Below are 55,584 nucleotides of genomic sequence, written 5' to 3' on the forward strand. Positions count from 1 at the left end.
GCCCTGGTGATCGTGGCCACCGCCGAGGCCGACTGCGAGGTGCGCACCACCCTGGGCCGGATGCACGAACGCATGCTGGCCGCCGCCCGGGCCCTGGATCCGGACCAGGCCGCCACCGTCACCGCCTTCCTGCACGCCATGGCCGCAGCCGTCGACGCCGCCGACGACGTGGGCGACGACTCCTGCCGGCCCGAGGAGCCCCCGCGCCCCGCCTGACGGGCCCTGACCCGGGTTCCCGGCAACCCGCCCGACGTCCCCCGAGACACCGTGGCCGGTCGGCCCGATCCGCTGGTCCGCCGGCCGCCCGGACCGTCCCACGACCCGGGCCGCCCACCGGCGCCGTCCGGCGGCACTGCCCGTCGTCGTCCGTCATCGTCACCTGCCGACGCCGTCCGTCATCCCGGCGAAACACGGGCTTGGCACCATCGGGATCGCGCCGGTCTCACCCGAGACCGGTCCAGTGCGATCCCGAAGGGCGGTTCCCCGATGCACGTTCCGGACCATTTCCTCGACCCGGCAGTCAGCACGACCACGGCCGCCGTGGCGCTGACCGGGGTGTCCGTGGCCGCCTGGCAGGTGAGGCAGCAGGCGTCCGTCCACCGACTGGGCTTCGCCGCGGCCGTGACGGGCTTCGTCTTCGCCGCCCAGATGGTCAACTACTCCGTGCTGCCGGGCACCAGCGGTCACTTCCTGGGCGCCGCCCTGGCCGCGGCGCTGCTGGGCCCGTGGCTCGGCGTGCTCTCGGTGACCGTGGTGCTGGCCGTGCAGGCACTCGTCTTCGCCGACGGCGGGCTCACCGCCCTGGGCACCAACGTGACGCTGATGGCCGTCGTCGGGGTGGCCGTGGCCTGGGCCGTGGGCAGGCTCCTGACCCGTCCGCTCGGCCGGTCCGCGCCGCGCACGGCGGCAGGGCTCGGTGCCGTGCTGTCCGTGCCGGCGGCCGCCCTGGTCTTCTCCGGCCTGTACGCCGTGGGCGGCACCGTACCGGTGGACGCCGGCGGACTGGCCGCCTCCATGCTGGGGGTGCACGCCCTGATCGGGGTCGGGGAGGCCGTGATCACCGTGGCCGTCCTGTCCCTGGTCCTGGCCGTGGCCCCGGGGCTGGCCGCCGTCGACACCCGCCCGCTCGCCCCGGCCCGCGCCCGCCGCGGGGCACTGGGCGTGACCGGTGCCGGCCTGCTGTGCGCGGCCGCGCTCTCCGCGGTGGCCTCCTCCGCTCCGGACGGACTGGAGTCGGTGGCCCTGGCCTACTCGTTCGCGGAGGCCGCGGCGCCGCACGCCCTCGCCGGCGCGGTCCTCGCCGGCTACGGGGAGACCGCCGGCGTCCCGGTGGCACTGGCCGGGGTGGTCGGGCTGGTGCTGACGGGTCTGCTGGCCGCCGGCGCGCTGGGCGCGCTCACCGCCGGGCGTCCCGCCGCGGTGCGGCACTGACCCACCGGAATGCGTCCGCCTCGCCGCCCGGGCCGCGGACGGCGAGGCGGACCGGACGGCCCGGAGCGGTCCCGGGTCAGACCCAGTACCCGTCGTGCACCCGGGCGGCCTCGTCCTCGAGCAGCGGGCCGAGCACGGCGATCTCCCGCTGACCGTGGCGCAGCACCTCCCGGCAGGGCAGGTCCAGGGTGGGGTTCTGCTCGTGCGCGCCGGTGAGCGCCAGCAGCGAGGACTCCGCGAGGCCGTAGACGATGCGGCCCACCCCCGTCCAGTACGCGGCGCCGGTGCACATGGCGCAGGGCTCCGCACTGGTGAACAGCGTGGCCCGGCGCATCTGCTCGGGCCCGATCGCCCGGACCGCGGCGGCGACGGCGCGCAGCTCGGCGTGCTGGGTCGGGTCCCCGTCCGGGGGCAGCGCGTTGTTCCACGCCTCCGCCACGATCTCGCCGTACTCGTCGGCGACCAGGGCCCCGAACGGGTGGTTGCCGGCCTCCCGCGCCGCGGCGGCGAGCTCCACGGAGCGGCGCAGCAGAGCCGTCTCGGCGTCGGTGAGCGGGTTCTCGGTCATGGGTCCAGCCTCCTGCGGGTCGGCGTCGTCGTCCGCTCACCGTAGCGGCGCCGCGCGGACGGCGACAGGCCCGCCGGGAGCTACTGCATCACGAAGCGGCCGAGGTGCGCCTGGCGGGCGGTGCCGATGATGCCGGCCGCGTTGCGCAGCTGCGCGGGCACGATGCGGGCGCGCAGCCGCAGCTGCGGCAGGAAATGCTGGTGCCGCTCGCTGATGCCCCCGCCCAGCACGATCAGGTCCGGGGAGACGAGGGTCTCCAGGTGGGCGAGGTAGCGCTGGAGCCGGTCCGTGTACGTCGGCCAGTCGAGGCCCTCCGCCACGCGGGCGGAGGCGCCGGCCCAGCCGTCGACGTCCCGGCCGCCCAGGTCCACGTGGCCCAGCTCGGTGTTGGGCAGCAGCTGCCCGTCGTGGAACAGCGCCGAGCCGATGCCGGTGCCCAGCGTGATCATCAGGACGGTGCCGCCCACCCCCCGGGCGGCCCCGAAGCGAGCCTCGGCCAGCCCGGCGGCGTCGGCGTCGTTGAGCACGGCGACGTCGCGGCCCAGCCCGGCGCTGAGCAGCTGGCCGGCGTGCCGGCCGAGCCAGGAGTCGTCCAGGTGCACGGCGGAGCGGGTGATGCCGCGGTCGATGATGCCCGGCACGCCCACGCCCACGGGACTGCGCGGGTCCACGGCCTCGGACCCGGCGCTCAGCTCCGCCAGCGCCGCCCGCAGGGCGGAGACCACGGCGTCCGGCGTGGCCGGGGACGGCGTGAGGATCCGCCGCAGCGGCCCGACGACCACGCCGCGCACCGGGTCCACGAGCGCGTACTTGATGGCTGTGCCGCCGATGTCCACCCCGATGCGGCGGACGTCGCCACCGCCCGCGGCGTCGACGGGCGTGCCCTCGACGGGCGGGAGGGCGGAGATCGTCCGTGCGGACGACGAGGTGGAGGTCATGTCACGGTCCTGGTCAGGGGTCGGTGCAGCGCCCGCGATGGCGCGACGCTTGAACGAGAATACAACTGCGTCATGACAACAACGGTCCCGCGGAGATCGTTCCCTAGAATCGAGTGGTCCGGACCACCGGCCCCGTCCCGCAGCCGCCGGGCCGGTGCGCCTCCTCGCCGAAGGGCCTCCCGCATGACCGCATCCGCCCCCGTCCCCTGGCCCGTGCCGCAGCGCACCACCCGCCGCGTGCTGCTCGCCTGCTGGCTGGCCATCCTGGCGGAGGGCTACGACGTCGGCGTGCTCGGCGCCGTGCTGCCCGCCCTGGCGGAGTACCGCGCCTGGGACCTCACCCCGCTGGAGCTCGGCGGCCTGGGCTCGTATGCCCTGATCGGCATGCTCATCGGCGCGATGGTCATCGGGACGCTGTCCGACCGGGTGGGACGCCGGAGGATGCTGCTGGCCTCGGTCGCGATCTTCACCACGATGCAGCTGGGCGCCGCCCTCGCCCCGACCCCGGAGCTGTTCGGTCTCTTCCGGCTGCTCGGCGGGCTGGGCATGGGCGGGATCATCCCGGTGGCCGCGGCCCTGACCATCGAGTACTCCGCCCCGCGCCGGCGCTCCTTCAACTACGGGCTGATGTACTCCGGCTACTCCCTGGGCATCCTGGTCGCGGCGCTGGTGGCGCTGCTGCTGCTGCCCACGCTGGGCTGGCGGTGGGTGGTGGGCGCCGGGTTCCTGCCGGTGCTCCTGCTGCCGGTGCTGGCCCGGCTCGTGCCCGAGTCCCTCGAGTACCTGGTGGGCAAGGGCCGTGCGGAGGACGCCACCCGGGTGGCCGCCCGGCTGGGCGTCGAGCCGTTCGTGCCCGGTGACTGGGCCCCGGCCGAGGCGCCGCGGTCCGCGGGGTGGCGGCAGTCCCTCGCGGCGATGTTCTCGCGCGACTGGCTGCGGCCCACCGTCTTCTTCTGGATCTCGCTGTTCTGCGGCATGGTCCTGGTCTACGGGCTCAACACCTGGCTGCCCTCGATCATGCGCTCGGCCGGCTACGCCCTGGGCCCGGCCTGATGTTCCTGGTGGTCTTCAGCCTCGCCTCCGCCGCCGGCGGCATCGCCCTGGGCCGCGCCGCCGACGCCTACGGCAAGAAGCTGATCCTGATGACCTTCTACCTGCTGGGCGGGGCGGGGATCCTGCTGCTGATGTTCCCCAACAGCATCTGGGTCAACTACGTCTTCGTCGCCCTCGCCGGGATCGGCTCCATCTCCACCTCGCTGGTGCTCACCGGCTGGGTGGCCGACTACTACCCCTCCTACGCCCGGGCCACCGCCACCGGCTGGGCGCTGTCCTTCGCCCGGATCGGGGCGATATCCGGCCCGCTCATCGGCGGCTGGATCGGCGCGATGGCGCTGCCGTTCCAGTGGAACTTCGTCGTCTTCGCCGCCGTGGCCCTGGTGGCCGCCGGGGCCGTGGCGCTGATCCCGCGGTCCCCGGGCGCCGGGCGACCGGGCGCCCCGGCCGACGACGTGCTCGGCGCCTCCGTCCGGTGATCGGGGTCGAGCGGTGACCGGGCCGGAGCTCGTCCTCGCCGCCTTCGTGGTGTTCCTGGCGTCCTGCCTCCAGGGCACGATCGGGTTCGGCCTCGGCATGCTCGCCGCCCCGGTGATCAGCCTGCTGGACCCCAGCCTGCTGCCCGGCTCCATCGTGCTGCTCGCGGCGGGGCTCACCGTCTTCGGCGTGCTGCGGGACCGCACCGCCGTGGACTTCCGCGGCACCGGGTGGGCGCTGCTCGGGATGGTGCCGGGCACGGTGGCGGGGGCCCTGCTGGTGGCGGCGCTGCCCCCGCAGGCCCTGGCCCTCGCGGTGGCGGGCACGGTCCTGCTGGCCGTGCTGCTCAGCATCTGCGGCTGGCAGCCCCGGCCGCGCCCGGCGGCGGTCGCCGCCGCGGGGGCCGCCTCCGGACTCATGGGCACGGCCACCGCCATCGGCGGCCCGCCCATGGCCCTGGTCTGGCACGGCTTCTCCCCGGCCCGGGTCCGCGGCACCATGAGCGCCTTCTTCCTGGTCGGCGCCCTGGTGTCCCTCACGGCGCTGACGGCGGTGGGTTCCATCGACCGGGAGGTCCTGCTGTTCGCCGCCGCGCTGCTCCCGGCCATGCTGCTCGGCTTCGTCACCTCGGGCGTGGTGAACGGGCGCCTGGACAAGGTCCTCGTGCGCCGGGTGGGGCTGGCGGCCTCCACCGCCGGCGCGGTGCTCGTCCTGGTGCAGGCCCTCTGACGGGCGCTCAGGCCCGGGCGGGGGCGAGGAGCTCCACGGCGATCCCGCGCTCGCGCATCCGCTGCACCTGGTCAGCCGGGGCGTCCGCGTTCGTCACGAGCGTCCAGGGCAGCGGCAGGTCCGCCCACGCGTGGAAGGGGCGGGCGCCGATCTTCGCGGAGTGGGCCAGCACGTAGACGTGGGTGCTGCGGGCGGCCATGAGCTCCTTGAGCCGCGTCTGCATGTGGTCCGCTTCGCAGATCCCGTTCTCGGCCGTGACGGCGTCGGCCCCGAGGAAGACACGGTCGAACGTCATGCGGGCCAGGCCGAGCTCGGTGAGCGGGCCGTAGAAGCTCTGACTGGTCTCCCGGAGCTGCCCGCCCAGACAGGAGAGCCGGATGCCGGGGCAGCCGTTGAGCTCCTGCAGCGTGTTGATCCCGATCGTGGTGACGTCGAGGTCCTGGTGGCTGCGCAGTTCGTGCGCCAGCGCCCCGACCGTGGAACCGCCGTCGAGCAGGACGTGCTCACCGGCCCGTACCTGCTTCGCGGCCCACCCGGCGAGGGACTGCTTCTCCTCGTAGGCCTCCCCGACCCGCTGGCGCAGCGACGCCTCCGGGTGCGGATCCAGCGGCATCGCCCCGCCGTAGGTCCGGGCGAGCCGGCCCTGCTCGTTGAGCAGGGCCAGGTCGCGCCGGATGGTGGAGGCCGTGACCTCGAAGCGCGCGGAGAGCTCCTCGACCGACGCCAGCCCGCTGGTCTTTGCCAGGTCGTAGATCTTCTCCCGCCTGATCTTGGCCGGCATCGTCATGGGGGCTCCGCTCGTTCTCGGGGACGGCCCGATCAGCGGGTCGCCATCTCGGCGGCCTGGTGCAGGGCCTCGACCATGCTACGAGAGTCCGCGATGTTCTTGCCCGCGATGTCGAACGCCGTCCCGTGGTCCACGGAGGTGCGGATCACCGGCAGCCCGACGGTGATGTTCACGCCGGCCTCGATCCCGAGGACCTTCACCGGCCCGTGCCCCTGGTCGTGGTACATGGCCACCACCAGGTCGTAGTCGCCGCGACCGGCCAGGAAGAACAGGGTGTCCGCGGGCAGCGGGCCCACGGCGTCCACCCCGTTGGCGCGGGCGGCCTCCACGCCCGGGGCGATTTTCTGAGCCTCCTCGTCGTAGCCGAACAGGCCGTTCTCACCGGCGTGCGGGTTGATGGCGGCCACGCCGATCCGCGGCTGCGGGATGCCCGCGCGAACGAGGGCCTCGTGCCCGCGCTCGATGGTGCGCTGCACCAGTCCAGGCTCGATCTTCGCCACGGCGTCGATGAGCCCGATGTGCGTGGTGACGTGGATGACGCGCAGCTTCGGGGTGGAGAGCATCATGGACACCTCCTCGGTCTCCGTCAGGGCGGCCAGCAGCTCGGTGTGCCCGGGGTAGACGTGCCCGCCGGCGTGCAGCGCCTCCTTGTTCAGCGGGGCGGTGCAGATGGCCTGCACCTTCCCGGCCATCGCGAGCTCGGAGGCCACCTTGATGTACTGGTAGGCCGCGTCCCCGGCCACCGGGGACAGCTCGCCCCAGGGGAGGTCCTCGGGCAGCAGCCCGAGGTCGAACACGTTGACGGTGCGGCCGTCGAAGACGGCGTCCTCGACCGCGTCGATGCGGCGCAGCTCGATCGTCCGGCCGATGGTCTCGGCGGCGGCCCGCAGGCGGGAGGCGTCGCCGACCACCACCGGGCGGCACTCGGCGAGGATCGACTCGTCCAGCACGGCGGCCACGGTGACCTCGGGGCCGATCCCGGCGCCGTCGCCCATGGTGACGGCGACATAGGGGATGCTCACGGCGGAGTCGTCGAGCAGGCGGCCGGTGGCGACGGCGATGGACGGAGAACTCATGATGGGACCTTTCGGGTGGTGTCCTGCAGGAAGTGCATGGCGGTGAGGATCCGGAGCAGGCTGTCGGGCGCCCCGTAGCTGCCGGGGCGGGTGGTGACGAGGCGGCCGTCGGCAGCGACGCTGACCACCGCACCGGGATGGGCTTGGAGCAGCGGGACGAGCTCGGTGACGTCCAGGGCGGCCAGGACGGCCTGGGCCGTCTCCCCGCCGCTCAGCACCAGGTGCCGGTCCGCGTGGTGACGCCCCACCAGCGCGGTGAGCGCGGCGGTGAGCGCGTCCGAGATGGTGGGATCCACGGCGGCGTCCACGGTCACGGCGACCGTGCCCCGGTGCTCGAGCGCAAATCCGTGGATCTGTTCCGGACGCAGCCGGTGGACGGGCACACCGGCGGCGGCGAGCTGCTCGGCCTGCCGACGCGCGGCCGCACTGGCGGTGCCGAGCACGATCAGCACGTCGGCCCGGCGCGGCTGCGGCGGCTCGTGCGGCCCGAGCGGCCCGGACTCCCGGAGGCCGAGCTGCCGCCCCAGAGCCGCGGCCAGCCCGGCGGCACCGGCCAGGACGAAGCCCTGCGCCAGACCGGCGGCGGCGATCCGCTCGAGATCCCCGGCGGACTCTGCGTCACAGACGGCCACCGCGCCGTCCGCGGCCGCCCGCGCCAGCGCCTTTCCCAGTCCGGCGCCCCGGATCGTGCCGAGGTCCAGGAGACGGGTCGGCGCCGGGGCCAGCTGCGCGGCGACGGTGCGCGCCGGCGCCTGCCGCTCGGCCGCCCAGAGCCCGGTCTCGGCCAGGGGCGTGCCGTCCACGTGCAGCACCCCGTCCCGGACCGTGCGGCCCAGTTCGGGAACGGCCGGGCAGAACAGCACCGGGGCGGCGCCCGGAACAGCCTGCAGCTGCGCCCCGATGTGGCCGCGCAGCAACGAGTCGAACTTCAGGAACAGCGTCCGCCCGGGGCCGGCGGGATCCGCGGCGAGGACCGCGCGCAGGCGGTCCGCGGCCTGGGAGGGCGTGCCACGCCGGTTGTCGGTGTTGACCACGGTGACCGCGGCGTCGTCGGAGGCTGCCGGCCGGGGCGAGACGCGCACGGTGGCGGACACGGACGGCGCGGGGCGGACCGGGTCGCCGTCCGTGTGCTGCGGCAGTGCCGCCAGGACCGCGGCGACCTCGTTGGCGCCGGACAGGTCGTCGGCCAGGGCCAGGACGCGCATGCCACTCCCTCCGTCCGTCGGATCAATCCTCTTTGCGCGTTTCACGCTAAACCAGTTGCGCACTTCGCGCAACCATGGCACCGTGAAAGACGCAACAATCGAGTCGTGCAGCACCGCCCACCCGAGGGAGAAGAACCACCATGGAGACCGTCCACCTCACCGGCATCGACCGGCCGATGTCCACGCTGGTGCTGGGCACCATGACCTTCGGCGACACCGTCGGCCGCGAGGCCGCCGCCGCCATGCTGGACACCGCTCTCGAGGCCGGCATCAACGCCGTGGACACCGCCAACGGCTACGCCGGAGGGGCCACGGAGACGATGCTCGGGGAGCTCCTGGCCGGACGCCTCGACCAGGTGGTGCTCGCGACCAAGGCGGGCATGCCCCACCCGGACGCCGGCGAGCACTCCCCGCTGTCCGAGCAGGGCCTCCGGCGCTCGCTCGAGGGCAGCCTGCGGCGCCTCCGGGCGGAGCGCGTGGACCTCTTCTACCTGCACCAGCCCGACCGGCAGGCCGGCCTGGACGAGACCCTGCAGACCGTCGCGGCCCTCGTCGACGAGGGCCGGATCGGCGCCCTCGGGGTCTCGAACTTCGCGGCGTGGCAGATCGCCGAGGTCAACGCGGCCGCCGACCGCAACGGCGCGCCGCGCCCGGTCGTCGCCCAGCAGCTCTACAACCTCCTGGCACGGCGGATCGAGGAGGAGTACGTCGAGTTCGCGCGGACCACCGGTCTGCACACCATGGTGTACAACCCGCTCGGCGGGGGGCTGCTCACGGGCAGGCACCGCTTCGACTCGGCCCCGCAGGACGGCCGCTTCCAGGACTCCCGCCTCGCCGAGATGTACCGCGAGAGGTACTGGGACGAGCAGCTCTTCGCCGCGATCGAAGAGCTGACCGGGATCGCCGAGGACGCCGGCATGCCGCTGATCGAGCTCGCACTGCGCTGGCTCGTCTCGCGGCCGGCCACGGGCTCCGTGCTGCTCGGCGGCTCCAAGCCGCACCAGCTGACGGCCAACCTGGACGTGCTGGCCCGGGGCCCGCTCGACGCCTCCGTCCTCGAGGCCTGCGAGCGCGTGGGGGCGTCCCTGCGCGGCCCGATGCCCGCCTACAACCGCTGAGCACGGCGCACACCGCGCACACCCCGGCGGCGTACGGCTCCTCAGCGCCCCGGACACCGAGAACCGATCGAGACGAAAGACAGGCACCGACGTGACCCATCCCGCGACCGACGTCATCCGCAAGGCCAAGAGCAAGGAGGTGACCCTGGGGTACTGGTCGGTGCTCGACTCCCCGATCTCCAACGAGCGCCTGGCCATGACCGGCTACGACTACATCGCCCTCGACGGCCAGCACGGCCTCATGGGCTACTCGGGGATCCTGCACAACCTCATGGCGATCGACGCCGGGCACGGCCCCGCCGGCATCGTCCGGGTCGAGGCCAACGACCCGGCGGTCATCGGCCAGGCCCTCGACGCGGGTGCCCGCGGCGTGATCGTCCCGATGGTGGACACCGCCGAGCAGGCCGCGGCCGCGGTGCGCGCGGCCCGCTATCCGGGGACGGGGTCCCGCTCGTACGGCCCGATGCGCTCGGGGCTGCGCGTGGGTCCCGTCCCGGCGGAGTCGGACGCGGCCGTGCTGGTGCTCGTGATGATCGAGACGCCGCAGGGGCTGGAGAACGTGGAGGAGATCTGCGCGGTGGAGGGCGTGGACGGCGTCTATGTCGGGCCGTCGGACCTGTGCCTGGCCGTGGGCGGGAGGTTCCCCAACGACCCGGACGTCAAGGAGGTCTTCGACGCGGCGATCGACCGGGTGCTCACCGCGGCCCGCGCGGCCGGCAAGATCCCGGCGATCCACACCCCCGACGGCGAGATCGCCCGGCAGCGCATCGCGCAGGGCTTCACCTTCGTCACGATCGCCTCGGACCTGACCCACCTCGAGCAGGCCGCCCGGCAGCACCTGGACCAGGCCCGCGGCAGCTGACCGCGCCCCACGCGGCCCTCCGGGGATCCCGGGGCCGGCGTGGGGATGCCCCGGGAACGGCAGGACGCCCCACACCACACGGTGTGGGGCGTCCTGCCGTTCCCGGCACCAGGTCTACAGGGAGGCCCCGCCGCACACGGTGAGCACCTGCCCGGTGATCGACCGGCCGTGCGGACCCAGCAGGAACCCGGTCAGAGCCGCGACGTCGGCCGGATCGACCAGCTCCCCGAGCGGGGGCACGGCCGGGGGCACGGCCGCGCGCCCCGGGTCGTGGAGCATGGGGGTGTCCGTGGGCCCGGGGGCGACGACGTTGACGGTGATCCGCCGGGGCGCCAGCTCCATCGCCCAGCTGCGGGCCATGCCGACCAGAGCCGCCTTGGTCGCCGCGTACTGGCTCTTGCCGGCGGCCCCGGTGGCGGTGCGGCTGCCGACGAGCACGACCCGGCCGCCTTCGGCGATCCGCCCGCTCAGCGCGTCCACCAGGGTGGCGGCCGCCTCCACGTGGACGGCGAGCATCTCGCGCAGGGCGCCGTCCTCGAGCCGTCCCAGCGGCTGGGCGCGCTGGAACCCCGCGGCGTGCACCACGGCGGTGAGGTCGTCGACGCCCTCGACGACCGCGCGCAGCTGCTCGGTGCGGGAGAGGTCCGCGGGCAGCCAGGTGAGGTCCCCGGCCAGGTCCGGGCGGCGTCGGCTGAGCCCGGTCACCCGCCAGCCGTCGTCGAGCAGCGCCTGGGCGACGGCGCGGCCGATCCCGGAGCTGCACCCCGTGACCAGGGCGTGCGGGGCGGTCACGGCTCGCTCCGGCCGAGGTCCACGCGGACGTACTTGATGGCCTGCCGGAAGTAGGTGTAGGCGATGTGCAGCGCCCCGTCGGGTCCCTGGTGGATGCTCGGGTAGGAGAACTCCCGGTTCAGCCCCTCCCGCGAGTTGTTGGACAGGCAGTACCCGTCCCCCACGTCCAGGTCGCGCAGCACTTGCCAGCTGCGTCCGTCGTCGTCCGAGAGCGCCAGGGTCATGGGGGCCCGGGGCGTGCCCCAGAAGGCGGTGCGCTCGCCGTCCACCGGCACGGGCTCGACGGCCGCGGCCTGCTCGGGCGCCAGCCCGTCGTCGTCGATCTCGTCGTAGAGGGACAGGCGGCGCTCGGTCGACGCCTCGGCCCGGCGGTGGTTGTAGACCAGCGCCAGCCGGCCGTCGGCCAGGCGGACGTACTGGATGGAGGAGTTGTTGTTCGGCAGCTCCGTGGGGGTGGGCTCGTCCCAGGCCTGCCCGCCGTCGCAGGAGCGCGACGCATAGATCGCGTCCGCCCAGCGGCTGCGGAACAGGGCCAGCAGCGTGCCGTCGCCGAGCTCCTGCACGTTCATGTGCACGCACCCGGTGCTGCCCGGCAGCAGCACCTGGCGCCAGGTGGCCCCGCGGTCGTCGGAGATCATCACGGCGCTGTCGTCGTGGTCGCCCACCCACTTGCGCCCGGGCACCGACAGGCAGCGGAAGACCGGGATGATCCACCGGCCGGAGGAGAGCACCACCGGGGGCTGGCGGACGAAGACCCCGCCGGCCTCGCTCGGCGGGAACAGCGTCTCCACCGGGCCCCAGGTCTCGCCGCTGTCGGAGGAGATCCGGCGCCGAACCTCGGCGGTGTCCTGGTTGCCGGCGTGCTGGGCGGTGTAGAGCAGCCACAGGTCGCCGTCGGGGGTGGGGAAGAGGATGGGGTTCTGCTCGGAGCGGGTGGGGTCGTCGGAGAGCTGCCGCGGCGCGGACCACGCCTCGGCTCCTGGGGCGAGCGTGGAGAACCAGACGCTGATGTCCGGCACGCCCTCCTGGGTGCCGCCGAACCAGACACAGCCCAGGCGTCCGTCGGGCAGCGTCATGAGGTTGGCCGCGTGGCTCTGCACCGTGGGAGCGGGCAGATAGGCGTAGGCGAGGTCCCCCTCGGTGCGCAGCCGCCCGTCGGTGGTGATGGTGTCGTAGGTGCCGGTCGTGGTGCTCATGGCAGGGAATGTCCTCTTCTGGTCGGTGCCGGTGGAACGAGCGCCGGACCACCCGCCGTGCGGGAGGTCCGGCGGGAGGAGCGTTACTCGCCCGAGAAGGCCGTGGCGAACATGTCCGGGATGTTCATCGCGATCTGGAAGCCCACCACGACGGCGATGATCCCCAGGACCGCCAGCAGCGCGGTCTGCCACCACTTGTTCACGGCGTAGTCGGCCATGAACTTCTTGCTGCTGGTCAGCACCAGGATGCCGACCACGATGAAGGGCAGGCTCATCACGGTGGCGACGCTGGTGCCCACGATGTTCAGGGCGATCAGGTTCGGCGCGGCGGGGAGGGAGGCCAGCAGCGGCAGGACGATGAAGCCGCCGATCTGGATGCGCTTGAACAGCGGGTCCTGCTCGTCGCGGCCCAGCCACTTCTTGCCCTTGCGGGTGCTCAGGTGGATGCCGTTGACGGCCAGCTGCGCGAAGCCGCGGGACTGCGGCGGAAAGCTGGTCATGGCGGCCAGCAGGATGCACAGCCACAGCAGCGCCGGGCCGAGGGGGCCCACGATGACGCCCATCATCTCGGACAGGTCGGCCTCCGTGTTGATCACGAAGCCGGGGTTGTCGCGGGAGAACTCGGCGGCCACGATCCAGAAGAGGAGATTGATCACGAGCAGCGGGGCCATGCCGGCGATGAGGTCCAGCTGCTGGATGCGGCGGTAGCGCGGCCCCACCCAGCCCTTGTCCTTCATGAACCCGGAGTAGAGCATGTTCGGCATGTTGCCGGCGATCGTGCCGATGGTCGCGCTGGCCACCACGATCGGCGCGAAGGCGCTGTCCGCCGAGTTCGGCGGCATCTCGAAGGCCATGCCGCGGAAGAAGCCGCCGACGTCCATGTGCCCCAGCTGCACCAGGGCGTAGACGAACGCCAGGATCATGGCGACCGTCGCGATGCGGGCGAAGTACTCGAGGATGACGAAGGCGCGCTTCCGGGTCACCATGAACAGGGTCACGGCCATGACCACCAGGGCGCACACGAAGTTGCCCCAGGTGCCGCCCCAGGTGCCGCCGGTCAGCTGGTACAGACCGATCGCGGAGGCCTTGAGGAAGGTCGCCTGGATGACGAAACCGGCGATCAGCGCCACCGTGGCCATGAGCCCCGGCAACCAGGGCAGGATCCGGTGGAAGCCCTCGAGGATCTGGGTGTCCCCGAACCGGTTCATCAGCGTGTACTTGGCGATCGACGAGATGATGAAGGCGCGGGCGATCAGCGAGAGCACCAGCGTCCAGAGCAGCGCGTAGCCGTAGTTGGCGCCGGAGACCGAGGAGCTGACGAGGTCTCCGGTGCCCAGGAAGGTCATGGCCAGGACGAGACCGGGACCGATGGAGGTGATGAGCCCCAGTCCGCGGGGCAGCGCGTGCTGTTCCGGGTAGGGCTGCTGCGCAGTGACCGGAGCAGTGGGTGTTTTCGTCGACATGGTCCGCCTCCTTGGGGAACGACACCGCGTGCTGGCGCGGCCGGAGGCCGCCGTACGGGTGATCTCAGATGGTGCGCGACCAGGCCGTGTCGACGTGATGCCGGTCACCTGTTTGCGCGATCTGAGTAGGATGCTGGCACATCTGCGTGATTCGCGCAACACATGTCGGTGAAATGGACCACGGCGAAGCGCTGCGCCGTCGGCCCCTCGAGTCACTGGAGACCTGCAAGTACGCAGGACACGCGCCCGAACTTGCGCGCACCTCGGCCGATACTCGGGAAAACGAGCGGGTACACCGGGTGCACAATTGCGCGAAACACGCATCACTGCCAGAGTGGAGTGCACGACGGCGCCACACTGCGTCCGACGCCCTGTGACCGGAAGGTGATCGATGACCGGCTTGGAGCTCGCCTGGTGGCTCTCGTGGTGTGCGTGGCATCCTGCCTCCAGGCGCGATCGGCTTCGGCCTCGGCATGCTCGCCGCCCCGGTGATCGCCCTGCTGGACCCCAGCCTGCTGCCCGGCTCCATCGTGCTGCTCGCGGCGGGGCTCACCGTGCTCGGCGTGCTGCGCGACCGCACCTCGGTGGACCTCCGGGGCACGGGCTGGGCACTGCTCGGACGCGTGCCGGGCACGGCGGCGGGCGCCCTGCTGGTGGCGGCACTCCCCCCGCAGGCCCTGGCGCTCACGCTGGCGGGCACGGTCCTGCTGGCCGTGCTGCTCAGCGTCTGCGGCTGGCAGCCCCGGCCGCGCCCGGCGGCCGTCGCCGCCGCCGGGGCCGCCTCCGGGCTGATGGGCACGGCCACGTCCATCGGCGGCCCGCCCATGGCGCTCGTCTGGCACGGCTCCTCCCCCGCCCGCATGCGCGGCACCATGAGCGCCTTCTTCCTGGTCGGCGCCCTGATGTCCCTCACGGCGCTGACCGCGGTGGGCTCCATCGACGGGGAGATCCTGCGGTTCGCCGCCGTGCTGCTCCCGGCCATGCTGCTCGGCTTCGCCCTCTCCGGTGTCGTGAACGGGCGTCTGGACAAGGCCCTCGTGCGCCGGGTGGGGCTGGCGGCCTCCACCGCCGGCGCGGTGCTCGTCCTCGTGCAGGCCCTCTGAGCGGCGCCGCGGGGCCGGCGGCTCAGGGCTCCACCGACCCCTGGACGTGCTCGAACACCAGACTGGTCTGCGTGGCGGCCACCGCCTGGTTGGAGGACAGGTGCTCCAGGACGAACTGGCGGATGTGGTCGGTGTCCCGGGCGGTGACGTGGATGAGGAAGTCGTCGGCGCCGGCCAGGAAGAAGAACTGGGAGACCTCCGGCACCGACCTGAGCCCCTCCCCGAACGCCGACATGAGGTGCCGGGCGCCGGGGCGCAGCCGCACGCTGATCAGCGCCTCGATGCTGCGCCCGATCGCCCGCGGCTCCACCTCCACGGTGAACCGGCGGATCACCCCGGTCCGCTGCAGGTTCTTCATCCGGGCCAGACAGGTGGACGGGGCGACCCCGAGGGTCTCGCTGAGCGCCTGGTTGGTCATCCGGGCGTTCTCCCGCAGCAGCGCCAGCAGCCGCCGGTCCAGCTCGTCCAGCTCGGGGCCCGGGCGCAGATCCTGCGGTGAACGCCGCGTGTCGCGCGTCACATCCGCCATCATTCCTCCAGTTCTGCGCCGATCGCCGAAGAATCGTCGAAAAACCCCACCGACCCGGGCGAAAACCGTAGTTTGTTGTCACCCAGTCTACGGTTCCTGCGGAAGAAGGCCCCCGATGATCGTCTCCGTCCCCCGCGAAGTGAAGAACAACGAGCGCCGCGTGGCCATCACCGCCTCCGGGGTCCACGAACTGGTCGCCCACGGCCACACCGTCCTCGTGGAGACCGGCGCCGGCACCGGCTCGGGCATCCCCGACGCGGACTACACCGCGGCCGGGGCCGAGCTCGTGACCGACGCCGACGAGCTGTGGGCCCGCGCCGACCTGGTGCTGAAGGTCAAGGAGCCCGTGGCCTCCGAGTACCACCGGTTCCGGCAGGGTCTGGTGCTGTTCGCCTACCTGCACCTGGCCGCCGAGCCCGAGCTCACCGCGGCGCTGCTGGAGTCCGGGGTCACCGCCATCGCCTACGAGACCGTCCAGACCGCCGACGGGCGGCTGCCGCTGCTGGCCCCGATGAGCGAGGTCGCCGGCCGGCTGTCCGTGCAGGCCGGGGCCGCCGCCCTGACCGCCCCTGCCGGGGGCAAGGGCGTGCTGCTGGGCGGGGTGCCCGGCGTGCGCCCGGCCAAGGTCACCGTGATCGGCGCCGGGGTGGCCGGCACCAACGCCGCGGCGATGGCCGTGGGACTGGGCGCGGAGGTCACCGTCCTGGACGTGAACGTGGACCGCCTGCGCGAGCTCGACGACCGGTACGCCGGGCGGCTGCGCACGGTCACCTCCAACAGGCTCGAGATCGAGCGGTCGGTCACCGAGGCGGACCTGGTCATCGGCTCGGTGCTGATCCCCGGGGCCAAGGCCCCGAAGCTGGTCACCGACGCCATGGTCGCGGCCATGAAGCCGGGCAGCGTGCTGGTGGACATCGCCGTGGACCAGGGCGGGTGCTTCGAGGGCAGCCGGCCGACCACCCACCAGGACCCGGTCTTCCCGGTGCACGACACCATCTTCTACTGCGTGGCGAACATGCCCGGTGCGGTGCCGAACACCTCGACCTACGCGCTGACCAACGTCACGCTGCGCTACGCCGAGGCCCTGGCCGACCAGGGCGTCACCGCGGCCCTGGCGGCCGACCCCGCCCTGGCCGCCGGGCTGAACACCATGGCCGGCCACGTGACCCACCGCTCGGTGAGCGAGGCGCACGGCTTGGAGTTCACCGACCGCGCGGACCTCGTGCCCGCCGCCTGACGCCGGCGCAGGACCGGCCCCCCGGCTGTCAGCCGGCGGCCGGCACCGCCTGGGCGGCCGTCGGCTCCGGTGTCCGCGCAGGGTGGGTGCCCGGCAGCCGCAGCCGGGCGTCCGTCCCGGCGGCCGCCTCGGCGAGGTGGTGGGTGACGAGGACGACGACGCGGTCGGCCAGCCCCTGCCGCAGGTCGGCCAGCAGCGACCGCGCCGCGGGAGCGTCCAGGTGGGCCGTGGGCTCGTCGAGCAGGACCACGCCGGCGCGGGTGAGCAAGGCCCGGGCCACCGCCACGCGCTGCCGCTGGCCCCCGGACAGGTGGGCCCCGCCGGGACCGACCCGGGTGCCGAGTCCCTCCGGCAGCTCGGCCAGGAAGGGGCCCAGGCCCACCCGCTCCAGGACGGCGCGGAGCTCCGCGTCGGACGGCCGGTCCTCGCGGTCGCGGGCCAGCAGCAGGTTGCCGCGCAGGGTGGAGTCGAACAGGTGCGCCTCCTGCGGGCACCAGGCCACGCTGCGCCGCAGCCCGGCGGCGTCGAGCTCCCGGCTGTCGGTGCCGTCGACGGACCACCAGCCCTCGGCCGCCGGGAGGTGGCCGAGCAGCGCGGCGAGCAGGGTCGACTTCCCCGCCCCGGAGGGTCCTTCGACCACGAGCCACTGCCCGCGCCGCACGGAGGCCTCGAGCCCGCGGAACGCCGGGGCGGGCGCCCCGGGCCAGGTGACTGCGAGTCCGTGCAGGGCGAGTTCGTGGACGGCCGGCGGCGCGGTCCCCGTCCCGTCCGGGAGGCCGGGATCGTCGTCGGCCGCCTCGCGGGCCGCCGCGGTGAGCGGGCGGAGCTTGCGCAGCGACGCCGAGAGCGCCGGCCACTGCTGCGCCGCGTCCACCGCCCCGAGCATCGGCTCGAGCAGCCCCAGGGGCAGCAGCACGAGGGCCGCGACCACGGGCCCGGCCAGGACGCCCTCGCGCGCCGGGTCCGCGGTGGCCGCGAGCATCAGCACGGACGACACCGAGCAGGCCAGCACCGCCGTGGCGCTGCCCAGGCCCAGCGCCCAGGCGCTGCGGCGGGCGGCGCGCTCGGCGTCCTGCTCCAGGGCCTCGAGCTCGGAGAGCATCGCCGCGGCGCGCCCGTTGGCCCGCAGCTCGTCCGCGGCGGCCACCATCGCGGCGAACCGGCGGAGCACCCCGGAGCGCAGCACGGTGGCGCCGCGGGCGGCGGAGCGGTCGGCCAGCAGCGCCAGGAGCGGCCCGACGAGCAGTCCGCCGACGAGCGCGACGGCCAGGGCGGGCAGCGCGCCGGGGTGCAGGGCCGCGACCGTGATCCCCGCGCCGGCCGCGGTGCCGACCCCGATCAGCGGCGGCAGCACGACGCGGGGCACGAGGTCGCGCACCCGGTCGGCGGTGGCGACGAGGTGGTCCAGGGCGGCGCCGCCGGTCGCGAGGCTGCGGGAGGCGACCCCGCGCACGGCCAGTCCCGCCCAGACCCGGGCCCGCAGCTCGGTGGTCGAGGCGAGCACCGCGTCATGGCTGAGCAGCCGCTCGGCGTAGCGCAGCACGGCGCGGCCGATGCCGAAGAAGCGGACGCCGACGATGGCGACCATCAGGTACATGATTCCGGGCTGCTCGCCGGCGCGCACGATCAGCCAGCCCGAGAGCGTGGTGAGCCCGGCGGCGAACAGGGCCGCGGCGGTGCCCAGGGCCACCGCGCCGGCGGTCCGCCACGGGGCCGGGGCCAGGAACGCCGCCAGCTCCCGCAGGGCGTCGTGCGGCCCCTCGCCGGGGGCCGCCGGCGGCGCCGTCCCCGGTGCGGGAAGCAGGCCGTCGGCACGGGACGGGGCGGCGGTCCCCGGAGCCGGCGACGCGCCGGAGCCGCCCTCGGCGCGGGGCGCGGCCGCGGCCCCGAGCAGGAGCTGCTGGTCCGCGAGCGCGGTCACCTCCGTCTCGTGGGAGGCCAGGACCACGGTGACCCGGCCGCGCAGCTCGTCGACGAGCGCCTCGACGCGGCGGGCGCCGGCGGGGTCGAGGTGGGCGGTCGGCTCGTCCAGCAGCAGCAGCCGGGCGCCGGCGGCCACACGGGCCAGCCCGCGGGCGAGGCCCAGCCGGCGCAGCTCCCCGGGGCTGAGCCGGTCCGGGTCCGCCCCGGACAGCCGGGCGAGATCGACCCGGGCGAGGGCCTCCCGGGCGGCGGCCTCGCTCTCGGCGTGGAGCAGCACCTCGTCCAGCACGGTCCCGGCCACGGTGTGCACGTGCTGGGGCACCCAGGCCACGGCGGACGGGTCGACGCCCTCCACGCTGCCGGACCGGGCCGGCACGGTGCCGGCGAGCACGCCGAGCAGCGTGGACTTCCCGCTGCCGCTGGGTCCCTCCACGCTGAGCACCGACCCGCCGGGGAGCTCGACGTCGATCCCGGACAGGGCGGGCACGGGACGGCCGGGGTGGTGCACGCCCAGACCGCGGATCCGGAGGGCCGGCGGGCCGGGGACGGACGGTGCGGGCCCTGCCCGGCGGACGTCCTCGGGCACCGGCTCGGCGACGATCTCGTCCGCGCGGCGCAGGGCGGCCCGCCCGTCCTGGGAGGCGTGGAAGGCGGCGCCGAGGTCCCGGAAGGGCGCGAAGCACTCGGGGGCGAGCAGGAGCGCGACGAGCCCGGTCAGCAGGTCCAGGTCGCCGTGCACCAGCCGGACCCCCACGAAGACGGCGACGACGGCGACCGAGAGGGTGGAGATCAGCTCGAGCACGAGCGAGGAGAGGAAGGCGGTGCGCAGGGTGAGCAGGGTGGTCTCCCGGTGCCGTTCGGAGACCTCCCGCAGGGCGGCGGCCTGCTCCTGCACCCGGCCGAGGCCCACGAGCACGGGCAGACCCCGGGCGAGCTCCACGAGGTGGTGGGAGAGGCGCTGCAGCACGGCGGAGGACTCGTCGACCCGGTCCTGGGTGTGCAGGCCGACCAGGGCCATGAACAGCGGCACCAGGGGCACGGTGAGCACCACGATCAGCGCGCTCACCCAGTCGGCGGACAGGATGCGCAGACCCACCAGCAGCGGCACGGTGGCGGCAGTGACCACTGCGGGCAGCACGCGCGCGTAGTAGTCGTCCAGGGCGTCGAGCCCGACCGTCCCGACGACGGTGGTGGCCCCGACGTCGTGGCCGCCGCCGGCGAGGACCCGGCGGGCCAGCTCCCGGCGCAGGCCGCGCTTGGCCTCTCCCGCGGCGCGGACGGCGACGTACTGGCCCGCCCACGTGGTCGCGGCCCGCAGGAGCCCCGCGAGGACGCCGAGGACGAGGGCGCCCCGCCAGGCGTCGGGATGGTCATCGAGCACCCCGACGACGCCGCGGGCCACCGCCTCGGCCAGCAGCACCAGGGCCAGCGCCTTGAGGGCCGCCAGGACGCCGAGGACGAGCACGGCCGCGGCTGCGCCCGGGCCGAGAGGAGGTCGTCTCATGCCGGGCGCGCGTCCTCGGGGCCGCCGGCCGGCCGGTGCTCCCGGGACGTGGTGCCGGGCGACGCGGCGCCGGCCGGTGGGGCCACGGCCGCCCGCACCGCGTGGGCCGCGGGCAGGTGGTCGGTGGTCAGGCGGCGGCGGAAGACCCAGTAGCTCCAGCCCTGGTAGAGCAGCACGAGGGGCAGGCCGAGGCCGGCCACCACGGTCAGCACCCCCAGCGTGTAGTCGCTGTTGGAGGCGTTGGCGACCGTCAGGTGCCAGGCCGGGTCCAGGGTGGAGGGCAGCACCACGGGGTAGACGTTGGCGAAGATCGATCCGACACCGAGGACGAGCACGGCCGACGTCCCGGCGAAGGCCCGCCCCTCATGGCCCAGGCGGGCGCTGGCCCAGCCGAAGAGGCCCGCCACGACGGCGCCCCCCACGAGCAGCCAGGTCCAGGACCCGCCGTTGAGCAGCTGCACCGCCACCACCCAGCCGGTGAGCGGGAGCAGCGCGGGCAGCCCGGAGCGCACCAGCAGGCGCCGGGCGCGCCGCCGCACGGGCCCGTCGGTCTTCAGCCCGAGGAAGGCGGCGGCGTGGACCAGGCAGAAGCCCACCGAGGCGAGGCCGCCGAGCAGCGCGTAGGGGGTGAACCAGGCGAAGGCGCCGCCCACGCGGTCGCCGTTGGCGTCGATCGGCAGGCCCGTGGTGGTCAGGGCCAGGGCGGCGCCGAGGCCGAACGCGGCCAGGAAGGAGCCGGTGCCCAGACCCCGGTCGGCCCACCGCCGCCACCGGTCGCTGTGCCCCTTGCCGCGGTACTCGATCGACACCGCACGGAAGATCAGCCCCACGAGCACGAACACCAGCGGGAGGTACAGGGCGGAGAACAGCGAGGCGTACCAGAGCGGGAAGGCCGCGAAGAGACCGGCCGCCGCGGTGATCAGCCACACCTCGTTGCCGTCCCAGACCGGGCCGATGGTGTTGAGCATCTGGCGACGCTCGCGCTCGTCCCGGGTGCTGGTGAGCATGAGCATGCCCACGCCGAGGTCGAAGCCGTCGAGGAGCAGGAACCCGGTCCACAGCACGGCGATGGCGATGAACCAGAGGGTGGGGAGGAAGTCCATGTCGGCGGGCTTTCTGCGCCGGGCGGGCGCGCGTGTCAGGGTCGGTGCGTCGGGGTCGGTGCGGCAGGGCGCCGGCGTCAGTAGGCGAAGGCGAGCACGTCGTCGCCCCGGCCGCGGGCGCCGTCGTGGCCCTGCCCGTGGTCGTCGTGGTCGTCGTGCGCCAGCTCCGGCATCGCGGAGGCGACCCCGCCGCGCACGTAACGGACCAGGAGCATGACCTCCACCACGAGCAGCACGGCATAGATCAGCCCCAGCACGGCCAGCGAGAAGATCACCTCCTGCCCGCTGATCCCCGGGGAGACGGCCGCGGCGGTGTACATGTACACCCCGTCCACGCCGCTGGGGTTGGGGTTGGGCGCCACCACGAAGGGCTGCCGGCCCATCTCCGTGAACACCCACCCGGCGATGTTGGCGCCGAACGGCGCGAGGATGGAGGCCACGGCGACCCACATCATCGGCTTGGAGGCGGGCACGGTGCCCTTCCGGGTGATCCACAGCGTCAGGGCGGCGAAGGCGGCGGCCAGCACCCCGAAGCCGATCATCAGGCGGAAGCCCCAGTAGGTGACCTCCATCAGCGGCAGGTAGTCGATCTCCTGCCCGGCGCGCTCGCCGTACATGGGGTCGTCCGGCAGATGGGTGCCGTAGGCGGCCTCGTACTCCGGGATCAGGGTGTTGACGCCCTTGACCTCGGTGTCGAAGTCCCCGTGGGCCAGGAAGGACAGCAGCCCGGGGATCTCGACGACGTTGACCACCTCGTCGCAGTCCTGGCCGCCGAGCGGGCCGACCGCCAGCACGGAGAAGCTCGTGCCGTCGTGGCAGGCGGCCTCGGCGGCGGCCATCTTCAGCGGCTGCTGCTCGAACATCAGCTTGCCCTGCACGTCACCGCTGGCGGCCACGGCGCCGAAGCCGAGCACGGCCACGACCGCCCCGATCCGCAGGCTGGACAGCCACACGCCGTGTCGGTGCGGTCCCGTCCGGGGATGTCGGCCCGCTCCCCCACCACCACGGCGCCGCGCTCGTCCACGGTGTCGATGCCGTCCCGGCGGCGCTGCCACAGCTGGTACCAGGCGATGCCCACCAGGAAGGCGGCGCCCACGGCCACGGCGCCGGCGAGCGTGTGCGCGTAGGCCACCAGGGCCGTGTTGTTGGTCAGCACCGCCCAGACGTCGTTCATCACCGGGCGGCCGTCGACCAGCTCCACGCCCACCGGGTGCTGCATCCAGGAGTTGGCGACGATGATGAAGAACGCCGAGACCACGGAGCCGAGCACGGCGGTCCACAGGGTGGCGAGGTGCACCTTCTTCGGCAGCCGGTCCCAGCCGAAGATCCACAGGCCCAGGAAGGTGGACTCGAAGAAGAACGCGAGCAGGCCCTCCATCGCCAGCGGGGCGCCGAAGACGTCGCCCACGAACCGGGAGTACTCGCTCCAGGCCATGCCGAACTGGAACTCCTGCACCAGCCCGGTGGCCACGCCCATGATGAAGTTGATCAGGTAGAGCTTGCCCCAGAACCGGGTCATCCGCAGCCAGCGCTCGTCGCCGGTGCGCACCCACATCGTCTGCATGAGCGCCACCAGCAGTCCGAGCCCGAGCGTGAGCGGGACCATGACGAAGTGGTAGACGGTGGTGATCCCGAACTGCCAGCGGGCGATCTCCAGAGGATCCATCGGCTGCTTCCCCCAACTTTTCTACGGAGCGTAGAACTACTTCTACACACTGTAGAACATCCGGCAGTCCGCGCTACAATCGGGCCGTGGCACGAAACGACCCCAAGCGCGCGGCCCCCCTCGGCGAACTGGAGCGATCCATCATGGAGATCCTCTGGCAGGCCGCCGCGCCCCTGTCCGCCTACGACCTGCAGGACCGCCTCCCCGACGCCGGGGACGGCTCCCGCCCGCGCGCCGCCACCACCGTGCTCACCGTCCTCTCCCGGCTCGAGCGCAAGGGCTTCGTCCAGCGTGACCGCGCCTTCCGGCCGCACCGGTACCGCGCGGCGGCCTCGCGCGAGGAGCACATGGCCAACCTCATGCACGAGGTGCTCGGCTCCTCGGACGACCGCACCGCCGTCCTCGAGCGCTTCGTCGGGCAGGTCAGCCCCGAGGAGGCCCAGACCCTGCGCCGTCTGCTCGGCGGCAGCTGACCGCGTGGTCGCCACCTCGCTGGTGCTCGCGGCGCTCGCCGTGGCCCTGGCCTGGCCCGTCCCGGTCCTGCTGGCCCGGGCACGGTGGCCCGCCCGAGCGCCCGCCACGGCGCTGGTGCTGTGGCAGGCGGTCGCCCTGGCCGGCGGGCTGTCGATGCTCGGCGCCCTCGTCACGTTCGGACTGGCCCCGTTCGGCCCGGACCTGGTGAGCAGCGGGATCAGCCTCTCCGCACAGTTCCAGGGCCACGACCTCGGACGGGCCTTCGGGCCGCTCCAGGTCCTCGCGCTCGCGGGCGCGCTGCTGCTGGGCGGGCACCTGCTGCTGAACCTGCTCGTCACCGTGCTGCGGGCCGAGCGCGAACGCCGCCGCCACGCCCAGCTGGTCCTGCTGCTCAGCACTCCTCTGCCGGACGCACCGGGCACCCGGCTGCTCGACGACCCGGCCCCGGTGGCCTACTGCCTGCCGGGGGCGTTCACCACGCTGACCGTGCTCTCCGTGGGACTGGTCTCGCTGCTGGAGGAGGACGAGCTGTCCGCCGTCGTCGAGCACGAGCGGGCCCACGCCCATCAGCGCCACGACATCGTGCTGGTCCTGTTCCGGGCCTGGAAGTCCTCGCTGCCCTGGTTCCCGATCGCCCGCCGCGCCCAGCGCGAGGTCGGGCTGCTCGTGGAGATGCTCGCGGACGACCACGCACGGCGCTCCGTCGACGACGACGTGCTGGCACGGGCCATCGCGCTGGTCAGCGCCGGCGGGCCGGGACTGGCGTTCCACGCCGCAGGGGAGGGTGGACCGGTGCACCCGTCCGCCGCGGACCCGGGACGGACGCTGGCCGACGAGGCCCGGGACCGCATCCTGCGCCTGGCGATGCCCCCGCTGCCCCCCGGGCGGACCGCGGGGGTGATCGGGGCGGCCGCCGCGCTCGTGGTCGTCCCCACGCTCCTGCTGCTGGGGCCGGGCCTCGGCCGGCTGCTCGTCTGAGCCGCGGGCCGGCCGCGGACCTACGATGGGCGGGACCCACCCGAGCGCTGCACCGGCGAGGAGCCCCATGGACCGCATTCCCGAAGCCGTCGACACCCCGGACGTCCTGATCGACCGGGACGTGCTCGGGCGCAACATCGAGCGGATGGCCGCGGCGATGCGGGCGAAGGGGCTGGCCCTGCGCCCGCACGCCAAGACGCACAAGGTCCCGGAGATCGCGGCGCTGCAGCTGGCCGCGGGCGCGGCGGGCCTGACCGTGGCCACGATCGGGGAGGCCGAGGTCTTCGCCGCCCACGGGGCGCGGGACCTGTTCCTTGCCTATCCGCTGTGGGTGGGGCCGCGACAGGCGGAGCGTCTGCGCCGGCTGAGCACCACGGCGCGGATCAGCGCCGGCGTGGACTCCGCGGAGGCCGCCGCAGCCATGGGCGAGCAGCTCGGGGACGCGGCCGGGGACGTCGCCGTGCTCGTGGAGATCGACAGCGGCCACCACCGCAGCGGGGTCCGCCCCGACGCCGCCGCGGACGTGGCCCGCGCCGCGCTCCGGGCCGGGCTGCGCGTGGAGGGAGTCTTCACCTTCCCCGGCCACAGTTACGCCCCGGGCATGCCGGCCGAGGCCGCCGCCCAGGAGCAGCAGGCCCTGGAGCGGGCCTCCCAGAAGATGCGGGACGCCGGATTCGAGGTGCTGCGCCGCAGCGGCGGCTCCACCCCCTCGGCGCTGCTGACCAAGGGCTCCGCCGCCACCGAGGCGCGCCCGGGCGTCTACGTCTTCGGCGACGCCCAGCAGCTGGAGCTGGGCCGCTGCTCCTGGGAGGACGTGGCCCTCACCGTGGCCTCGACCGTGGTCAGCCGGCACGAGGGCGGTCACGGGGTCCCGCGGCGGATCGTGCTCGACGCCGGCAGCAAGGTCCTCGGCACCGACCGGCCGGCCTGGGCCACCGGCCACGGGCGGCTGCTCGACCACCCGGACGCGCGGATCACCGCGCTGTCCGAGCACCACGCCACGGTCGTGTGGCCCGAGGACCGCCCGCTTCCCGCCCTCGGGGACCGGCTGCGGGTGGTCCCCAACCACGTGTGCATCACGATGAACCTCGTCGACGACGTGGCCGTGGTGCGCGACGGCGAGCTCCTGGAGCGCTGGACCGTGGCCGCGCGCGGCCGGAACTCCTGAGCGGCCCGCCCCGCGGCCGGAACTCCTAAGCGGCCCACCCGGCTCGCACGACGCCCCGGGGCCGCCGGCTCAGCTCGGCGGCGGCGGGGGTGCGGGGGCGCCCTTCGGCGGGGCGATCTTGGAGTGCGCGAGGGTGGGGCCGGAGGCGGCCACCGCCGCGGTCTCCCGCTCACCCGCCGCGCCCGGCCAGACGCGGCCCGGAGACGGGTCCCACCCGGCGTCGACCACCCGGCGCTGCACCAGGACGGCCAGCCCCAGCACCGCGAGGCCGATCAGCAGGATCACCACGATGCCGCCGACGGACCCGATCTTGGCCGCGGAGCCGACGGCGATGCCGAACCAGCCGAAGTCGGCGTCGCCGAACGTGGTGTTCTCGGAGCCGAAGGTGCCCAGGACGGACAGCAGGAACGCGGGCAGGAACGTGATGAGCAGGCCGTTGACGAAGCCGCCGGCGAGCGCCCCGCGGCGCCCGCCGGTCGCGTTGCCGTAGACGCCGGCCGCGCCGCCGGTGAAGAAGTGCGGGACGAGGCCCGGGAGGATCAGGGCGACGCCGATGGCGGGGTTGAGCCACACGGAGAGCACGAACAGCCCGATCAGGCCTCCCACGAAGCTGGCGATGAAGCCCAGCAGCACGGCGTTCTGCGCGTAGGGGAAGACGATCGGGGCGTCCAGGGCCGGGATCGCCCCGGGGACGACCCTGGCCGCGATGCCCTGGAACGCCGGGACCAGCTCGCCCAGGATGGTGCGCACGCCGAAGAGGATCACGGCCACTGCCACGCCGAACTGCAGCCCCTGGGTGATCGACATCATGATGTAGTTGCCCACGCCGGTGGCGCCGCCCTCGAAGGCGGTGAAGGCCTCCTCGGACCCCGCCCGGACCAGGAAGAGCACGGCGAGGACCACGTACATCATGGCCATGGACAGTGCGGTGGCCACCATGGAGTCGCGCAGGAAGCGCAGTCCCTCCGGCAGCTTCGCGTCCTCGGTGGAGCGGCTGTTCTTGCCCACCACCTGTCCCACCGCGCCGGCGGCGATGTACCCGGCGGTGCCGAAGTGGCCCATGGCCACGCTGTCGTCGCCGGTGATCCGGCGGGTCCACGGGTGGACCAGGGCCGGCAGGGACACCATCAGGATGCCCAGCAGCAGGGCCCCCAGGGACACGGTCACCCAGCCGTCGTAGCCGGCGGTGGCCAGGATGATGGTCAGCAGCGTCGCCATGAACAGGACGTGGTGCCCGGTCAGGAAGACGTAGCGCAGCGGGGTGAACCGGGCGAGCACGAGGCTGACGGCGAAGCCGAGGATCATCAGCCACGCCACCTGGGCCCCGTACTCGGCCTGGGCGATCCCGGCGATGGCCTCGTTGGTGGGGATGACGCCCTGGGCGCCGGTGGCGCCCAGGATCATGACGCCCAGGGGCTCCAGGGAGGCCACCACGAGGGTGGCCCCGGCGCCGATGAGCAGGAAGCCGAGGGTGGCCTTGATGGCGCCGCCGATGACCTGCCCGGTGCTCTTGCGCAGGGCGATCAGCCCGACCGCGGTGATGATGCCGATGAGGAACGCGGGGACGGCCAGGATCTCGCTGACCAGGAACTCGGGGATGCTGACGAGCCAGTTCATGGGTACCTGCTCCTAGACGTCGTAGAGCTCGCGCATGGCGGCGTCGAGCTCGGTGGTGCTGGTGAAGTTCTCGATCACCTTGACGGGCACGCCCACGTCCCCCAGGGCGCGGGCGATCTCCCCTGAGGTGAGGATGACGTCGGCCTCCTTGGCCTTGCCGCGGGCGGAGATGGTGTCGGTGGCCTCGACCGTGAGGTAGGGGCTCCAGCCCCAGCGGTCGAGCACCTGCTCCAGGGTGTTCTTCAGGAACAGGCTCGTGCCCAGCCCGTTGCCGCAGACGGTGAGGATCTTGTTGCGGCTCTCCGTGGCCGGCTCGGTCGCCGGCTCGGTGGCCGCCTCCGTCACCGCGGGCGCCGGCTCGGCCGGTGCGGCCGGTGCCGCCTCCGCCGTCGACGAGGACGCCGATCCGGTCGCCGCCGCCCCCGGGCGGGACGCCGGGGCGTCCTCCGTGAGCAGGGCGAGCACCTCCTCGGGCGTCGCCGCCCGGTCCAGGGTCGTCCGGGTCCCCGGCGAGGCGAGGAGGGTGGCCAGCTGCCGCATGGCCTGCAGGTGCTCCTTCTGGTCCTTCGCGGAGAGGGCGACGACGAGGGTCACGGGGTCGTTGGACGCGTGCCCGAACTCGACCGGGTGGGCCAGCCGGACCCAGGACATCGCCGTGCGGTGCACGGCCTCCGAGGGCCGGGCGTGGGCGAAGGCGAACCCGGGGGCGACGACGATGTACGGGCCGTTCTCCTCGACGCCGGCGATCATGGCCCGGGTGTACTCGTCGCTGATCGCCCCCTGCCGCTCGAGCAGCCCGCCGGCACACGTGATGGCGGCACGCCAGTCGTCCACCGACTCGTCGAGACGGATGGATTCGATGTCCAGTAAACGCCCGATGTTCGACATATTTGACAGCGTACCCGCGAACGATTAAAAGACGTTCACATCGCACGGTGCCGGGTGCGGATCGGCGCCGCACGGCCCGCCGCTACGGCGTGGTTCGCTCCCGCAGATGGGCCGCGACGAGATCGAGGGCCTCCGCGCTGGCCGGGAGGATGTTGACCTGGGAGAAGAAGGCGTGCATCTGGCCGGGCCAGCGGTGGTGCACCACGCTCACGCCCTCCGCGGCGAGCCGCCGGGCATAGGCCTCGCCCTCGTCGCGGAGCACGTCGTGCTCCGCGGTGAGGACCAGGGCCGGCGGCAGGCCGCCCAGGGATTCGGCGCGCAGCGGTGAGGCCTCGGGGTGTCCGCGAGCGCTCTCCTCGGGGACGTAGTGCTCCCAGAACCAGCGCATGGACTCGGCGGGGAGGAAGGCCTGGTGCTCCGGCTCCCGGTAGGAGGGCCGGGTCAGGTCTGCGTCGGTGACGGGGTACACGAGGACCTGCCCGGCCAGCTCCGGGCCGCGGCGGTCGCGGGCCCGGTGGGTGAGCACCGCCGCCAGGTTGCCGCCGGCGCTGTCCCCGGCCACGAACAGCGGCACCGGGGCTCCGGCGATCGCCTCCCGGTGCTCGGCGGCCCACTGCAGGGCCGTCCAGCTGTCCTCCACCGGGGTGGGGAACGGGTGCTCCGGGGCCTTGCGGTACTCCACCAGCACGACGGCCGCACCGGACCGTGCGGCGAGCAGCCGCCCCAGCGTGTCGTAGCCGTCGATGTCCCCGAGGACCCAGCCGCCGCCGTGCAGGTGGACCAGCACCGCGGCCGGGGACGCGTCGGGAACGAGGACGCGCACCCGGAAGGCGCCGCCGTCGTGCCCGTCCAGGACGTGCTCCTCGACCCGGTGCATGTCCGGGCCGGGGCCGTAGCGGGCGCGCCGGTCCGCTCCGGTGGCGCGGGCCTGCGCCGGGGTCATCTCCCACATCGGCGGGGTGCCCGGCGGGGTGGCGTCGGCCAGCTCCTGCAGGAAGGTCGCGCTGGCGCGGTCGAGGGCCATGGCGGGTGCTCCTTGTCCCGGGCTCGCCCGGAGGGCGGTGCTCAGTCGAGCTCGACGACGGTGATCGGCAGCGGCAGGGACTCGGCGTCGAAGGGGATCTGCTCCGAGAACGGGTTGCCGTCCTCGTCGCGGCCGACGCACAGGGCGAGCACCGTCGCGGGGTCGGGCCCGACCATCAGGGTCCAGTGCTGGCCGTTCGCGTCCACGGCGTGGGCCTGGTGGTCGAGGTCCACGCCGCCCTCCAGGTCGGCGAAGCGGGTCCGGTAGTCCTCCAGCTCCTCGGGGGTCTGCAGCACCCCGGCGGCGACCACCGCCTCCTCGTCGCCGGTGACGGCCGGGGCCACCGGATAGGCGATGCGGAACGGCGGCTCGAGCACCTCCAGCAGCTCCCGGGCGGGGCTGGCGTCGTCGCCGCGCAGCCAGAGCCGCCCGGTCCCGTCGACGAAGCCGGCGTACTCCTCGTCGTTGGGGTAGAAGCACAGGAAGCCCGAGCCGGGGATCCGCGAGGCCAGCCCGGAGAGGTCCTCGGCGCGGTCCACGGCGAGGAATCGGGTGAGGGGCTCCAGCGGCAGGGGTTCCACGGGCGTTGTCTCCTTGGCGTTCGGCGTTCGGCGGGACGGCCGTGTGCTGGCCGATCCCGGACGTCCTACGCTACGCCGCCGGGGACGGGTCGCGGACCGGACCCGCGCGGAGCGCCGCCGCCTACGCGCAGTCCAGCGCGGTGCGCAGCGCCTCGAGGTTGTCCCGCATGACCTGCTGGTAGTCGGCGTTCTCGTCGGCCTGGGCCTCCACCGGGTCCAGCACCGCGGTCTCGATCCCGTGCTCGGCCGCCAGGGTCTCGGCGACCTTCGGGTTGACCAGGGACTCCGAGAACACCGTGGTGACGCCCTCGGCCTCGACGACCTCGCCGATCTCGGCCAGCCGGGCCGGGGAGGGCTCGGTCTCGGGGTCGAGCCCGGCGATGCCCACCTGCTCGAGGCCGTACTTGTCCGCCAGGACCCGTAGGCCTCGTGGGAGACCACGATGGTGTCCCGCTGGCAGGTGGTCAGTCCCTCGGTGAACTCCTCGTCCAGGGCGGCCAGCTCCGTGGTCAGCTGCTCGGCGTTGGACTCGTAGGTGGCGGCGTTGTCCGGGTCGACCTCGGCCAGCTCGTGGGAGACCTCCGTGGCGACCGCGGCGAGCCGCTCGGGGTCCAGCCAGAAGTGCGGGTCCTCCCCGCCGTGGTCGTGGCCGTCACCTCCGGCCTCCTCGGCGTGCCCCTCCTCGCCGTGGGCGTCGGCACCATGGGCCTCTGCGCTGTGGGAGTCCTCCGCGGCCCCGTGCTCCTCCACCGAGTGGGCCTCCTCGCCCTCCACCCCTGCGTGCGCCGCGTCGAGGGCGTGCTCGGGGGCCGCCTGGGCCACGGCGTCGTCGACCGCCGGCTGGAACCCGGAGAGGTAGACCACCGCGTCCGCGGTGCGCAGCCCGTCGACCGCCGCGGGGGACAGCTCCAGGTCGTGCGGCTCGGCCCCGGCCGGAGTGAGCGACTCCACCTGCACGAGGTCCCCGCCGACGCGCTCGGTGACGTACTGCAGCGGATAGAAGGACGCCTGCACGGTCAGCGCCTCCCCCGATCCACCGCCGGCGGTGCCGCCGACGGGTCGGCGGAGTCGGCGGCGCACGAGGACAGCGCGAGGGCGGCAGCCAGGGAGAGCGGGGCGATGAGGGCGCGAGACGGGATCATGAGAACGATTCTCGTGAAAAGTGAGAACGGTTGTCAATTCACCGCAGTTGGGAGGCTCAGCGCCCAGCCGACCGACAGGCGTCGCAGACCCCGTGCAGCTCGATCGCGTGGGAGACGTCGGTGAAGCCGTGCCGGCGGGCTGCCTGGGCGGCCCACCGCTCCACCGACGTCTCGGCCACCTCCACGGTGTGCCCGCAGCGGCGGCACACCAGGTGGTGGTGGTGCTCGGTGCGGGCGCAGCGGCGGTACCGCATCTCGCCACCGGGGGCGGCGAGAGCGTCCACCTCCCCGGCCTCGGCCAGGGCGCTGAGGTTGCGGTAGACGGTGGCGAGGGAGACCGACTCGCCCTCCTCCGCCAGCATGGCGTGGAGCTGCTGGGCGGAGCGGAACTCGGGGGTGCGGTCGAGCAGCTCGGTCAGGGCGGAGCGCTGCCGGGTGGTCCGGGACATGGTCATGCTCCTCTCAGCTGGAGGTCGTCCTCGGCGTGGTGGGCGCCCTCAGCACCGTGGGGCCCGCCGTGGGGCCGCACGCGCCCCAGGAGGGGGCGGACGAGCAGGGCGAGCACGTAGCAGCCGATGGCCAGCACCACGATCATGGCGCCCGGGGACAGGGGCTGGAAGTAGGTGATGGACAGGCCCGTCACGCACACCGCGGCCCCCACGGCCATGGCCGTGCCCATGGTGCCGGCGAACGAGCGGGTGAGCAGCTGGGCGACGGCGACCGGCACGATCATCACCGCGGAGACCAGCAGGACGCCGACCACGCGCATCGACACGGAGACGGTGAGGGCAGCCATGACGGCCACCAGGATGTTCAGGGCCCGGACCGGCAGCCCCGTGGCGAGGGCGAACTCCTCGTCGTGGCACAGGGAGAACAGGGCCGGGCGCAGGCCCAGCCCGACGCCGAGGACCACCGCGGCCAGTCCGGCGGTGAGCCAGACGTCCAGGGTGGTGACCGTGGCGATGGAGCCGAAGAGGTAGCCGGTGAGGTTCGCCGAGGTCCCGCCGGCCAGCCCGATCAGCAGCACTCCGCCGGCGATGCCGCCGTAGAACAGCAGGGCCAGCGCGACGTCGCCGCTGGTGCGCCCCCGGGTGCGCATGACCTCGATGAGCACCGCGCCCACGACGGCCGCGACCACCGCCCCGGGCACGGCCAGGGCGTCGTGCGCGGTGAGCCCGGCCGCGGAGCCGGCCAGCCAGCCCATGGCCACCCCGGTGAGGGCCACGTGGCCGATGCCGTCCCCGAGCAGGGCCAGGCGCCGCTGCACGAGGTAGGTGCCGATCACCGGCGCGGACACCCCGACCAGCACGGCGATCAGCAGGCCGCGCTGCATCAGGGGACTGGCCAGCATGGCGGTGAAGGTCTCGATCATGGTCGCTGCGGCTTTCCGTGGAGATCGGGGGCGGCGGGAACGGCGGCGGGCTCGTCCCCGTGCGGGTGCAGGTGCTCGTGGTCGGGGGCGTCGTGCCCCGGGGCCGGCCGCGGGGGGCTGCCGTCGTGGACGATGTGCCCGTGGCGCAGCACCACGGCGCGGTTCAGCAGCGGGGCCAGCTCGCCGAGCTCGTGCAGCACGACGAGCAGCGTGGTGCCGTCGGCCTGCAGCCGCGCCAGGATGCGGGCCATGGCCTCCTTGGAGACCTGGTCCACCCCGGACAGCGGCTCGTCCAGCAGCAGCAGCCGTGGGCGCCGCACGAGCGCCCGGGCGATGAGCACCCGCTGCTGCTGGCCGCCGGAGAAGATCGCCACGCTCTCGCGCGCCCGGTCGGCCAGGCCGACCTGCTCGAGCGCGTCGAGGCAGACCCGCCGGGCGCCGGCGCCCGGGCGCAGCCGCCGGTGGCCCGTCAGCCCCGCGGACACGACCTCCAGCGCCGTGGCCGGCACCCCGGCGCCGACGCCGACGCGCTGCGGGACGTAGCCGATGCTCGACCACGGCACGGTCCGGCGGGCGGTGACGTCGGCGCCGAACAGCCGGGCCTCACCGGACGCGACGGGCACGATGCCGAGCAGGGCCTTGAGGAACGTCGACTTGCCCGAGCCGTTGCCGCCCATCAGGGCGACGGCCTCGCCGTCGGCCACGGACAGGTCCACCCCGCGCAGCACCGGCGTGGCGCCGAACGCCACGGTGAGGCCCTCCGTGCGGATGGCCGGGCCGTTCCCCGGAGCCGGGGCCGCCGGCGTGGATCGCAGTTTCATGAGACCCATTCTCAAGAAAATGAGAACGATGGTCAATTCGCCGGCGACCGGCAGGTCTCCTTTGTTTGAGAATGGTTCTTATGTAAGGTGGCGGGCATGCGCCTTGTCACGGTCAGTTCCCTGGACGCCCTCAGCCGCGGGCGTGCCTGCGCGTCCCTCGCGGAGGCCCTCCCCCGCGCCGTGGTGGTGCTGCAGGACCTGCTCGACGACGGCACGGTGGTCCGCCGGACGCTCCGGCCGGGCTTCGCCGCCCAGCGGGAGACGACCCCGCTGGAGCACGGCTGCCCCAGCTGCGCCGTCCGCCTCGACCTCGTCCCGGCCCTCGCGCGCCTGCAGGAGGCCGGGGCGGAGCACGTGGTCGTGGGCCTGTCGCCGGGGGTGCCGGCCGCCACGGCGACCCGCGCCCTGCAGCACCTGCTGGACCGGCCGCCGGTCGTGGAGTCGGCGGTGCTCGCCTGCTCCCCGGCCGCGGTGGAGGACCGAATCTGGGACGGACAGACCCTCGCGGAGGCCGGCTGCACCGCCGTGGACGGGGACGAGCGCACCTGCGGGGAGTTCCTCGTCGAGGAGCTGGCCTTCGCCGACACGGTGCTGCTGGCGGACCCCGACCTGGTGCCCGTCGACGCCGAGCAGCGCGCCCGCGGCGTCCAGCTGCTGCGGGAGCTGGCCCGGCACGCGGACGTCGTCGAGCACGGTGCGGAGGTCCGCCCGGGACGGCACCGTCCCGCCGAGGCCCTGCACCGCGCTGCCTCCGGATGCCTGGAACCGCCCCGGGGCGCGCCGTCCTCACCGTTCAGCACCGTGGTGCACCGGGTGGAGCGCCCGCTGCACCCGGAGCGCTTCCGGCACGCGCTGTCCGCCCTGGCCGCGGGCTGCTGCTGGCTGCGCGGGCACGTCTGCCTGGCGGTGGTCCCGGAGCACCGCATCCTCGTCCAGGGGATCGGTCCGCGGGTCTGGCTGGAGAACGCCGGGCCGTGGCCGGTGGAGCCCCGGCCCGGGTTCCGTGATGCGCACGGGGCCGGCACGGACGCCGCCGGCGCGGACCTGGTGCCGGCCGGCCCAGCCGAGCACGCCACGGTGCTGGCCGCCACCGGCGCGGACCTGGACGCGGCCGAGATGACCGCGCTGCTCACCGCGTGCCAGCTCACGGAGGAGGAGCTGCGGTCCGGGATCACCGGACTGACCGACCCGTTCGGCATCAGCTCGCCGAACTGACCGCGAGGGGCCCGTGCCGGACCCCGCCACCGGACCGACCACCAGCACCACCACCACCAGCACCACCAGGAGGAACGAATGAAAGTACGCAACTCGCTGCGCGCCCTGAAGAAGGTCCCCGGCGCCCAGGTGGTCCGCCGCCGCGGCCGCACCTTCGTGATCAACAAGAAGAACCCGCGGATGAAGGCCCGTCAGGGCTGAGCCGGGGAACCTCACGACGACGAACGGCCGCTGCCGGACCTCGGTCCGGCAGCGGCCGTTCGTCGTCGGCGGGGATGCCGCGTCCCCGTGAGCCCTCCCGTCGTGAGCCGCCGGTGCCGGCCGTCAGGACGCCGGACCGACCGCACGCACCGGCAGGCCCGGCACCGTGCCCCCAGGCACGGCGGCCCGGGTGCGCTCAGCCGCACGGCGGCCCGGGTGCGCTCAGCCGCGCGACGACCTCGCCGGCGCGGCGGATCCCACTGGCTCCCGGACGGGGTCCGGATCGGGAACCGTGGCGGCGGTTCCCACCCTGTCACGGGTCGCCCGTCTCGCGACGTCGGCGCTGGAGAGGGAGACGGCCAGCACGGAGGCGAGCACCAGGGCGGCGGCGGGACCGAGCACGGTCCAGGGGGCGCGCTCGACGTAGCCGATGCCCTCGGCCAGCAGCAGCCCCCACTCCGGGGCCGGGGGCTGCTGCCCCAGGCCGAGGAAGCCGAGGCCGGCGATGGCCAGGGCGGTGCCGGGCAGGCGCAGGATCGCGTGCCGGGTCACCTCCGGCAGCAGGGTGGGCAGGACGGTGCCGGCCAGGATGCGGGCCCGGCCCGCGCCGAGCAGGGGCAGCACCCGGACGTAGGGCCGGGCCGAGATCTCGGCGACGAGGGCGGCGGTGTGGGCGGCCAAGGGCGCCCAGCTGACCAGGGTGACGGCCAGGGCGGCTCCCGCGGCCGAGGGGCCGGCCACCGCCACGACGAGGATGCCGGCGATGATCGGCGGCGCCGCGTTGGTGACCTCCACCGGGCCGGTGGACCACACCCCGGCCGTTCCGACGACGAGGCCGATGACCAGGCAGGCGGCGACCACGAGCAGGGCCAGGCCCAGGGTGTCCAGGGCACCGTGGCCCACCCGGGCCAGCACGTCCCGCCCGGAGGCGTCGGCCCCCAGCGGCAGCGCCCAGGAGGGCGCCTCGAGCCGGGCGTGGGCGGAGGTGTAGGGGTCCCGGAACAGCCCGGCCACGACCAGGGTCAGCAGCAGGGCCCCCGAGACGACCGGGACCACCCACCAGGACCGCCGCCGGCCCGCCGGGGGCCCGGGGACGGGCAGGTCCCCGGACCGGGCGGCCGGGCCCAGCAGCAACCGGCGGATCAGGGCGGCCAGGGCGCCCAGGACCGCGGCGAGGACGAGCAGCAGCAGGACCCCGGCCTGCAGGGCGGCCATGTCCTGGGAGGCGGCGGCCCCGAGCAGGGTCCGGCCCAGACCGGGGATCGCGAAGACCTCCTCGACCGGCACGGCGCCGCCGGTGAGCCCGACGACGACGAGGGCGATCTGCCCGATCACCCCGGGCAGCGCCCGGCGCGCGGCGGCTGCGGCGATCCGGGCCCGGGAGTGCCCGGCCACGGCCCAGGTGTGCACCCAGCGCTCGGTGAAGGCTCCGGCCAGGGCGGTGCTGAGCAGCCGCCCGATCAGCCCGCCCGCCGGCAGGCCCAGGCCAGGGCCGGCAGCACCACGTGCTCGGGGCCGGCCCACCCGTAGGGCGGCAGCCAGCCCCACCACACCGCCACGACGACCAGCAGCACGGCGGCCAGCAGGAACTCCGGCAGCGCGGTCAGCGCGGCCGCCGCCGCCCCGGCCCCGCGGGAGGGGCGCTCGGCCAGCCCGTTCACCACGGTGGGGACGCACGCCAGAGCGGCCACGACCAGCGCGACGGCCAGGGCGGCGCCCATCAGGGTGAGGGAGACGCCGAGGGCGTCCAGGACCCCGGGCAGGACCGGGCGGCCGCTGATCCAGGAGGTGCCGAAGTCCCCGGTGAGCACTCCGGAGGCCCAGTCGGCGAAGACGGCCACCGGGCCACCGTCCAGGCCGAGCTCGGTGCGGATCTGGGCGAGCACCTCCGGGGTGGCCGGCCGGTCGGCGTAGCGGGCGCGCAGGACCGTGTACTCCGGGCTGTTGCCCGACAGCCAGGGCAGGGCGCCGATCAGCACGACCACGGCGGCGAAGGCCGCCGCGCGGGAGATCAGGGCCGCCGCCCATCCCCGTCGGTTCACTCGGCGACGGTGGTCTCGGCGGTGATCAGCTCGCGTTCGCGCGGGTCGCGCACCGCGCCCGCCACGCCGCTCTGCTCGCCCTGGATGACACGCTCGTGGAGCATGGGGATCGCGGCGTCCTCGGCGAGGATCGCCGCCTCGGCGGCCATGATCGCCCGCTGGCGCTCCTCACCCGGTGCGGTCCGCTCGGCCGCGGCGAGGGCGTCGTCGACGGTCTCGGAGCAGAACTGGGAGATGTTGAACGAGCCCTCGCAGCCGAAGTCGCTGACCATGTAGGCCACCGGGTCGCCCGAGTCGAGCACCGTGGCCCGCGAGAGGATGAAGGCGTCGAAGGCCCCGTCCAGGGCGTCGGCCTCGATGTACTGGTACTCGCGCACCTCCAGCTCGACCTCGAACCCGGCCGCCTCCAGCTGCTGCTGGAGCTGGACGGCCACCTCGGGCAGCTCGGCGCGGTCGGTAAAGGTGCCGATGGTGATCTTCCGGCCCTTCGGGTCCGCGGCCTGCGCCCGGCCCTCCAGGACCTGCCGGTACTCGTCGGTGTCCCGGCCGGCCGCCGCGTAGGGAAGCGCGGGTCCGAGCAGGCCGGCGGCCACGTCGGCCCGGCCCTCGTAGACCCCGTCCACGACGCCTGCGGGTCGAGGGCCTCCCGCGCCGCCGCCCGCAGGGCGGGGTCGGCGAACGGGCCGTCCTCGGTGTTGAGGTACAGGGTGTTGGTGCGCGGCATCGGCACCTCCTCCAGGAGGTCCTCCTCGACCTGGGCGGCCTGGCCCACCGGCACGGCCTCGACGACGTCGGCCTCCCCGGTGCGCAGCGCGGCCGCCCGGGCGGTGCCGTCGGGCACGAAGGACACGTCGATGCCGGCCGCGGCCGCGGCGCCGTCCCAGTGGTCCTCGTAGCGTTCCAGGGTGGCGCCGGAGGTGCCGTCGACCGCGGTGAGCTCGAACGGCCCGGTGCCGTGGCCCACCGGGTCCACCGCGGCCCCCTCGTAGGCGGCCGGGGCGAGGACGGACAGCTGCGGGCTGGACAGGCGCTGCGGGACCAGCGGGTCGGTCTCGGCGGTGGTGACCCGCACGGTGCCGCCCTCCGCCGCCACGGACATCTCCACCCCGTCGAGGATGCGCGGGGCCGGCTCGGCCGTCACGGCCCGGTCCAGGGAGGCGGCGACGTTCTCGGCGGTGAGCTCGGTGCCGTCGTGGAAGGTGACCCCGTCGCGGATCGTGAAGGACCAGGTGGTGTCGTCGACCTGCTCCCACGCGGTGGCCAGCATCGGCTGGGCGTCCCCGGCCTCGTCCAGCCGGACCAGGGTCTCGGCGGTGGACCAGCGGGAGAGCTTGAACGCGTCGTCGCTGAGCGGGGACAGCCCCGAGCGCGGCGGCTGGAGCATGGCGAGTGCGACCCGGGCGTCGGAGGAGGCACCGGCACCCTCCGCGGACGACCCGCCGGAGCCCCCGGCGAAGCAGCCGGTGAGCAGCAGCAGGCTCACGGCGGCCAGCCCGAGACCGGTGGCCCGGTGGGAGGAGCGGTGGACGGGAACGGAGGAGCGAGGAGGCATCAGGAAGCCCTTTCGGCGTGGTGGTCGGTGGATCGCGCGGTGGTCGGGGAAGCGGACAGCTGAGGGGCGCGGAGCGCGGGCAGGACCCGCGGCGGGGCGGCGGCGAGGAGCAGGGCGAGCGGGATCAGCGGGACCCACGAGGTGACGGCCGGCAGGGCACGGGGGCTCAGGCGGGCAGCCGCGGGACGGCGTCCACCAGCTCCTGGGTGATCGGGTGCCGGGGGCTCTCGAGGAGCCGGCCGGCCGGGCCCTCCTCGACCACCCGTCCGCGGTCGAGCACCAGGGCGCGCTCGCACAGGGAACGGACCGCGGTGAGGTCGTGGGAGATGAACAGCAGCCCCAGACCTCTGCGGACGTGCTGGTCCTGCAGCAGGTCCAGCACCTGGTTGCGCAGCGGCAGGTCGAGGCCGCTGACCGCCTCGTCGGCCAGCAGGATCCGGGGGCGGGTCACCAGCGCCCGGGCGATGGCCACGCGCTGGGCCTGGCCGCCGGAGAGCTCGTGGGCGCGTCTGTCCAGGTGCTCGGCGCCGAGACCGACCTGCTCCAAGGCGTCCCGCACCAACTGTGCATGGTCGCCCGGGACGCGGTAGCGCCGGAGCGGTTCGAGCAGCTGGCGCTCGACGCTGCGCCGCGGATCGAGGCTCGACGCCGGATCCTGCGGAACGTACTGCACGGCCTGCCGGGCCCGCCGGATCCGCTGCCGGCCGATCAGGGGCATGTCGCCGAAGAGGACCTCACCCCGGTCCGGGCGCTCCACGGCCAGCAGCAGGGACAGCAGCGTGGACTTGCCCGATCCGGAGGGGCCCACCACGCCCAGCGCCTCGCCCTCGCGCACCTCGAGGTCGACCCCGCACACCGCGGTCACCTCCCCGGAGCGGGTCCGGTAGGTCCGGGTGAGTCCGGTGCCGCGCAGCGCCGTCGGCCCTGCGGGCCGGGTCACGAGGCCGCGCCCAGCGGTGCGGCGACAGGCCGGGAGCCGGTGCGGAGTTCTGGCTCCTGCGGGGCCACGACGGGTCGGAGACCGGGGCGGAGGTCCCGCTCCTGCGAGGCCGCGGCGGGCCGGAGGCCGGCGCGGGCCGCCGCGACCAGGGCCGCGGTGAACGCCGCCCGGGGCGACCGGAGCACCTGCTGCATCGGGCCGGCCTCCACGACCCTCCCCCGCTCCAGGACCACGACCGCGTCGCAGAGGTCGGCGGCGACCGCGAGGTCGTGGGTGATGAACAGCAGCGCGCTGCGCCCCGGCCCCGTGCAGCGGCGCAGGGCCTCGACGACCTGACGCTGGCTGATCATGTCCAGGGCCGTGGTGGGTTCGTCGGCCACCAGCAGGTCCGGTGACGCGGCCATGGCCAGGGCCAGGCACACGCGTTGGCGCTGCCGCCCGAGAGCTGGGAGGGATGGGCGTGCAGGATCCGCTCGGGGTCCTCGAAGCCGACCTCGCGGAGCAGCTCCGCCACGACCCGGCCGGCCTCCGCCGCACCGGTCCGGCGGCGGCGGGACACGGCGGGCAGCAGCTGCCGGTCCAGGCGCACCACGGGGTTCAGCGCGGCCTGGGAGTCCTGGAAGACCGCCGCCATGCCGGGGCGCCGGCCCGGCGCCTGGCGCCAGGGCAGCTCACGGCCGTCGACCCGCAGCGTGCCCTGCACGCGGAACTGGGGCCCCAGCAGTCCCAGCACCGCCAGCACCGTCAGGGACTTGCCCGAGCCCGAGGCCCCGAGCAGGGCCACCCGCTGCCCGGGCTGCACCCGGAGGTCCACTCGGTGCAGCAACGGCTGTCCGACCACGGAGACCTCGAGGTCCCCCACCTCCACACGGGCGGCACTGCGCACGCTCTCTCCTCGGGTCGCACTCGTCAACTGTCTCACAGTAATGATTATCATTCGCAGTTTACAACGGCACGCCGACCGGCCTCGATCCGTCGTCGATGTTTATTGAGAATGGGTATCATTCTCGTCTATGGTTCGAGCATGCACACTTCGTCCCGCACCCTGACCTTCTCCGGACTCGTCGTCGCCGCGCTGGCGCTGTCCGCCTGCTCCCCCGGCACGGCCGAGGCCGAGCCCGCCGCCGAGAACTCCGCCGCCGCGACGACCCCGGCCGAGGCCTCGAGCTCCCCGTCCGCCTCGGGCGGTTCGGCGGAACGCCAGGAGGTCGCCTCCCTCACGCCCCGCGTGGTGCTGAGCTACGACGGCGGCCTGATGACCCTCGACGCCGAGTCCGGGGAGATCCTCGGGACCACCGAGCACGAGGGCTTCCTGCGGCTGAACAACGCCGGGGACGGCCGGCACGTGCTGGTCAGCGACAGCGACGTCTTCCGGCTCTTCGACACCGGGCTGATCGACCAGGCCCACGGCGACCACTCCCACTACTACGAGCAGGCCCCCGCCCTTACGGACACCGCCCTCGAGGCCCCCGAGGCCGCGCACGTGGTGGTGCACGAGGGGAAGACCGCGCTGTTCGCCGACGGCAGCGGAGCCATCCAGGTCCTGGACTCCACCGCCTTCTCCGACGGCTCCGTGGAGGACGGCGAGGTGGAGCGCCACGCCACCGAGGCAGCCCACCACGGGGTGGCCGTACCGCTGACGGACGGGAACCTGCTGCTCACCCAGGGCACCGAGGAGAGCCGCGACACCGTCCAGGTCGTGACGCCCGCGGGCGAGGTCGTGGCCGAGACCACCGACTGCCCCGGGTGCACGGCGAGGCCGCGGCCGCCCCCACCGCGCAAGGCGACGTGATCTCCCTGGGCTGCGAGAACGGCCCGGTGGTCTACCGCGACGGCGCCTTCCACAAGGTCGCCGTCCAGGAGGACTACCAGCGCTCGGGCAACCAGTTCGGCTCCCACGGCTCCCCGGTCGTGCTGGCCGACTACAAGACCGACGCGGACGCCGAGCAGGAGCGCCCCACCCGGATCGGGCTGATCGACACCCGCACCGATGAGATCCGCACGGTCGACGCCGGCTCGGCCTACTGGTTCCGCTCCCTGGCCCGCGGGCCCGAGGGCGAGGCCCTCGTGCTCACCTACGACGGGCAGCTGAACATCCTCGACGCCGACACCGGGGACGTGCTGCACGAGGTCGCCGTCGTCGAGCCCTGGGAGGAGCCCGAGGAGTGGCAGGAGCCCGGCCCGGCCGTCAAGGTCGCCGGGGACCGCGCCTACGTCACCGACGCCGCGGCGCGGAAGCTGCACGTGGTGGACATCGCCGCCGGCACCGTGGTGGACAGCTTCGACCTGCCCGAGACCCCCACCGAGATCGCCGTGGTCGACGGCGAGCCCGAGTCCCCCGCCACCGCGGAGGCCGGGCACGAGGACCACGACCACGCAGGGGACGCCCACGAGGGCCACGACCACTGAGCCGACGCGTTCCTGACAGGGGCGCCCGTCAGCCGGACCACGACGACGGGCGCCCACCAGGTGACCACCGGCCGCCACGGCCTCGGAAGGAGCCACCCATGTCACGCCGCACAGCCCGCCCCCGTAAGCCGCTGAAGAACGAGACCCCGGCCGACGCCAGCGGCCCGGTGCTCGCCTGGTGCACCGGATCCCGCTGCGCAGGCCTGCGCCGCCTGGCCGACGGAGAGGACCACGAGCAGCAGATCGTCTCGACCATCAGGGCCACCCCCGGGGCCGTGCTCATCAACTCACCCTGCCTGGGACGGTGCGAACTGGCCTGCGTGGCCGCCGTGGCCCGCCGCGACGGCCCCAACGATCAGATCGGCCCGCTCGCGTGGTTCAGCGGCCTGGAGGACCACGGCCGGTTCCACGCCCTGCGGGAGTGGCTGCGCGCCGGGGGTCCGCAACAGATCCTCCAGCCGGACCGGATCCTGCCGCCGGCACTCCGGGCCGCGACCTGCGGCACCACCCCGGCGCCGAGGATCCGTCGCGGCTGAGATCGCCCCGGCTGTCGCGGGCGGGCCTGCGCCCCCTGCGACAGGCCGGGGTGCCGGTCGAGCGCCGCCGCATCCGGCGAGCGCCGGACGGGAACAGGTCAGACCGTGGACGCGTGCACGTAGGCGTCGATCGCCTGTCCTGCCGTCCGGAACCAGGGCCTGGCGTCGTCGTAGCCGGACCAGCCGTCCGTCAGCACGGCCACCACGTACTCCCTCCCGTTCAGCCGGACGAGCCCGGCGTCGTGGGAGACCTGGATCAGCAGGCCGGTCTTGTGCGCGAACTCCACGTCCGGGGACAGCCCCGTGGACAGGGCGTAGTCCAGCTGCTGGGCCGCGAGGAAGCCGAGCAGCAGGGTGGTCGACGGCTCGGAGAGCAGCTCACCCGTCCGCAGCCGGTCGAGGAAGTCGGCGACGTCGTCCGGCGTGGTGGTCATGGCCACGGTCCCCGCCTCCCCGGTGTCGGGGTCGTAGGTCGTGGACTCGAAGCCCTGCCACTGCGCGAACGCCTGGACCTCGTGCCACCCGAGCCACCGCCCGAGGGCCGCGCCGGAGACGTTGTCCGACCAGGTGATCATCCGCTCCACGGCCTCCCGGACGGTGAAGGTCGTGCCCGGCACCGTGTCCGTCAGGGCGATCACACCCCGGTCGACCCGGTCGAGGACCGCGTGGGCCAGGAAGAGCTTGTACAGGCTGGCGCTGGTGAAGGAGCGGTCCGGGTTGCGGGTCACCACCTCCGTACCGGCCGGGTCGAGGAGCACGAGCCCCAGCTCCCCCGGCACCTGGGCGGCGAGGACCTGGAGATCGGCCTGGAGGCGGGTGGCCGCCGGATCGGTGGCCTCGACGGCGGAGGCCGGCGCTGCGGTGGCCGCGCCGGAACCACCCAGTGCGAGGAGCAGCGCCAGGAGAGCCCCTGTGAGGCGCCCCCGGCGGGCAGGCCACGGGTTGCGGCGCGCGAGTGATCGAGTTCCTGGGTGCATGGTGCGTCTCCGTTCCCCCACGGACGAGGCGCGGCCGGGGCGGTCCCGGCGGCAGGGCCATTCTGTTCCCCACGGTGATCCTCCGCCACCCTTTGCGGGGATCGTCCGTTCGGCACCGTGGATCCGGCGCTCCGGACCGCGGCACCGACAGGGGCCGCGGAACCTGGAACTCGGGCGGCGACGTCAGCGGCGCAGCTGCACGCTCATCCGGGGCATCAGGACCTGGACCAGCGGTCCGATGGCCAGCGCGTAGAGCACCGTGGCCAGGCCCACCGTGCCGCCGAGCAGCCACCCGGCGAGCACCACGGTCACCTCGATCGAGGTGCGCACGATCAGCACCGATCCTCCGGTGCGCCGCACCAGGCCGGTCATCAGTCCGTCCCGCGGGCCGGGCCCCAGGTGCACGCCGATGTAGGCGGCGGTCGCCACGGCGTTGAGGAGCACGCCGGCGAGCACGAACAACACCCGCAGCGGCAGCGACTCGACCGGGGGCAGCACCGCCAGAGTCGCGTCGAGCACCAGCCCCACCACCACCGCGTTGCTGACGGTGCCGATGCCGGGCCGTTCGCGCAGCGGGATCCACAGCAGGAGCAGCAGCAGGCTCACGGCGATGACGACCGTGCCCATGCTCACCCCGAGCTGCCGGGAGAGCCCCTGGTGGAGCACGTCCCACGGGATGACGCCGAGCTCCGCCCGCACGAACAGCGCCATGGTGATGCCGTAGAGCACCAGGCCGGCGTAGAGCTGCACGAGCCGCCGGGGCAGCCGGCGCGAGCCCGGACGGTCGATCGAGCGGGTCAGGCCCCGCGGACGCCAGTACATGCGGACCATCCTCGCACCGGCGCGGAGGACCTGGCGCACCGAACCAGGTCCGCCGGCAGGAGCGCCGCTCCACGGCCTCACGAGCGACAGTGTCCAGTCATGCTTCTCGACCAGTGGGCCATATTCTTAGACCAAAGGTCTTGTTATTTGAGGCTGATGCTGGCTCAATGGCTGGTGTGACCAAGTACCACATGATCCGCGACCACCTGTTGGACCGTCTCGACTCCATGGCGGCCGGCGAACAGCTGCCGACCGAACGCGACCTGGCCCAGGAGCTGGGGGTGTCGCGGATGACGTTGCGCCGGGCCACGGACGAACTGGTGGCCGGCGGACTGGTGCGCCGGCGACCGGGGGCCGGTGTCTTCGCGGTCGGCCCCAAGCTCGACACGGCACTGGCCGCGACCTCGTTCACACAGGACATGCTGTCCCGGGGGCTGCGCCCGGGAAGCCGGATGCTGGCCTTCGAGCGCCGCGCGGCGGGGGCTCGGATCGGCCGACGCCTGGAGGTCTCGCCGTCGGCCGACGTCGTACACGCCACCCGATTGCGGCTGGCCGACGAGGAGCCGATGTCCATCGAGACGCTGTACGTCCCGGAGTCGGTCGTACCCGGCCTGACGGTCGACGATCTCGAGGACGCCTCCTACTACGAACTGCTGAGGCTGCGGTACGGCGTAGTCATCGCGCGCGGGGTGCAGACCATCCAGCCCACGGTGACCGACGAGGAGGAGTCACGAGAACTGGGTGTTCCGCTCCACTCACCGGCGCTGCTGTTCGAGCGGACCTCGTGGGCGGCGGACGGCACGGTGGTGGAGTTCGTGCGGTCGATCTACCGCGGCGACCGGTACCAGATCCGCACCGAGCTCACGGTGCCTCGGACCGCTGCGCCCGTGCAGGAGACCACCGGATGAGCACCGTGCTGGTCTTCGATGCCGGGAAGACCGGCTGCCGGATGGGCCTGTGGGTCGACGGCGACCGGGTCGGGCACGGCGAGGCCCCCGGAGCGTCAGGAATCGCCGACCCGGGCGGCGTCGACCAGGCGCTGTCGCGGATGGCACAGGCCACCGATGCATCAGGCAGCTCGCACCCCTGCCCTGGACGCCCGGTGGACACGGTGGTGGCCGGCCTGGCAGGACTCCTGAGCGCCGCCGAGCACGCGCCCCTGTTGCGAGCCGGGCTCGCCGCGCGGTATCCCGGCGCGGAGGTCATCGTGACGAGCGACGCCATCACCTCGCACGCGGGCGCACTCTCGGGGCAGGCGGGGGTGGTCCTCGCCGCGGGCACCGGCGTCAGCGTCCTGGCCGTGACCGCCGACGGCACGTACAGCCTCGTCGACGGATGGGGTTACCTGCTCGGGGACGCCGGCAGCGGCTACGCCATCGGACGCGCCGGGCTGGACGAGGTGCTGCGACAGGCCGACGGCCGGGGCGGCAGCCCTGTCCTGCTCGACCGCGCAGTCGCCCGATGGGGCGATCCGCGCCGCGTGCCCCGTACGGTGCACGCCTCGGAAAACCCCGCGCGCGTGGTCGCATCGTTCGCCCGCGACGTGTTCGCCGCGGCCCGGTCCGGGGATGACGCGTCTCAGAAGATCTGCGACGAGGCGGCCCGCGAGCTCGCGCTGTCGGTGGCCGCAGCCGTCCGCAGCGCGCACCTGGACCTTCCGGTGCAGCTCGCCACGACGGGTGGGCTCCTGAACGCCGGACCGGTGCTGACCGACCCCCTCGATCGGCACCTGGACCAGATGCTGCCCGGGATCAGCCGCCGGCCGGCCGACGGCGATGCCCTCAGCGGTGGCTATCTGATCGCCGCTGACCCCGACCTGCCGCACCGCCGGATGCTTTCCTGCGGGCACGACGAAGGAGACGTGAGATGACACCCACGCCACGGCCCCGAGAAGACCTGGCCGCCTTGGACACCGAGACGTCCCGACCCGGGGTGCGACTGGAGGAGCTCGGGACGGCTGACCTGGTGGCCGCCCAGCTCGCCAACGACCGCATCGTCTCGGAGGCGGTCGAGGCCGCCGCCGAACAGATCACCGCCGCCCTGACAGTCATCGTGTCGAGGCTGCGTGCGGGTGGACGGCTGGTCTACCAGGGCGCGGGAACCCCTGGCCGGCTCGCGGTCCTGGACGCCGCGGAGTGCCTGCCGACCTTCGGGGTCGGCCCCGATGTCGTCCGCGCGCTCATCGCCGGTGGGCACGACGCCCTCACCCGGGCGGCCGAGGGCGCCGAGGACGACCGTGACGCCGGCGCCCGCGACGTCCGGGCGGCCCGCGTCGGCCCGGACGACGTGGTGGTCGGGATCAGCGCCTCGGGCCGGACGCCCTATGTGCTGGGCGGGATGGAGGCCGCCCGTGCCGCGGGCGCGTTCACCGTGGGCCTCACGAACAACGCCCGCACGGCTCTCGCGGAGGCCGTGGACCAGCCGATCGAAACGCTGACCGGCCCGGAGTTCGTGACCGGCTCCACCCGGCTCAAGGCCGGCACGGCGCAGAAGCGGGTGCTGAACATGCTCTCGACCATCACGATGATCGAGCTGGGCAAGGTGCACGGCACCCTGATGGTCGACGTCGTGGCCACCAACGAGAAGCTGCGGGAGCGGGCCCGCCGCATCGTCGTCGAGGCAACCGGCGCGTCGTCCGAGGCAGCGGACCGGGCCCTGGCCGAGGCGTCCGGGCACGCGAAGACGGCGATCGCCGCCCTGCTGCTCCAGGTGCCCGCCGCAGAGGCCGCGGCGCGCCTGGAGGCGGCCCGCGGGCACCTGGGCCACGTGGTGGGTGAGCAGTCATGATCGTGACCGGGCTGATGACCGGGACCTCCGCCGACGCCCTGGACGTCGCACTGGTGGACTTCTCCGTGATCCGCGGGGAGGACGGGGACGAGCTGGTCATGGACCTGCTCGACCACGGCGAGGTCCCCTTTCCCTCCGACCTCGGCCGCGACCTGCTGCGCCTGCTCGAGCCGGGCTCCGTGCCCCTGAGCCTGGTGGCCGACGTCGACAGCCGGCTCGGCGTCCTCAGCGCCGACGCCGTGCAGGGGATCCTCGACGCCAACCGGGTCGACTGCGACCTGGTCGTCTCCCACGGCCAGACCGTCCAGCACCTCCTGTCCGACGGGGTGGTGCGGGGGACCCTGCAGGTCGGGCAGCCGGCCTGGATCGCGGAGCGCACCGGGTGCCCGGTGCTCTCCGACGTGCGCGCCCGTGACGTCGCCGCCGGCGGCCAGGGAGCCCCACTGGCCAGCATGCTCGACTCCCTGCTGTTCGCGGACGCCTCGGAAGCCACCGCGGCGGTGAACCTCGGCGGGATCGCCAACATCACGGTCCTGTCTCCCGGTTCGCCCCCGGTGGCCTACGACACCGGCCCGGCCAACGCACTGATCGACGTCATGGCCCGGCGCATCACCGGGGACCCGCACGGCATCGACCGCGACGGGGCCCTGGCCGGACGGGGACGCGTCGTCGAGCCGCTCCTCGAGGACCTGCTCGCGGAGCCCTACTACCGGCAGCCCGCACCCAAGTCCACCGGGAAGGAGCTCTTCCACGCCGGGCACCTCGACCGCGCCCTGGCGAGCCGTCCCGGCCTCGACCCGCACGACGTCATCGCCACAGTGACGCGACTGACCGCGCTCACGGTGGCCGCGGAGTGCCACCGGCACGGCGTCACCCGTGCCGTGGTCTCGGGCGGAGGCACCCACAACCCGGCGCTCATGACCGAGCTGCGGCGAGCGCTGGGGGACGGCGTCGTCCTGGAGCCGATCGACAGCACGGGCCTGCCCGGGGACGCCAAGGAAGCCGCCCTGATGGCGCTGCTCGGCTGGCTCACCTGGCACGGTCTGCCCGCCACCGTGGCCAGCTGCACGGGCGCGTCCCGTGCCACACCTGCCGGTCGCCTCACCCCGGGGAGACGGCCGCTGATCCTGCCGGAACCGCGGCCCCGCCTGCCCCGCCGACTCCGGGTGACCGCTCGGCCCGAGCCCTCCACATCAGTCGAAGGAGACCTGTGATGCTGCACGTACTGGACCTGGCCGTCATCGCCCTCTATCTGGTCGCGACCGCCGCCCTGGGACTCAAGCTCAGCGGCAAGCAGAAAGGCCTGAGCGACTACTTCCTGGGCGGGCGCAACCTGCCCTGGTGGGCCGTCTGCCTCTCCATCGTCGCCACCGAGACCAGTGCGCTGACCGTGGTCGGCATCCCGGTGATGAGCTACCTGGGCAACGTGTCGTTCCTCCAGGTCGCCCTCGGCTACCTGCTCGGCCGGATCCTGGTGGCGTACCTGATGCTGCCGCGCTACTACGACGGGGAGATGGTCACCGCCTACGCCTACCTGGGCAAACGATTCGGCCGCAGCACCCAGACCACCGCCGGCATCACGTTCCTGTTCACCCGTCTCCTGGCGGACGGGATCCGGGTGCTGGCCGCCGCGATCCCGCTCAAGCTGATCTTCGACGGCATCGGCCTCGAGACCAGCTACTTCACGATCATCGTGGTCCTGTCGGTGGTGACGATCGCCTACACGTTCATCGGCGGGATCCGCGCCGTCGTCTGGGTCGACGTGGTCCAGATGCTGCTGTACGTGTTCGGCGGCCTGCTCACCATCGCCGTGATCACCAGCGGCATGGGGCTCACCTGGCTCCGTGACGCGGCCGGCGCCGACAAGCTCCAGATGTTCGTCCTCTCCGGCAACCCCTTCACCGACGCCTCCACCTTCATCCCGTCGGTCATCGGGGCGCCATCTTCTCGATGGCTCGCACGGCGCCGACCAGATCATCGTGCAGCGGTTGCTGGCCTGCCGCAGCAAGGCGGAGGCCCAGAAGGCGATCATCGTCTCCGGGGTGGTGGTCTTCTTCCAGTTCGCCGTCTTCCTGGCGGTCGGCCTGGCGCTGTGGGGCTTCTTCAACCAGCAGTCGCCCGAGCAGCTGGGCCTGACCCGCAACGACGAGGTGTTCCCGAGGTTCATCGTGGAGGGCCTTCCGGCCGGGGTCTCTGGCCTGCTCCTGGCCGCCATCCTCGCCGCCGCCATGAGCACCCTGTCGTCCTCGCTCAGCGCGCTGTCGTCCTCCACCGTCACCGACGTCTACGCCCAGCTCAAGAAGACCCCGCTCACCGACCGTGAGGGACTCCGGGTCGGCCGCTGGGCCACCGTCGGCTGGGGCCTGGCCTTCATCGCTCCCGCGGCGTTCTTCAAGGACGACTCGGGCAGCATCGTGGTCCTGGCGCTCGGGATCGCCGGCATCACCTACGGGGCTCTGCTCGGTTCGTTCGTGCTCGGCCTGGTCAACAAGCGGGCCCGTGCCCTGGACGCCAACGTGGCCTTCGTCTGCGCGGCGGCGACGACCATGACCCTGTTCGTGCTGGAGAAGTGGGTGCTCGCCGTGGACGGTGTCCCGCACGTCCTGCTCGCCTGGCAGTGGTACCCGCTGGCGGGCGTGATCGTCTGCCTGGTCGTCGGCGGACTCCTGTCGCTGCGCCACGGACGTGAGGCCGCGTCGAACCCCCAGGCGGAGACCAGCACCGTGGGAACCCGGGACTGACCCGGGCGCGTCCGTCGAAGCAGCATGTGAGGGGAAACGTTATGGAAGTCGTCATCGTGTCGGACGCCGCCGCGGTCGGAGAAGTGTCCGCCGACGCCATCAGTGCGCTCGTGCAGAGGAAGCCGGACGCGGTACTGGGCCTGGCCACCGGGTCCAGCCCGTCGGAGCTGTACCGGGAACTGGCCCGGCGGGTCGCCACCGATGAACTCTCCCTCGCGCAGTGCCGCGGGTTCCTGCTGGACGAGTACGTCGGCCTCCCGGCGGACCATCCGCAGCGATACCGCACCGTGATCGAGACCGAGGTGGTCACGCCGACCGATCTGCGCAGCGAGCGGGTGCAGGGGCCGGACGGCCTCGCCGCGGACCTGCCCGGGGCGTGCGCCGACTACGAACGGTCCATCCAGGACGCCGGCGGCATCGACCTGCAGATCCTCGGGGTCGGTTCGGACGGCCACATCGCCTTCAACGAACCCGGATCCTCCCTCGGTGCGCGCACCCGGATCAAGACCCTCACGGATCAGACCCGGCGCGACAACGCCCGGTACTTCGGCGACGACATCGGCTCCGTGCCACACCACTGCCTCACCCAGGGCATCGGCACGATCCTGCAGGCACGCCACCTCGTGCTGCTGGCCAGCGGACGTGCCAAGGCCGAAGCCCTCCACCAGGTGGTGGAGGGACCGGTCACGGCCATGTGGCCGGGCAGTGCCCTGCAACTGCACCCCCACGTCACGGCGATCGTGGACGAGGCCGCGGCCTCCCGGCTGCAGCTCTCCGCCTACTACCGCGACGCCTACCGCAACAAGCCCGCCTGGCAGGGCCTGTGACACGGGCCGGGAGCAGCAACGGCACCGCGGTCCTGTCCGCGGACCGTGTACTGGACGACCACGGCGTCCTGCGGCCCGGCTGGATCTCGTTCGCGTCCGGGCGGATCACGGGCACAGGCGCCGGCACTCCGCCGAACCGTGCCCAGCACCTGGACGGCCTCACCCTGGTGCCGGGCTTCGTCGACGTGCACCAGCACGGTGGAGGCGGCGCGGCCTACACCGACGGGCCGGACGCCGCGGTGACCGCGCTGCGCACCCACCGCCGGCACGGGACCACCACCTCCGTGGCCAGCCTGGTCACTGACACGGTCGAGGCGCTCGAGCAGCAGGTGGTGTCCCTGGCCGGGCTGGTCCAGGAGGACGAGCTGGCCGGCATCCACCTGGAGGGACCGTGGTTGTCGGAGCTCCACTGCGGCGCCCACGACACCACGCTGCTGCGGGACCCGGTGTGGGCCGAGGTCGAACGCGTCCTCGACGCGGGACGGGGCGCCGTGCGGATGGTCACCCTGGCCACGGAGCGGCCCGGGGCCCTGGACACCGTCCGTGAGCTGACCCGCCGCGGAGTGGTGGCCGCCGCGGGCCACAGCGATGCGACGTACGCCCAGGCGTCCGAGGCCATCCGCAGCGGCGTCAGCGTGGCCACCCATCTGTTCAACGCCGAGCGGGCCGTCCACCATCGCGAACCCGGGCTCGCCCTGGCCCTGCTGCGGTCGGAGCGGGTCGTGGTCGAGCTGATCGCGGACGGCGTGCACGTGCACCCGGCCGTGCTGCGGACGGCGATGGAGCAGGCAGCCGGCCGGTTCGTCCTGGTCACCGACGCGATGGCGGCCGCGGGCGCACCCGACGGGGCGTACCGATTGGGTCCGCTGCAGGTACAGGTCCGCGACGGCCGCGCGACGCTGGCCGGCAAGGACACCATCGCCGGCAGCACCCTGACCCTGGACCGGGCCGTGCGGTACGCCGTCCACGAGGTCGGCATCCCCCTCGAGGAGGCGCTCACGGCGGTGACTGCAGCACCGGCCCGCCTGCTCGGACGAAACGACCTCGGCAGCCTGGTCCCGGGGGCCCGTGCCGACCTGGTGGCCCTCGATGACGACCTTCAGGTGCGTGCCGTCTGGCGGCGCGGCCATCGGTGCGACGAGCAGTCGTGACGTCGACGCCCCCGCTCGGTTCACACCTCGTCGAGCCGCCGGTACCGGGACGGAGTGGTGCCCGTGGTGGCGCGGAAGTGCCGGTTGATGTTGGACAGGTTGGTGAAGCCCACCCGGTAGCAGATGTCCGAGACCGGCAGGTCGGTGCCGCGCAGCAGCCGGCAGGCCTCGGTGAGCCGCATCCGGGTGCCCGTGCGGTTGAAGCCCACACCGGTGCCTTGGCGAACAGCCTCGAGAACGCGTTGGGGTGGGAGATCCAGTTGTGGGGCAGGCGGGAGCCCATGATGCTGAGGTGGCCGGGGCCGAAGGGCCCGGCCCAGTCGCCGGCCATGACCGTCCCGGAGGACTCCCGGATCAGGTGCACCTCCACCTCGGGGTGGTAGTGCCAGCGAGCCAGCGGGTGGGGCCAGTCGTGCTCGTGCCACCGCACGGAGCTCGACGGGTCCGGGATCACCAGCTCCCGGACCGGGGAGGTGGGGTCCTCCGTCGTCGTGCTCCGTGCGGCGGCAGCCACGGTCAGGCTCCGGCCACCCGGATCTGGATCTTCGTGTCGGTGGGCCGCCCCTCGGCGCCGCGCTCGAAGGCGGCCACGGACTCCTCGAACGGATACGTGGCACTGATCAGGGCGCCCAGGTCCACCGCCGGGGACGCGGCGAGCTCGATGGCCCGCTGGTAGGAGTTGGCGTAGCGGAACACGGTCTCGATCCGCAGCTCCCGGGCCTGGGCGGCGGCGACGTCCAGCGGCACCGGGTCCACCGGGATGCCGATCAGCACCACGGTCCCGCCCGGTGCGGGGATCTCCCACAGGTCGCCGAACGCGTGCGGGCTGCCGCTGGCCTCGAAGACCACGTCCGCGCCCCAGCCGTCGGTGGCCTCGCGCACCACCTCGCGGAGGTCCTGGCGGGAGACGTCCACGGCGTGGATGGTCGGGTACGCCTCGATCTTGGCGAACTTCTCCGGGGCCACGTCCGAGATGTACACCCGGGACGCCCCGCTCGCGGCGGCCGCGATCGCGGTGAGCACCCCGATGGTGCCGGCGCCCACCACCACCGCGACGTCGCCCGGCGCCAGGCCGGCCTTGGTCACCGCGTGCACCGCCACGGCGAAGGGCTCGATCAGGGCGCCCTCCTCCAGCGAGAGCTGCTCGGGCAGCCGGTAGGTGAAGTCGGCGGGGTGGATGATCTCGGGCTGCAGGCAGCCGTCCACCGGGGGCGTGGCCCAGAACTGCACGTCCGGGTCCACGTTGTACATGCCCAGCCGCGCGGCCCGCGAGCGCGGGTTGGGGATGCCCGGCTCCATGCAGACCCGATCGCCCACGGCCAGGTGGTGAACACCCTCCCCCACCTCCAGCACCGTGCCGGAGGCTTCATGCCCGAGGACCATCGGGGCCTCGACGACGTAGGGCCCGATCCGGCCGTGCGTGAAGTAGTGGATGTCGCTGCCGCAGATGCCCACGGTGTGCACGCCGATGCGCACCTCACCGGGGCCCACGGGGCGCAGCCCGGGGACGGGCCGGACCTGGATCTCGTGCTGGCGTTCGAGGACGACGGCGTCCATGGGTCTCTCCTGGGTGTTCGAGGTCTTCGGGGCTGTGGTCGCAGCGCTCGTGCTGGTGAGCGTCGTGGGGTTCATGGTCTCAGGTCTCCTCAGGCGGCGACGGCAAGACGCTCGCGGCGCGGCAGCATCCGGCCGGTCGCGGTGGTGATGCCGGGCTGGGGCGGGTGGATGAAGAAGGTGGTGACGGTGCCGAGGAGCATCAGGCCGGCGAAGACCCAGCACACGCCCACCGGTCCGAGAACCGGCAGCAGCAGGGTGGCGATGCCCGGGCCGAGGAACGTGGTCAGCCCGGAGGCGAGGTTGTGCGCGGAGATCGCCGCCCCGCGGTGCTCGGGGGCCAGGGCCGGGAAGATCGCGCCCATCGGGACGAACGCGGTGACGGACAGGGCGAAGAGCACGGCGGCCCCGACCATCGCCGGGAAGCTGGGGCCGAACCACACCGGCACGTAGGCGAAGGCGAGGACCGCGAGGGCCATGCCGCCGAAGCCGAACCAGCGCATCTGGCGCATCCAGCCGTAGCGGTCGCCGAGCCGGCCCCAGACGATGTTGGCGCCGATGGTGATGGTGTTCATGATGGCCCAGAGCATCATCCACTCGGGCAGCGTGAACCAGGACGCGCCGCCGATCTCGCCGGTGGTCAGGTACAACGGCATCATCATGGGGAACGCATAGAGCGTGAGGTTGCACAGCACCCGGATGACCACGGACAGGGCGATCTGCCGGTTCTCCACCAGGATGGTCACCCCGCGCAGCAGTTCGCGGGTGCGCTCCGCACCGTGCAGCTTCTGGGAGAGGTCCGCCTCCGGCGGGGCGCCGGGGACCAGGAAGGCGCACATCAGGGTGCCGGCCGCCACGAAGGGCAGGGACGCCCACAGGGTGGCGTACTCGCCGATGACCGGGACCAGCAGGCTGGGCACGTAGGCGCCCATCACGCCGATGCCCAGGGAGAAGGACGCCCAGAACCAGCCCATGGCCGAGGCCAGGCGGCTGGGGTGCACCGACTGCGCGATGAGCACCACGAAGGAGTACATGAACAGCGGGTAGGCGACCCCGCGCAGGCTGTAGATGAGGATGGTGCCGAGCACGCTCTGCAGGCCCACGGTGAGGAACAGGACGTGCAGGACCATCCAGAGGACGCCGCCGAGGACCATGAGGCGCTTGGCGCCCACGACCTCGGCGAGCACGCCGGTGGTCCACGCCGAAACGGCGACCACCAGGCCGTAGACGGTGAAGACGAGGCCGGCCTGGGTGGGCGTGAAGCCGTTCTCGACGAGGAAGCGGGACAGGAACGTGAGCTCAAGACCATCACCGGTCATGAAGACGGCGAGGGCGAGATAGCCGAAGAGCAGGCGGCGGGGCATGCCGAACATGCGGGCACTCCTTCGTGGACACCAGGTGGAAGGCACCTGGCGAGCAGAAGAGCGGGCAGCCGGTGCGCGATGTCCTCAACGCTACGGAGGTGTGACGCGGGCCACTAGCCGACTAATCCGGCGCGGGCTGATACTTCTGCGCAACTCGCGAGGCGGACCCTCTCGATACAAGGTGCAGTCGCGGACGCTGCGCAGAGTTATGTGCCCCTCCTGCAACGAGGACGCACGGCATTCCATACCCCCTCGCCGCGGGATATCGATCCGGTGCCACACACCTCAGCAACACGACTTATGTGATCCCCCGGAAACCACAAGCGCACAAAGCATGCATTATCCGCATTAATGGTTGGTGCCCGAGAAAGTCTGCTAGACCCTTAAGCGGCTTCAAGAAAGCGATGGTAAGCCTTTTCTAGAAGGGCACTTGAGGGACGCTCTTTGCGCCGTTGTGGAAGGATGAGAAGCCGCTCTCCGTGACGCTCCTGCAAGCCATGACGCAACATGGGTCCGTCGACTTCAGTTAGCAGATCCGTTCGGATTTCCACAACATAGTCCGGACGGATACCCATGAATTTCCTGTCATAGGCGGAGTGATGAATCTTGCACAAAGATAGCCCGTTGGTCACAGCGGCGATGCCGTCCTCATGAGCGTCTGGCAAGATATGAGCGGCATCTAGTAGCTCCACATGATGCAGAGCGCAGACTGCGCAGTGCTCGTCGTAGGCGCGCATGACCATCGAGCGAAACACCGGCTGATGAAGTCGCTGACGTGCCATGCGAGCGGCATAACGCTTCTCTACCACGCTAAGAGATGGACCTTCGGAGAAGATTGGCCCGTCCTCAAAAAGCCGTTGTGCGTCGTCGATGGCCACGACAAATTGGTGCTGGTCCGCCTCTTCCGCCACAAGGAACACCGGAAATATTGGTTGGTAGACGCCTTCCGCGATGCCGTAGAACCAAATGAGTGGCAGGCCCGCTTCCATAGCCGCCCGCAGTGCCCGATTGTCTGGGATGTCCGGCCCACCGTCTCGCCACTTGTAGCGAATGAGGCCGTCGTCTCCCACGGCATCCTCGTAGGGGCGCTCTTTACCGGGTTTCGTGAACTTCGTCGTAAACGAGAGAGCGGCGCCAAAGGTCGCCGGCTTCCATATTCCCTTATAGCGATTCCGAAGCGGTGTTCGCGCTCCTTCGTACTCAAATTCCTCAATGTCCAGGAAATACATCGGCTCGGCGCCATCATTGGTTCGCATGGCTAACCACTCCATGGCCGCATGACGGAACTGCATCTCATCTTCAAACGTCATGCGCGGGGAGGCAGCCATAAACGGAGTCTAAGGTGCCGGTTCCTTCCCTGCACTGAAGGACTCGCACATCGTCATGCATGAGGCATGCTGCCCGCAGAGAATCGCACTCCGGCGCTCGCTTCATGCGTCCGGGAACTCGATCACCTGCCGCACCGCCCGCCCCGCGTCCAGCTCGTCCATCGCCTCGTTGATCTGGTCCAGCGTGATGTGCGAGGTGATCAGCTTCTCCAGGGGCAGCGCGCCGTCGCGCCACATCTGCTCGTACTTGGGGATGTCCACGGCCGGCACGGCGGAGCCGAGGTAGCTGCCGATGATCTGGCGGGCCTCGGCG

The 55,584-nt window shown here is 73.4% G+C and carries 52 protein-coding genes and 6 pseudogenes (1 of these 58 only partly in view); 24 read left to right on the top strand and 34 right to left on the bottom strand.

Annotation, left to right across the window (positions count from 1 at the left end; genetic code table 11):
* Positions 1-216 (top strand): annotated as a pseudogene (locus BJF77_RS02020) (hypothetical protein); the annotation flags it as partial.
* A gap of 270 nt (positions 217-486) precedes the next feature.
* Complete coding sequence (locus BJF77_RS02025; protein WP_047803288.1) at positions 487-1,431, top strand: energy-coupling factor ABC transporter permease; 945 nt, start codon at positions 487-489, stop codon at positions 1,429-1,431.
* Positions 1,432-1,507: 76 nt separating this feature from the next.
* Here the strand turns inward: BJF77_RS02025 and BJF77_RS02030 are convergent, their stop codons facing one another.
* Positions 1,508-1,999 (bottom strand): nucleoside deaminase, encoded by a 492-nt coding sequence (locus tag BJF77_RS02030; RefSeq protein ID WP_047803287.1) that lies wholly within the window; start codon positions 1,997-1,999, stop codon positions 1,508-1,510.
* A gap of 80 nt (positions 2,000-2,079) precedes the next feature.
* Positions 2,080-2,937 (bottom strand): polyphosphate--glucose phosphotransferase, encoded by an 858-nt coding sequence (gene ppgK / locus BJF77_RS02035; protein WP_083664917.1) that lies wholly within the window; start codon positions 2,935-2,937, stop codon positions 2,080-2,082.
* A gap of 183 nt (positions 2,938-3,120) precedes the next feature.
* On the opposite strand from ppgK, the pseudogene BJF77_RS02040 reads away from it, so the two are divergent.
* Both BJF77_RS02040 and BJF77_RS02045 read left to right on the top strand, forming a co-directional pair.
* A pseudogene (locus BJF77_RS02040) lies at positions 3,121-4,469 on the top strand (MFS transporter).
* A gap of 13 nt (positions 4,470-4,482) precedes the next feature.
* Entirely contained in the window at positions 4,483-5,196 is a 714-nt protein-coding gene (locus tag BJF77_RS02045; protein ID WP_075871129.1) for a sulfite exporter TauE/SafE family protein, read from the top strand.
* 7 nt (positions 5,197-5,203) lie between these two features.
* Here the strand turns inward: BJF77_RS02045 and BJF77_RS02050 are convergent, their stop codons facing one another.
* Genes BJF77_RS02050 through BJF77_RS20960 form a run of 3 tightly spaced genes read right to left on the bottom strand, consistent with a single transcriptional unit; the run spans position 5,204 to position 8,264 of the window.
* Positions 5,204-5,983, bottom strand: coding sequence for a DeoR/GlpR family DNA-binding transcription regulator (locus BJF77_RS02050; RefSeq protein WP_047803284.1), 780 nt, complete (start codon positions 5,981-5,983; stop codon positions 5,204-5,206).
* A 32-nt stretch (positions 5,984-6,015) separates the two neighbouring features.
* Complete coding sequence (gene pdxA, locus BJF77_RS20955; protein ID WP_255396088.1) at positions 6,016-7,059, bottom strand: 4-hydroxythreonine-4-phosphate dehydrogenase PdxA; 1,044 nt, start codon at positions 7,057-7,059, stop codon at positions 6,016-6,018.
* Positions 7,056-8,264, bottom strand: a complete 1,209-nt coding sequence (locus BJF77_RS20960) for a four-carbon acid sugar kinase family protein (RefSeq protein ID WP_222844946.1) — start codon at positions 8,262-8,264, stop codon at positions 7,056-7,058. The genes pdxA and BJF77_RS20960 overlap by 4 nt, the downstream gene beginning before the upstream one ends.
* A 140-nt stretch (positions 8,265-8,404) precedes the next feature.
* Here BJF77_RS20960 and BJF77_RS02060 point away from each other — a divergent pair, with 140 nt between their 5' ends.
* Together BJF77_RS02060 and BJF77_RS02065 are read left to right on the top strand one after the other, a co-directional pair.
* The gene (locus tag BJF77_RS02060; protein WP_075871130.1) at positions 8,405-9,382 is read left to right on the top strand and encodes an aldo/keto reductase; all 978 of its coding nucleotides are present in this window, start codon (positions 8,405-8,407) and stop codon (positions 9,380-9,382) included.
* Positions 9,383-9,473: 91 nt separating this feature from the next.
* Entirely contained in the window at positions 9,474-10,244 is a 771-nt protein-coding gene (locus tag BJF77_RS02065) for an HpcH/HpaI aldolase/citrate lyase family protein (RefSeq protein WP_075871131.1), read from the top strand.
* Between the two features lie 114 nt (positions 10,245-10,358).
* On the opposite strand, the gene BJF77_RS02070 is transcribed toward BJF77_RS02065, so the two are convergent.
* The 3 genes from BJF77_RS02070 to BJF77_RS02080 form a co-directional block, all read right to left on the bottom strand.
* Entirely contained in the window at positions 10,359-11,036 is a 678-nt protein-coding gene (locus BJF77_RS02070) for an SDR family NAD(P)-dependent oxidoreductase (protein WP_047803279.1), read from the bottom strand.
* Positions 11,033-12,232: an exo-alpha-sialidase gene (locus BJF77_RS02075; protein ID WP_075871132.1), complete on the bottom strand. Its 1,200-nt coding sequence runs from the start codon at positions 12,230-12,232 to the stop codon at positions 11,033-11,035. Before BJF77_RS02075 ends, BJF77_RS02070 begins: the two co-directional genes overlap by 4 nt.
* Before the next feature lie 83 nt (positions 12,233-12,315).
* Positions 12,316-13,695, bottom strand: coding sequence for an Nramp family divalent metal transporter (locus BJF77_RS02080; protein WP_075871133.1), 1,380 nt, complete (start codon positions 13,693-13,695; stop codon positions 12,316-12,318).
* A gap of 473 nt (positions 13,696-14,168) precedes the next feature.
* Here BJF77_RS02080 and BJF77_RS02085 point away from each other — a divergent pair, with 473 nt between their 5' ends.
* Positions 14,169-14,798: a sulfite exporter TauE/SafE family protein gene (locus BJF77_RS02085; RefSeq protein WP_187347239.1), complete on the top strand. Its 630-nt coding sequence runs from the start codon at positions 14,169-14,171 to the stop codon at positions 14,796-14,798.
* 22 nt (positions 14,799-14,820) lie between these two features.
* On the opposite strand, the gene BJF77_RS02090 is transcribed toward BJF77_RS02085, so the two are convergent.
* The gene (locus BJF77_RS02090; protein ID WP_075871134.1) at positions 14,821-15,327 is read right to left on the bottom strand and encodes an Lrp/AsnC family transcriptional regulator; all 507 of its coding nucleotides are present in this window, start codon (positions 15,325-15,327) and stop codon (positions 14,821-14,823) included.
* A 115-nt stretch (positions 15,328-15,442) separates the two neighbouring features.
* Here BJF77_RS02090 and ald point away from each other — a divergent pair, with 115 nt between their 5' ends.
* Entirely contained in the window at positions 15,443-16,564 is a 1,122-nt protein-coding gene (gene ald, locus BJF77_RS02095) for an alanine dehydrogenase (RefSeq protein ID WP_047803275.1), read from the top strand.
* 28 nt (positions 16,565-16,592) lie between these two features.
* Here the strand turns inward: ald and cydD are convergent, their stop codons facing one another.
* The 3 genes and pseudogenes from cydD to BJF77_RS02110 form a co-directional block, all read right to left on the bottom strand.
* Positions 16,593-19,991 (bottom strand): thiol reductant ABC exporter subunit CydD, encoded by a 3,399-nt coding sequence (gene cydD, locus BJF77_RS02100; protein ID WP_075871135.1) that lies wholly within the window; start codon positions 19,989-19,991, stop codon positions 16,593-16,595.
* Positions 19,988-21,094: a cytochrome d ubiquinol oxidase subunit II gene (gene cydB / locus BJF77_RS02105; RefSeq protein ID WP_075871136.1), complete on the bottom strand. Its 1,107-nt coding sequence runs from the start codon at positions 21,092-21,094 to the stop codon at positions 19,988-19,990. Before cydB ends, cydD begins: the two co-directional genes overlap by 4 nt.
* A 77-nt stretch (positions 21,095-21,171) precedes the next feature.
* Positions 21,172-22,760, bottom strand: a pseudogene (locus BJF77_RS02110) (cytochrome ubiquinol oxidase subunit I).
* Positions 22,761-22,846: 86 nt separating this feature from the next.
* Between BJF77_RS02110 and BJF77_RS02115 the strand changes: the two are divergent.
* From BJF77_RS02115 to BJF77_RS02125, 3 genes are all read left to right on the top strand, one after another.
* The gene (locus BJF77_RS02115; RefSeq protein ID WP_255396089.1) at positions 22,847-23,233 is read left to right on the top strand and encodes a BlaI/MecI/CopY family transcriptional regulator; all 387 of its coding nucleotides are present in this window, start codon (positions 22,847-22,849) and stop codon (positions 23,231-23,233) included.
* A 4-nt stretch (positions 23,234-23,237) separates the two neighbouring features.
* Positions 23,238-24,212: a M56 family metallopeptidase gene (locus BJF77_RS02120; protein ID WP_047803270.1), complete on the top strand. Its 975-nt coding sequence runs from the start codon at positions 23,238-23,240 to the stop codon at positions 24,210-24,212.
* A gap of 67 nt (positions 24,213-24,279) precedes the next feature.
* Complete coding sequence (locus BJF77_RS02125) at positions 24,280-25,380, top strand: alanine racemase (RefSeq protein WP_075871137.1); 1,101 nt, start codon at positions 24,280-24,282, stop codon at positions 25,378-25,380.
* A 69-nt stretch (positions 25,381-25,449) separates the two neighbouring features.
* Here BJF77_RS02125 and BJF77_RS02130 read toward each other — a convergent pair whose 3' ends face one another.
* The 9 genes and pseudogenes from BJF77_RS02130 to BJF77_RS02165 all read right to left on the bottom strand — a co-directional run bounded on the left by BJF77_RS02130 (position 25,450) and on the right by BJF77_RS02165 (position 32,825).
* Complete coding sequence (locus tag BJF77_RS02130) at positions 25,450-26,997, bottom strand: PTS ascorbate transporter subunit IIC (protein WP_075871138.1); 1,548 nt, start codon at positions 26,995-26,997, stop codon at positions 25,450-25,452.
* 12 nt (positions 26,998-27,009) lie between these two features.
* Positions 27,010-27,885, bottom strand: a complete 876-nt coding sequence (locus tag BJF77_RS02135; protein ID WP_075871139.1) for a PTS sugar transporter subunit IIA — start codon at positions 27,883-27,885, stop codon at positions 27,010-27,012.
* A gap of 82 nt (positions 27,886-27,967) precedes the next feature.
* Positions 27,968-28,909: an alpha/beta hydrolase gene (locus BJF77_RS02140; protein WP_083664920.1), complete on the bottom strand. Its 942-nt coding sequence runs from the start codon at positions 28,907-28,909 to the stop codon at positions 27,968-27,970.
* Positions 28,910-28,950: 41 nt separating this feature from the next.
* Positions 28,951-29,490 carry a hypothetical protein gene (locus BJF77_RS02145; RefSeq protein WP_075871140.1) on the bottom strand — a complete coding sequence of 180 codons (540 nt, stop codon included), beginning with the start codon at positions 29,488-29,490 and terminating at the stop codon, positions 28,951-28,953.
* A gap of 121 nt (positions 29,491-29,611) precedes the next feature.
* Positions 29,612-30,504, bottom strand: a pseudogene (locus BJF77_RS22290) (metal ABC transporter substrate-binding protein).
* Between the two features lie 2 nt (positions 30,505-30,506).
* The gene (locus BJF77_RS22455) at positions 30,507-30,632 is read right to left on the bottom strand and encodes a hypothetical protein (RefSeq protein WP_255396090.1); all 126 of its coding nucleotides are present in this window, start codon (positions 30,630-30,632) and stop codon (positions 30,507-30,509) included.
* 56 nt (positions 30,633-30,688) lie between these two features.
* Complete coding sequence (locus tag BJF77_RS02155; protein WP_369821345.1) at positions 30,689-31,081, bottom strand: Fur family transcriptional regulator; 393 nt, start codon at positions 31,079-31,081, stop codon at positions 30,689-30,691.
* A 2-nt stretch (positions 31,082-31,083) separates the two neighbouring features.
* Entirely contained in the window at positions 31,084-32,004 is a 921-nt protein-coding gene (locus BJF77_RS02160) for a metal ABC transporter permease (protein ID WP_075871141.1), read from the bottom strand.
* Complete coding sequence (locus BJF77_RS02165; RefSeq protein WP_075871142.1) at positions 32,001-32,825, bottom strand: metal ABC transporter ATP-binding protein; 825 nt, start codon at positions 32,823-32,825, stop codon at positions 32,001-32,003. The genes BJF77_RS02160 and BJF77_RS02165 overlap by 4 nt, the downstream gene beginning before the upstream one ends.
* 96 nt (positions 32,826-32,921) lie before the next feature.
* On the opposite strand from BJF77_RS02165, the gene BJF77_RS02170 reads away from it, so the two are divergent.
* The gene (locus tag BJF77_RS02170; RefSeq protein ID WP_075871143.1) at positions 32,922-34,040 is read left to right on the top strand and encodes a GTP-binding protein; all 1,119 of its coding nucleotides are present in this window, start codon (positions 32,922-32,924) and stop codon (positions 34,038-34,040) included.
* Positions 34,041-34,118: 78 nt separating this feature from the next.
* Complete coding sequence (gene ykgO, locus BJF77_RS02175; protein WP_026544400.1) at positions 34,119-34,241, top strand: type B 50S ribosomal protein L36; 123 nt, start codon at positions 34,119-34,121, stop codon at positions 34,239-34,241.
* Between the two features lie 222 nt (positions 34,242-34,463).
* Here the strand turns inward: ykgO and BJF77_RS02180 are convergent, their stop codons facing one another.
* The 6 genes and pseudogenes from BJF77_RS02180 to BJF77_RS02200 form a co-directional block, all read right to left on the bottom strand.
* Positions 34,464-35,789, bottom strand: a complete 1,326-nt coding sequence (locus tag BJF77_RS02180; protein ID WP_255396091.1) for an ABC transporter permease — start codon at positions 35,787-35,789, stop codon at positions 34,464-34,466.
* Positions 35,702-36,283 (bottom strand): hypothetical protein, encoded by a 582-nt coding sequence (locus tag BJF77_RS21300; protein ID WP_255396092.1) that lies wholly within the window; start codon positions 36,281-36,283, stop codon positions 35,702-35,704. The genes BJF77_RS02180 and BJF77_RS21300 overlap by 88 nt, the downstream gene beginning before the upstream one ends.
* Positions 36,280-37,835, bottom strand: a pseudogene (locus BJF77_RS02185) (ABC transporter substrate-binding protein). Before BJF77_RS02185 ends, BJF77_RS21300 begins: the two are co-directional and overlap by 4 nt.
* A 166-nt stretch (positions 37,836-38,001) precedes the next feature.
* Positions 38,002-38,775, bottom strand: a complete 774-nt coding sequence (locus BJF77_RS02190; protein WP_083664921.1) for an ABC transporter ATP-binding protein — start codon at positions 38,773-38,775, stop codon at positions 38,002-38,004.
* The gene (locus BJF77_RS02195) at positions 38,772-39,155 is read right to left on the bottom strand and encodes a hypothetical protein (RefSeq protein ID WP_075871144.1); all 384 of its coding nucleotides are present in this window, start codon (positions 39,153-39,155) and stop codon (positions 38,772-38,774) included. The genes BJF77_RS02190 and BJF77_RS02195 overlap by 4 nt, the downstream gene beginning before the upstream one ends.
* Positions 39,122-39,661: an ATP-binding cassette domain-containing protein gene (locus BJF77_RS02200; protein ID WP_075871145.1), complete on the bottom strand. Its 540-nt coding sequence runs from the start codon at positions 39,659-39,661 to the stop codon at positions 39,122-39,124. Before BJF77_RS02200 ends, BJF77_RS02195 begins: the two co-directional genes overlap by 34 nt.
* Before the next feature lie 138 nt (positions 39,662-39,799).
* Here BJF77_RS02200 and BJF77_RS21305 point away from each other — a divergent pair, with 138 nt between their 5' ends.
* From BJF77_RS21305 to BJF77_RS02210, 3 genes are all read left to right on the top strand, one after another.
* On the top strand, positions 39,800-40,567 hold the full coding sequence (locus BJF77_RS21305) for a hypothetical protein (protein ID WP_187347240.1): 768 nt from the start codon (positions 39,800-39,802) through the stop codon (positions 40,565-40,567).
* Positions 40,522-41,184 (top strand): hypothetical protein, encoded by a 663-nt coding sequence (locus BJF77_RS21310; RefSeq protein WP_255396093.1) that lies wholly within the window; start codon positions 40,522-40,524, stop codon positions 41,182-41,184. Before BJF77_RS21305 ends, BJF77_RS21310 begins: the two co-directional genes overlap by 46 nt.
* A gap of 98 nt (positions 41,185-41,282) precedes the next feature.
* The gene (locus BJF77_RS02210) at positions 41,283-41,720 is read left to right on the top strand and encodes a hypothetical protein (protein ID WP_075871146.1); all 438 of its coding nucleotides are present in this window, start codon (positions 41,283-41,285) and stop codon (positions 41,718-41,720) included.
* 98 nt (positions 41,721-41,818) lie between these two features.
* Here the strand turns inward: BJF77_RS02210 and BJF77_RS02215 are convergent, their stop codons facing one another.
* Positions 41,819-42,697, bottom strand: a complete 879-nt coding sequence (locus BJF77_RS02215) for a serine hydrolase (RefSeq protein WP_075871147.1) — start codon at positions 42,695-42,697, stop codon at positions 41,819-41,821.
* A 183-nt stretch (positions 42,698-42,880) separates the two neighbouring features.
* Positions 42,881-43,519, bottom strand: coding sequence for a YitT family protein (locus BJF77_RS02220; protein ID WP_255396094.1), 639 nt, complete (start codon positions 43,517-43,519; stop codon positions 42,881-42,883).
* Between the two features lie 167 nt (positions 43,520-43,686).
* Between BJF77_RS02220 and BJF77_RS02225 the strand changes: the two genes are divergently transcribed.
* The 8 genes and pseudogenes from BJF77_RS02225 to nagA all read left to right on the top strand — a co-directional run bounded on the left by BJF77_RS02225 (position 43,687) and on the right by nagA (position 51,025).
* Positions 43,687-44,427, top strand: a complete 741-nt coding sequence (locus tag BJF77_RS02225; RefSeq protein ID WP_255396095.1) for a GntR family transcriptional regulator — start codon at positions 43,687-43,689, stop codon at positions 44,425-44,427.
* Positions 44,424-45,389, top strand: coding sequence for an N-acetylglucosamine kinase (locus BJF77_RS02230; protein WP_075871149.1), 966 nt, complete (start codon positions 44,424-44,426; stop codon positions 45,387-45,389). Before BJF77_RS02225 ends, BJF77_RS02230 begins: the two co-directional genes overlap by 4 nt.
* Positions 45,386-46,306: an N-acetylmuramic acid 6-phosphate etherase gene (murQ, locus tag BJF77_RS02235; protein WP_075871150.1), complete on the top strand. Its 921-nt coding sequence runs from the start codon at positions 45,386-45,388 to the stop codon at positions 46,304-46,306. The genes BJF77_RS02230 and murQ overlap by 4 nt, the downstream gene beginning before the upstream one ends.
* Entirely contained in the window at positions 46,303-47,520 is a 1,218-nt protein-coding gene (locus BJF77_RS02240) for an anhydro-N-acetylmuramic acid kinase (RefSeq protein WP_075871151.1), read from the top strand. Before murQ ends, BJF77_RS02240 begins: the two co-directional genes overlap by 4 nt.
* Positions 47,520-48,062 (top strand): annotated as a pseudogene (locus BJF77_RS21315) (sodium:solute symporter); the annotation flags it as partial. The gene BJF77_RS02240 and the pseudogene BJF77_RS21315, both read left to right, overlap by 1 nt.
* Positions 48,063-48,285: 223 nt before the next feature.
* On the top strand, positions 48,286-49,047 hold the full coding sequence (locus tag BJF77_RS21320) for a hypothetical protein (RefSeq protein WP_255396096.1): 762 nt from the start codon (positions 48,286-48,288) through the stop codon (positions 49,045-49,047).
* Between the two features lie 41 nt (positions 49,048-49,088).
* On the top strand, positions 49,089-49,874 hold the full coding sequence (gene nagB / locus BJF77_RS02250; RefSeq protein ID WP_075871152.1) for a glucosamine-6-phosphate deaminase: 786 nt from the start codon (positions 49,089-49,091) through the stop codon (positions 49,872-49,874).
* Positions 49,871-51,025: an N-acetylglucosamine-6-phosphate deacetylase gene (gene nagA / locus BJF77_RS02255; protein ID WP_075871153.1), complete on the top strand. Its 1,155-nt coding sequence runs from the start codon at positions 49,871-49,873 to the stop codon at positions 51,023-51,025. The genes nagB and nagA overlap by 4 nt, the downstream gene beginning before the upstream one ends.
* A 20-nt stretch (positions 51,026-51,045) precedes the next feature.
* Here the strand turns inward: nagA and BJF77_RS02260 are convergent, their stop codons facing one another.
* The 5 genes from BJF77_RS02260 to BJF77_RS02280 all read right to left on the bottom strand — a co-directional run.
* The gene (locus tag BJF77_RS02260) at positions 51,046-51,642 is read right to left on the bottom strand and encodes a helix-turn-helix domain-containing protein (RefSeq protein WP_369821346.1); all 597 of its coding nucleotides are present in this window, start codon (positions 51,640-51,642) and stop codon (positions 51,046-51,048) included.
* The gene (locus tag BJF77_RS02265) at positions 51,542-52,657 is read right to left on the bottom strand and encodes an NAD(P)-dependent alcohol dehydrogenase (protein ID WP_139318394.1); all 1,116 of its coding nucleotides are present in this window, start codon (positions 52,655-52,657) and stop codon (positions 51,542-51,544) included. The genes BJF77_RS02260 and BJF77_RS02265 overlap by 101 nt, the downstream gene beginning before the upstream one ends.
* A gap of 14 nt (positions 52,658-52,671) precedes the next feature.
* Positions 52,672-53,952 carry an MFS transporter gene (locus tag BJF77_RS02270; RefSeq protein ID WP_075871156.1) on the bottom strand — a complete coding sequence of 427 codons (1,281 nt, stop codon included), beginning with the start codon at positions 53,950-53,952 and terminating at the stop codon, positions 52,672-52,674.
* A gap of 374 nt (positions 53,953-54,326) precedes the next feature.
* Positions 54,327-55,271: an HNH endonuclease gene (locus BJF77_RS02275; protein ID WP_255396097.1), complete on the bottom strand. Its 945-nt coding sequence runs from the start codon at positions 55,269-55,271 to the stop codon at positions 54,327-54,329.
* Positions 55,272-55,373: 102 nt separating this feature from the next.
* Positions 55,374-55,584: the final stretch of an alcohol dehydrogenase catalytic domain-containing protein gene (locus tag BJF77_RS02280; RefSeq protein WP_187347242.1), read on the bottom strand. The gene runs 905 nt beyond the window's last position; 211 of the gene's 1,116 nt are visible here — the last part of the coding sequence; the start codon falls outside the window, past its right edge — the gene reads right to left on this strand; the stop codon is at positions 55,374-55,376.

This window comes from Kocuria sp. CNJ-770 (assembly GCF_001942375.1).
GTDB lineage: Bacteria > Actinomycetota > Actinomycetes > Actinomycetales > Micrococcaceae > Kocuria > Kocuria oceani.

Bases quoted from the DNA above. Each gene is read 5' to 3' on its own strand.
- BJF77_RS02080 (WP_075871133.1), bottom strand. From the start codon at position 13,695: ATGTCGACGAAAACACCCACTGCTCCGGTCACTGCGCAGCAGCCCTAC.
- BJF77_RS02230 (WP_075871149.1), top strand. From the start codon at position 44,424: ATGAGCACCGTGCTGGTCTTCGATGCCGGGAAGACCGGCTGCCGGATG.
- BJF77_RS21305 (WP_187347240.1), top strand. From the start codon at position 39,800: ATGCACACTTCGTCCCGCACCCTGACCTTCTCCGGACTCGTCGTCGCC.
- BJF77_RS02170 (WP_075871143.1), top strand. From the start codon at position 32,922: ATGCGCCTTGTCACGGTCAGTTCCCTGGACGCCCTCAGCCGCGGGCGT.
- BJF77_RS02050 (WP_047803284.1), bottom strand. From the start codon at position 5,983: ATGACGATGCCGGCCAAGATCAGGCGGGAGAAGATCTACGACCTGGCA.
- murQ (WP_075871150.1), top strand. From the start codon at position 45,386: ATGACACCCACGCCACGGCCCCGAGAAGACCTGGCCGCCTTGGACACC.
- BJF77_RS02240 (WP_075871151.1), top strand. From the start codon at position 46,303: ATGATCGTGACCGGGCTGATGACCGGGACCTCCGCCGACGCCCTGGAC.
- BJF77_RS02030 (WP_047803287.1), bottom strand. From the start codon at position 1,999: ATGACCGAGAACCCGCTCACCGACGCCGAGACGGCTCTGCTGCGCCGC.
- BJF77_RS02155 (WP_369821345.1), bottom strand. From the start codon at position 31,081: ATGTCCCGGACCACCCGGCAGCGCTCCGCCCTGACCGAGCTGCTCGAC.
- BJF77_RS02220 (WP_255396094.1), bottom strand. From the start codon at position 43,519: ATGTACTGGCGTCCGCGGGGCCTGACCCGCTCGATCGACCGTCCGGGC.
- BJF77_RS02075 (WP_075871132.1), bottom strand. From the start codon at position 12,232: ATGAGCACCACGACCGGCACCTACGACACCATCACCACCGACGGGCGG.
- BJF77_RS02125 (WP_075871137.1), top strand. From the start codon at position 24,280: ATGGACCGCATTCCCGAAGCCGTCGACACCCCGGACGTCCTGATCGAC.
- BJF77_RS02210 (WP_075871146.1), top strand. From the start codon at position 41,283: ATGTCACGCCGCACAGCCCGCCCCCGTAAGCCGCTGAAGAACGAGACC.
- cydD (WP_075871135.1), bottom strand. From the start codon at position 19,991: ATGAGACGACCTCCTCTCGGCCCGGGCGCAGCCGCGGCCGTGCTCGTC.
- BJF77_RS02090 (WP_075871134.1), bottom strand. From the start codon at position 15,327: ATGGCGGATGTGACGCGCGACACGCGGCGTTCACCGCAGGATCTGCGC.
- BJF77_RS02265 (WP_139318394.1), bottom strand. From the start codon at position 52,657: ATGAACCCCACGACGCTCACCAGCACGAGCGCTGCGACCACAGCCCCG.
- BJF77_RS22455 (WP_255396090.1), bottom strand. From the start codon at position 30,632: ATGATCCCGTCTCGCGCCCTCATCGCCCCGCTCTCCCTGGCTGCCGCC.
- ald (WP_047803275.1), top strand. From the start codon at position 15,443: ATGATCGTCTCCGTCCCCCGCGAAGTGAAGAACAACGAGCGCCGCGTG.
- BJF77_RS02060 (WP_075871130.1), top strand. From the start codon at position 8,405: ATGGAGACCGTCCACCTCACCGGCATCGACCGGCCGATGTCCACGCTG.
- ppgK (WP_083664917.1), bottom strand. From the start codon at position 2,937: ATGACCTCCACCTCGTCGTCCGCACGGACGATCTCCGCCCTCCCGCCC.
- BJF77_RS02135 (WP_075871139.1), bottom strand. From the start codon at position 27,885: ATGTCGAACATCGGGCGTTTACTGGACATCGAATCCATCCGTCTCGAC.
- nagB (WP_075871152.1), top strand. From the start codon at position 49,089: ATGGAAGTCGTCATCGTGTCGGACGCCGCCGCGGTCGGAGAAGTGTCC.
- BJF77_RS02215 (WP_075871147.1), bottom strand. From the start codon at position 42,697: ATGCACCCAGGAACTCGATCACTCGCGCGCCGCAACCCGTGGCCTGCC.
- BJF77_RS02085 (WP_187347239.1), top strand. From the start codon at position 14,169: ATGCTCGCCGCCCCGGTGATCGCCCTGCTGGACCCCAGCCTGCTGCCC.
- cydB (WP_075871136.1), bottom strand. From the start codon at position 21,094: ATGGACTTCCTCCCCACCCTCTGGTTCATCGCCATCGCCGTGCTGTGG.
- BJF77_RS02225 (WP_255396095.1), top strand. From the start codon at position 43,687: ATGGCTGGTGTGACCAAGTACCACATGATCCGCGACCACCTGTTGGAC.
- pdxA (WP_255396088.1), bottom strand. From the start codon at position 7,059: ATGAGTTCTCCGTCCATCGCCGTCGCCACCGGCCGCCTGCTCGACGAC.
- BJF77_RS02140 (WP_083664920.1), bottom strand. From the start codon at position 28,909: ATGGCCCTCGACCGCGCCAGCGCGACCTTCCTGCAGGAGCTGGCCGAC.
- BJF77_RS02270 (WP_075871156.1), bottom strand. From the start codon at position 53,952: ATGTTCGGCATGCCCCGCCGCCTGCTCTTCGGCTATCTCGCCCTCGCC.
- BJF77_RS02130 (WP_075871138.1), bottom strand. From the start codon at position 26,997: ATGAACTGGCTCGTCAGCATCCCCGAGTTCCTGGTCAGCGAGATCCTG.
- BJF77_RS20960 (WP_222844946.1), bottom strand. From the start codon at position 8,264: ATGCGCGTCCTGGCCCTGGCCGACGACCTGTCCGGCGCCAACGAGGTC.
- BJF77_RS02165 (WP_075871142.1), bottom strand. From the start codon at position 32,825: ATGAAACTGCGATCCACGCCGGCGGCCCCGGCTCCGGGGAACGGCCCG.
- ykgO (WP_026544400.1), top strand. From the start codon at position 34,119: ATGAAAGTACGCAACTCGCTGCGCGCCCTGAAGAAGGTCCCCGGCGCC.
- BJF77_RS02025 (WP_047803288.1), top strand. From the start codon at position 487: ATGCACGTTCCGGACCATTTCCTCGACCCGGCAGTCAGCACGACCACG.
- BJF77_RS02275 (WP_255396097.1), bottom strand. From the start codon at position 55,271: ATGGCTGCCTCCCCGCGCATGACGTTTGAAGATGAGATGCAGTTCCGT.
- BJF77_RS02160 (WP_075871141.1), bottom strand. From the start codon at position 32,004: ATGATCGAGACCTTCACCGCCATGCTGGCCAGTCCCCTGATGCAGCGC.